Raw genomic sequence first — 57671 nt, 5'->3', positions numbered from 1 at the left:
GAATGGATTACATTTGTTGATTGTATGTTCAAAGGTTATTCCCTGCGAAAATCGGCTGAAATCGTAGGGGTTACTTGGGTTACGCTATTTTATTGGAGACATAAACTATTAAACGCCTTAAAACAAATGGATTTTGACCATTTTGATGGTATAGTTGAGATTGACGAGACCTATTTCCTGTACTCTCAAAAAGGGCAACGTGGCATTACGGAACGTAAACCTCGCAAACGTGGCGGGAAGTCCAAACATAGGGGAATAAGCCACGAACAGGTTTGTGTTCTCGTTGCCAGAGACCGAACCAAAGCAACGGTCTCCAAAGTTGCTTGTATGGGGCGAATTGTAAAACCGAAGGTCGATGCCTTAATTGGGTCTAAACTGTCCAATGAAAATGTGCTTGTAACTGATGCTTGGAGAGCCTATAAAACCTATGCAAAAGAAAAAGGTTTAGAGCATTATCGAATTAAATCAGACGGTGGCAAACACGTTATCAAGGGCTTGTATCACATTCAAAATGTAAACGGTCTCCATTCCCGTCTAAAGCTGTGGATAGACCGCTTTAAAGGTGTTGCTACAAAATATTTGGATAATTACCTTGCTTGGTTTCTATTCGTTGATAGTCGTAGTAACGAAAGCACCAAACAGCATATAAAAGAGTTTCTACTAACATCATTTGTATTTGAAATAACGGATACATATGATAGTATTCGGTTGTCGAAATACAAGATTTAAAATATTCATCAACAAAAATTCCTAATTAGGAGTTAGAAATCTTGTATTATTACTTTCATAAATGGAGAAAGGAGGAGATGATTTGAAAAAGATGTTTTTGATTACATTTTCTATTTTTATTACGTTTTTTGTGATTATTGTTGCAAACGTGTCCGCAAGTTCTTCAGTTGTTATAGACAAAGAAAAAGCTGGTGGTTATCAATATACTGTACTAAAAGAGCAAAGTGGTTATACTTGGAAAATCGGTCATCGTGATAGCTTATCCACCATCCAAGAAAACAAGGATAATAACAAAGATTTGCTACGTTTTAGAACTGTTGTCAAGGATATTAAGATGCGAATAGTTGAATTATCACTTTCCGCATCATACTTTTTAATTGTTATTATGACCGCACTTATTCTCTATAAGAAAAACAAACAAATACCAAAAAACTTTGGTGCAATTATGGCTATTTTAGTTGGTATAGCGTTATATTTTACCATTACAAATTCTATTGACCTAAATAGGACATTCCAAGATGCTAATTTTTATTATTCGGTACTAACCAACTAATTTTTAGTCAGGAAATCCATAAATAACTGGGTTTCCTTTTATTTTATAAAATAATCAACATTAAACTTTAACACAGCCTACATAAAAAGAGCTTTTTCATGGATAAAATTATATTGGGGTGTTCATTCTTTTTTCATGCTCGGCTACAATAGTACTATATGTACATAATATTAGAATGAAACAATGAAACGGGGGGTTATTTATGAAAGCAAATGTAAATACGAATGAATTAATTGCTAAAACAGAGAAATATGGAGCCAACAACTATCATCCGCTCCCAATTGTCATTACTAGGGCAGAAGGTGTTTGGGTAGAGGACCCAGAAGGCAATAAATATATGGATATGCTTAGTGCTTATTCGGCTGTGAACCAAGGACATCGTCACCCAAAAATTATTCAAGCGTTAAAGGACCAGGCCGATAAAGTTACATTAACTTCCCGTGCATTTCACAATGACCAACTTGGTCCGTGGTATGAAAAGGTTTGTCAATTAACGAAAAAAGAGATGGTGCTGCCCATGAATACCGGGGCTGAAGCAGTGGAAACAGCTGTGAAAACGGCACGACGCTGGAGCTATGATGTAAAAGGTGTGGCCGAGAACCAAGCGGAAATTATTGCTTGTATAGGGAATTTCCACGGCAGAACAATGACGGCAGTTTCCCTTTCATCTGACGACGAGTATAAACGCGGGTTTGGGCCCATGCTCCCGGGGATCAAGCTAATCCCTTACGGTGACTTAGAGGCATTAAAAGCTGCGATTACCCCTAATACAGCGGCATTTTTAATTGAACCGATTCAGGGAGAGGCTGGGATTGTCATTCCGCCTGAAGGCTTTATGAAGGCCGCCTATGATCTTTGTAAAGAAAACAATATTTTGTTTATTGCGGATGAAATTCAAGCTGGTTTGGCCCGGACAGGTAAAATGTTTGCTTGTGAGTGGGAAGGAATCGAACCTGATATGTATATTCTAGGTAAAGCATTGGGCGGCGGTGTGTTTCCAATTTCATGTGTTGTCGCTGACAAAGATATTTTAGGTGTCTTTAATCCGGGATCACACGGTTCTACCTTCGGGGGAAATCCAATGGCATGTGCAGTTTCCATAGCGGCCCTTGATGTGCTGGTAGATGAAAAACTAGCAGAAAAATCGTTAGAACTTGGCGAGTATTTTATTAATAAATTAAAAGAAATTAAAAATCCAATCATAAAAGAAATTCGCGGACGTGGATTATTTATCGGAGTTGAATTATCTCAGCCGGCTCGCAAATATTGTGAGCAATTAAAAGAGCAAGGACTATTGTGTAAGGAAACCCATGACACGGTGATTCGCTTTGCGCCGCCGCTAATTATTACTAAAGATGAACTGAACTGGGCCTTGGAGAGGATTAAAAACGTACTTGGATAAAAGGGATAAAATACTAGGGGTGCAAAAATGGGGATATATGATGTAACAAATAGTGGCGGTGATAAGGATATAGAGACATTAGACCTGCTCACTTCAACACAGATTGTTATTCATGATGCATTAAAAAAGATGGGCTATAACGAAGAAATGTTCGAATTATTGAAAGAGCCATTAAGAATGTCGGATGTTAGAATTCCCGTGCGGATGGACGATGGTTCGACCAAGATATTTAACGGGTTTAGGGCCCAGCATAATGATGCACTTGGGCCGACCATGGGTGGGGTTCGATTTCACCCTAAGGTCACAGCAACCGAAGTGAAGGCATTATCGATGTGGATGAGTATGAAGTGCGGCATCACTGACTTACCATTTGGCGGAGGAAAAGGAGCGATTCTTTGTAACCCGCGGACGATGTCATTCGGTGAACTTGAACGATTAAGCCGTGGATACGTTCGTGCTATCAGCCAAATTGTCGGTCCAACGAAGGATATCCTTGCACCCGATATGTACACTAATTCTCAGATCATGGCGTGGATGATGGATGAATTCAGCCGTCTCCGCCAATTTGATTCTTCTGGTTTTATTACCGGCAAACCCCTTGTACTTGGAGGCTCTGAGGGCCGGGAAAAGGCAGGAGCAAAGGGCGTAACCATTTGTATTGAGGAGGCTGCCAAGAAACGCGGTATTCGCATTAAGGGATCCCGTGTCATTGTTCAAGGGTTTGGAAATGCAGGCAGTTATGTGGCTAAGTTTATGCATGATGCAGGAGCGATTGTAATTGGAATTTCTGATGTTTATGGAGCACTTTATAATCCTGATGGATTGAATATTAATTATCTGTTGGATCGTCGGGACAGCTTTGGAACGATTAGCACTCTTTTCGAATGGACCATCACCAATAAAGAACTGCTTGAGAAGGAATGTGATGTATTAGTTCCTGCAGCGATTTCGGATCAGATTACGGCTGAAAATGCCCACAACATCAAGGCTAAAATTGTCGTAGAAGCTGCAAACGGGCCGACCTCGCTTGAAGCTACCAACATACTTACTGAACGTGGCATTTTGCTTGTACCAGATGTTTTGGCTGGGGCAGGTGGTGTGACCGTCTCCTATTTTGAATGGGTTCAAAACAAGCAGGGGTATTATTGGAGTGAAGAGGAAGTAGAAGAGAAATTGCGCGATAAACTGGTCAAGTCGTTCGAGGATATTTATCAACTGTCCCAAACTAACAACGTGGATATGCGCTTGGCGGCGTATATGATCGGCGTCAAAAAAATGGCAGATGCCTCCTTGTATAGGGGATGGGCATAAAAAACTTCCTTGCATCAGATGATGCGAGGAAGTTTTTTTGCAAAAAGAACTATAATAACTAATAATAAGTAAGGAAAAGGATGGTGTATAATGATGGAAAATTTTACTTTTTTAAATCCGACCAAATTGATCTTTGGAAAAGGTGAGTTGGAACAACTAAAAACAGAAGTACCTCATTACGGGAAAAAGATATTGCTCGTCTATGGCGGGGGCAGTATTAAACGGAGCGGCTTGTATGAAAATGTAATAAATTTATTAGCAGAAATTGGAGCAGAGGTTTTTGAACTCCCTGGAGTGGAACCGAACCCACGGATTACTACCGCACGAAAAGGGGTGGAAATTTGTAAACAAGAGGGAATTGATTTCTTGTTAGCAGTCGGGGGCGGAAGTGTCATTGATTGTACCAAACTTATTGCCGCCGGTGCAAAATATGAGGGGGATGCTTGGGATCTTGTTATTAAAAAGTCAATTCCACAAGATGCACTTCCGTTTGGTACGGTGTTAACGCTCGCAGCAACGGGCTCAGAAATGAATTCAGGTTCGGTTATTACAAATTGGGAAACAAATGAAAAGTATGGCTGGGGAAGTCCCGTTACTTATCCGAAATTCTCGATCTTAGATCCCGTTAACACGTTTACGGTGCCAAGGAATCAAACTATTTATGGCATAGTTGATATGATGTCACATGTGCTTGAACATTATTTTCATTTAGAAGAAAATACAGATTTTCAAGACCGTATGTGTGAATCTTTATTGATTACTGTGATGGAAACGGCACCTAAGTTGCTTGCGGACTTAGAAAATTATCAGCATAGGGCGACCATTCTTTACAGTGGAACAATGGCTCTTAATGGAATTTTAAATATGGGTTATCGCGGTGATTGGGCTACACATAATCTAGAGCACGCTGTGTCGGCCGTATATGACATTCCTCATGGCGGAGGCCTGGCGATTTTGTTCCCACATTGGATGAGGCATAATCTAGCGGTGAAGCCTGAACGCTTTAAGCAACTTGCCATTCGGGTGTTTGGGGTAAATGAAGCAGACAAGAGTGCAGAACAAATAGGACTTGAAGGAATTCAAAAATTACGTGAGTTCTGGAATAGTATTGATGCACCATCAAGGTTAATTGATTATGATATTGATGATTCGAAACTAGACTTAATGGCTGACAGAGCGATGGAAAACGGTGAATTTGGGAATTTTAACAGTTTAAACCGTGAGGATGTTATAGCTATTTATCGTGCATCACTATAAAATTACGAAAGTTAAGAAATTTGTCGAAAGTGGGTGCGCTTTCAATAGTGGACCTGCCTTGATAATCATCCCATCATTCGTTAAAGTGGTTATGTAAATAAAATTATGGAGGATCATGCATGACACATATTCATTTTGATTACTCAAAAGCCTTACCTTTTTTTGGAGAACATGAACTTACATATTTACGTGATGCCGTAAAAGTTGCTCATCACTCACTACATGAGCAGACCGGTGCGGGTAATGACTATTTAGGGTGGATTGACCTCCCAACCAACTATGACAAAGAAGAGTTTTCACGCATTCAAAAATCAGCTGAGAAAATTAAAGCTGATTCTGATATTCTTCTTGTTATTGGAATTGGAGGATCTTATCTTGGGGCAAGAGCAGCGATTGAAATGCTCCAGCACAGCTTCTATAACGTCCTTCCAAAGGATAAGCGAAATACACCTCAAGTGATTTTTGTTGGAAATAATATCAGTTCCACTTATATGAGAGATTTAATGGATCTCCTTGATGGAAAGGACTTTTCTATTAATGTCATTTCTAAATCTGGAACTACAACTGAACCAGCAATTGCTTTCCGCATTTTCCGTAAACTTCTTGAAGAAAAATACGGTCAAGATGAGGCTCGCAAACGAATCTATGCTACAACAGATAAAGCAAGAGGTGCTCTAAAGACCTTAGCAACAGAAGAAGGCTATGAAACGTTTGTCATCGCTGATGACATTGGCGGACGTTATTCTGTTCTAACAGCAGTTGGTTTGCTTCCAATCGCAGTAAGCGGGGCAAACATCGAGAAAATCATGGAAGGTGCTGCAGAGGCACAAACAGCCTTTGGTCAATCCGAACTCGAAAATAATCCTGCCTACCAATATGCAGCAGTTAGAAATGTGTTGTACAATAAAGGTAAAACCATTGAAATGCTGATAAATTATGAGCCAGGTTTGCAATATTTTTCAGAGTGGTGGAAGCAGTTATTTGGCGAAAGTGAAGGCAAAGATCAAAAAGGAATTTATCCTTCCTCAGCCAATTTTTCAACCGATCTCCATTCACTTGGACAATACGTTCAAGAAGGTCGTCGTGATTTGTTTGAAACAATCATTAAAGTGGAAACACCTCGTCACGAGCTGAAAATTGAAGCAGAAGAAAATGATTTAGATGGCTTAAATTACCTTGCTGGTCAAACAGTAGACTTTGTCAATAATAAGGCATTTCAAGGGACGATGCTTGCTCATACAGATGGCGGTGTGCCAAATTTAATTGTTAACATTCCAGCCATGGATGAATATACATTAGGATACCTTGTCTATTTCTTTGAAAAAGCCTGTGCCATGAGCGGCTACTTACTTGGAGTGAATCCTTTCGATCAGCCAGGTGTTGAGGCATACAAAGTAAATATGTTTGCCCTTCTAGGTAAACCAGGATACGAAGAGAAAAAAGCAGAATTAGAAAAACGTTTATAAAATATAGAAAAGAGAACTGATCAATACATTCAGTTCTCTTTTTTTTATTGAAATGATTGGATTTGGAGAAACTAATGGTATTGAAAATTAGGGGGTTAATGTTGATGATTGAGTTACCATCGAAAGTGGAAGGAAAACAGTTTGACCTATTTGAACTTGAACAAAAATTAAAACCAATCGGCTATTCGATTGGCGGAAACTGGGATTATGACCATGGTGCCTTTGATTATAAGCTAGATGATCAGGACGGCTATCTATTCGTACGGCTGCCATTTCAAGCCGTCGATGGGCAACTAGATGATAACAATTGTACAGTAAGGCTGGGAAGACCATTCCTCTTGTCCCATAAATATGAAGCAGGGCTAGATGACGAAGGAAGCACAGGAACCTTCTCAGGGACCCTAAATCAATTTCAGGAACCTGTCGATAAGGATGCCAGCATTCCAGAGAGGTATAGAGATTCTGGAACAGCACTGGTACAGGAATTGGAAATGCTTCTCCTCCAGGATTAACCTATTTGAAAATTAATAATTGATCATTTTCCTCTATAGGCAAGGAGTGGGATGGATTCAATAATGTTTCCTCCCCTCTTTGAATGCCAATCAGGAGGAAGCCCTTTTTCAATAATAAGAGACATACATCGCTGAAGGGCTTACCAATTTCAGGTTCCTCAACGGGGTAGGATGACAATCTGCTTTCCTGTAATTCATGGACAACGTTTGACAACAGTCCATCTCCATTCGAGTGCAAACTGTTTACCATAAAGACGCTGGTCAATTTATTTGATTGAATTACTTCATCAGCACCGGCTCGATAGGCATTAATTACTTGCTCTCTCGTTAAAATCTCAACGATGCATTTAACTTGTGCACATATTCCTTTAATAGTGAGCAAGGTAAGAATGCTATTCATATCTGCTTGCAGTTCATCATTTCCTCGATCTGCAGTAATTAACACTTTCTCCGCATTCTTGATATCACTTTTGACGATAGTATCATCTACATGACCCTTCCCTTGAATAAAGTGCACAAATCTTGATTTTACGGGATTTGCTTCAAGCGATTCATCAATTAAAACAATCATTTGTTGATATTTTGTGGTGGTAAGCTTATTAATTAACTCCTTCGATCGTTCATTCCAGCCGATAATGATGATATGTCCCTCCCCTTTATAAGGGATTCTCCCTTCAGACAGGGCATCTTGTTTTGTGACGGCAGCTGCGGCCAATGTTCCAAAATAGGATGAAACAAAGGCAACACCGAATAGGATGAGAATCAATGCGGTGAGTCTGCCTAAGAAGGAGTGCGGGACATAATCGCCGTATCCTACCGTTGATGCAGTAATGATCGCCCACCAGATGCCATCGAAAATGGTAGGAAAGGTGGTTGGTTCTAAAAAGTGAATAGAGATTCCGAATAAGAGAAACACAAGTAATGCCATTAATAGAATTCGGACGAGGAGCGGCAAACGTAAGAAGCTGATATACACTCTGTTTGGCACGATTGTCACCTCTTTCTAGTGTTTTTAGCACCATCTCGTAGAGCAGGTGCTGAACCAGTTATTTTTATTATTAACGAAAACGGATTAATCTATAGGACTGCTTGATAATTTTAACAGTAGGGTCTGTAAGTGTAAAACCTTCCGATGACAGGAAGGTTTTATTTTTTTGTGGTACAAACCTATTTCTTTGAATAAAAATTATAGACAGGCTTCTACTTAGTTATTAAGGAGAGATATAGATGAATGTATTTTTGAGTTATATACTTTTAGGATTATCGCTGGCGGCTCCGATTGGTCCAATTAATGCTGCTCAGATTGACAGGGGCATTAGGAACGGATTTATGAATTCGTGGCTTATTGGAGTCGGGGCTGTTATTGCCGATGGCGTGTATATGCTTGTTGTTTATATAGGAGTAGTCCAGTTTCTTGAAACCGCATTTATGCAAACGTTTCTTTGGTTTTTTGGCTGTTTTGTCCTTATGTATACAGGAATAGAAACCTTCATGAACGCGGGAAAAATTAATTTACAGCAATCCAGAGGGAAGGAACCACTGATAAAATCATTCTTCTCAGGATTTCTTATGTCGATCTCTAATCCCTTAACGATTCTATTTTGGTTAGGGATTTATGGGTCCGTCCTTGCGAAAACAGCTGCATCCTCAAATCCGACTCAATTAGTCCTCTACAGCTGTGCAATTTTTATTGGGCTGCTGATTTGGGATATTGCCATGGCGAGTGTATCAAGCAGTTTTCGTAAATTCTTAACTCCCCAATTACTTGTCGGCATTTCTTGCCTGTCTGGTCTTTCGTTAATTGGATTTGGGATTTATTTTGGAATGCAAGCCTTTAATGTGTTATTTGCATAACAAAAAAACCAGCAAAAAGAATTCGCTGGTTTTTCTATGCAGTCGGCCATGGGCTAAGCACTTTTTTCTTCGACTTTTTCCATTTGAACTGCATGAATAAGGTAATCACTCCAATAATTCCAAGAAAGGCTAAGCTAATAAAAAAGCCCGGTCTGCTTGTTTCATGAAAAAGAGTGCCGCTAACGGCAATTAAAATAAATAAGGCGCCAATGGAATACATAATTTTTTCCTTCAGCTGCAGCTCTAAAATTTTTCGTGAGGATGCCACGATAAAGAGCCAATTATAAAGGAGCATTAAGGCGGCACCCGTGGTAACCCACTCATAAATTTTGTTAGGTAAAACCAAGGCTGAAACAACCGAGGCAGTAATTCCTAACATGGTAATAAGCAGGGATGCCAGCGGGACTTTTAATTTCCCTGGCTTTGAAAAACATGCAGGTGCATCACCCTCTTCACCAAGCGTGACAAGCACGCTGGTTACGCCATAAAGAGAAGCGGTCATGGTTGAAAAACCTGCAATAATTAATGTTGCATTAAAAAAATGAGGAACAAAGGAAAGATGGTATGCATTAAGGGCAACAACAAAAGTACTTTCCTTTGTGTTAAATTGATTCCAAGGAACAATAATGACTGCAAGACCAATCGATACCACATAGATGATCATGAGCGTAAACAACATGACTTTTCCTGCTTTGGGAGCTTCCTTCGGATCCTTTAAATTGGTCGCCATTAATCCAAGAATTTCAATACCACCGAAAGCATAGAAGGCAAAAATCACTGCTGACCATAAGCCTTTCAATCCATGGGGCATAATTTCTTTTTGGGTATTCGGATACTGAATCGGACGATCACCATCGATTACCCCAAAGATGGCCAGAAAAGCAATTACTATAAACATTAATATCGCTGAGATTTTTAAGACTGCCAGAATATTTTCGAGCTTATTTAAAACCTTTACTCCGATTAAAATCACTGCTAGTCCTAAAACTGCGTAAATAGTAGCAAATATCCATAAGGGGATTTTGGGAAGCCAAAATTGGGAAAAAATCGAGAGAGCCGTCATCTGGCTTCCCATGATTAACACTTCCGATGACCAGTAGACCCACCCGCTGCTGAATCCTGCCCACCTGCCATATGCTTTCTTCGCATACGACCGAAACCCGCCTTGTAAGGGTTCTTGGGACGTCATTTTGGATAAAGCATCATAGACGAAATATGTCCCAAGGGCAGCAACTATAAAGGCAACTAAGATCGATGGACCTGTCATTTTAATTGCTAAGCCTGAGCCAAGGAAGAACCCTGTTCCAATCGTACAGCCCACGCCAAATAAAGAAAGCTGCCACCATTTCATGTTGCTCTTCTCATTCCCGCCGGAATTGGATTTACTCATCGTCATCCTCCTGTTTCTCTAAATATCTCTACTCGTCGCGCCTGGTGATTTGTCGGTATTATCTTGATTATTATATTCTGCATCATTAAGCCCAGGCTTTTGTTTCCTGTTCCCGCCTAAATAGGTTGATTGATGCTCCTTTTGCTCTTGTCTGAATTTGTCAAAGTTTTCATTAACCACACAATCTCCTCATTTCTCCTAGTTAAGATATTTCTTAAGATATACTCCTGTCCATTTCTTATTCAGTTAATAAACAATCCTGCAGTTAGGTTTTTGATGGAATTAAATTTTCATTACATAATCAACCACGAAAAAAATGAAAATAGAAGAGAAAGATAAAAACAATAAATATAAAAGTGAAATAGATGGAGCAAGATACTTAGCGCTTTTCATTGAAAGGGGTTTAGCACATGTTATCGACACAGCAACTTGCTGAGTTACGTTTACAATTGTTACAAGAAAAAAGTGAGGTAGAAGAACATATAGAACAAAATGATCACTTTGGATTGGAAAGAGGGCATTTTCATGAGTCGATGGGGGAGTTATCCAGCTATGATAACCACCCAGCTGATGAGGGAACAGAATTATATGAACGTGAGAAAGATATTGCTTTAAATGAACATTATCAATTTCAAATCCGAAATATCGATCACGCTTTGGAGGCAATGGAAAATGGCACTTATGGAACCTGCGAAGTATGCGGTAAGGAGATTCCTTTAGAACGTTTACAGGCATTGCCAAATACAACCTATTGTATTGAACACAGTCCCGATCAGGTTACTTCACACAAACGCCCCGTGGAGGAAGGCGTTTTGATGCCGCCCTTTGGTAAGTTTGATATGGACGAAAAAGATGAGAACGTTGCTTTTGATGCAGAAGATTCTTGGCAGACTGTTGCCGCGTGGGGCACATCCGAGACTCCTTCCGATTTAGCCTTTCCACAGGATAGTTATAGTGATATCTATACTGAAGCAGACGAAAACATTAGCTATGTCGAGGATTATGAAAATTTTGTTGGAAATGACATGTATGGAAATAATATCAAGGTTTATCCAAACCCGCAGCATGAAAGTTACGAAGATGCCCTTGATGAGGAAGGCATCATGACTGCATTCGGGGATTTACCGGCTTATGAACATGACCCTTATGTCGACCATGATGATAAATAATGACAACCAAAAAAGAAAACAGCTTTCGAGCGAGAGCTGTTTTCTCTGGTTTTATTATTTATCGTAGCCTTTTTGCGGTATTGGTATATCCTTACCGTTTACATCATCAATTACCGCACCAATTTCACCTTCAGTATATGTGTCACTGGCTTGCTCATGTGTAGTTGCTATTCCGGCAGATAGATCATCTGTTTCTTGATAATAACTTGGATGATAGAAACTTCCTGCCAATTCTTTCTTTGGATTTGCTTTCTGATTCTTATTGTCCATCCTGTATTCCTCCCTTTCAATGTTTGATACAAGGGTATTTTTTTCTTTTTTTAACAGGATTACTCCTAATAAAAAATAAATCTGCAATGGAGGTACTATAATGAACAAAAAAAATGAGTTTCCAACACGTGAAGAATTAGACCAGGCGTTTCATTTTCTTCATGACCAAATTAACAAAATATCTGTTGTTGAAGAAGTGGAAATGGTGAAAGAAGAAATGGATTTCCAGGAAGGATAATTACTTACATAATTTGCCAGACTACAACATAGCTTGTAGCAGGCAAGACTTTTTCTCTAGATCCATTATGGTGGCATTTACTATGCTTTCTAGAGGTATTTTTAAAGGTGGTTTACGTATTTATGGAATTGAGAGAAACCTTGGCTAAAAAAGTGGCATGGATTAGTGTAATCAGTAACATTATTCTTACTTTAGGAAAAATAATCATTGGGTGGGTTGGAAATAGTGACGCAGTTTTCGCTGATGGGATTCATTCCGCTGCAGATGTGTTTGCTTCAGTAATAGTCTTGTTAGTCATAAAAATTGCTAATAAGCCAGCAGATGACGAACATCCATATGGACATGGAAAGGCAGAAGTCATAGTTTCTGGGGTTATCGGGATCTTGCTTTTTCTTGTTGCCATTTATGTGGTTTATGAAGGAATTAGCGGTTTCTTTCATGAAGTGGAATCACCGAGTTTTCTGGCGATGTGGGTGGCCCTCTTTTCCTATGTGACTAAGATTATTTTGTATCGAAGTTCGTTAAAAGTAGCAAAAGAAAATAAGAGTAAAGCCATTGAGGCCATTGCATTTGATCACAAAGCCGATATTGTGGCGTCGATTGCGGCTGCAATCGGGGTGCTGCTTTCAATTGCTGGCAGCCGTTTTGATATTCACTTTTTATTATACGGGGATAAGGCGGCCAGTATTTTTGTCGCTTATTTAATCTTTAAAATCGCTAAGGAAATGTTAACCGAGGCATTTGATATTTTATTGGAGCGGAACATTGATACAGAGACACTGCAAGAATACATTGCAGTTGTGAAGGAATTCAATGAAGTAAAACGAATTGACCGAATTAGAGCAAGAGAACTTGGTCATTATGTATTGGTGGATTTACGTATCTCAATCGATCATTATAAAACCATCAAGCAGGGACATGATTTGGCAAAAGCGATCAAACAAAAACTGATGGATAAGAACGATAACATTCAGGAAGTTTTGATCCATTTAAATCCTTTTTTTGCAGAAGATGAATAAATTCAGAAAAACTCCTTTGTACTTTCAGTGAATAGGGTTTATGATAGGATAGGAAATATAAAAAGTTAGAGGGAGTTGATATTTTTGAGTTATTCCGTAGACCCGGACCCAAGTAGTAGGTGTGGGGAAGTCAATGTGATCTTTGAATGGATTGAAATGAATAGCAAGAATATCAACTCTAGAAAAGGTTGTTGGCTTCCTCGAACAAAGTGAGTGAGGAGGTTAAGTCATGCTGGAAATTTTTAAAAGTACAGAGACAAAAGTTTTAGAAACGGTTGATGTTATATCAAAAGGGTGCTGGGTTAATATGTATTCCCCAACCCAAGAAGAAATCAATAAGGTGTCCATGGAAGCCCAAGTCGATGTAGATATCATTAAAGATGCTCTCGATGATGAGGAACGTCCGAGGATTGAACGAGACGATGGCCGAGTCTATATCATTGTCGATTTTCCCTATATCGTTCATGATGAAAATGGCTTTGCTGGATATGAAACGATCCCGATCGGCATTATTCTAACAGATGACTGTATCATTACGGTTTCCTTAAAAGATACCCCCATTTTAGAAGAATTTCGGAAAAACAGAGTAAAAGAGTTTTTTACGTTTAAAAAGACCCGTTTTGCTCTGCAAATACTGTTCGTTATTTCTTCGTACTATTTACGTTACTTAAAACAAATTAACAAGAAAACAAATGAAATTGAACATGTCGTTCACCAGTCATTAAAAAATAAAGAGCTGTTCGCTTTCCTAGCATTAGAAAAAAGTTTGGTTTATTTTACAACTTCGTTAAAGTCAAATAAGGTTGTCCTCGATAAGATTCTGCGATTTAATTATCTAAAAATGTATGAAGAAGACAAGGACTTATTAGAAGACGTGATTATTGAAAAAACACAGGCGATTGAGATGGCCGAAACCTATCGATCCATTTTAACCGGAATGATGAATGCCTTCGCATCCATTATTTCCAATAACTTAAACATCGTCATGAAATTCTTAACTTCGATTACCATTATCTTATCCTTCCCAACAATGGTGGCAAGCTTTTATGGGATGAATGTTGATATCCCTTTGCAGCACGCTACCCATTCGTATGCCATACCACTAGTAATCTCGGCATTTTTAACGAGTTTAACAGCTTTTATTTTTTGGAAAAAGAAATATTTTTAGAGACCAGTCCTTTTAGGGGCTGGTTTTTTATCGTTTTTAAAAAAACTTTCCCAAGTTTTTTTGGGTACTAAAAGTAATATTTTTTTAATAATCTGAAAAGTATCTATTTAGAATTCTCATATTGTTGTAAAATAGTAAAAAAGGAAAGGCATAGTCTGGTGGCAATATGGAATTTGGAGCCCTGATTAAATTCTATCGAACACAAAAAGGAATAACACAGGCAGAGCTTTCTAAAGGAATTTGTTCTGTCCCGCATTTAAGTAAAATTGAAAACAACTCAAAAGAAGCAAATGAAGGGACGATTGCTCTATTACTAAAGCGTTTAAATATCGGACTCGAAGAGATGGAGGAGCAAGAGGAAGAAATTAAATCCTTATTAAAAGGACTTGACGAGAAGATTAATTTTTATCTTAGAGATGAAATAGAAGAATATTATCAAAAACTTAAGGAGATTGAACATCTAATTCCATTCTCTCAATATATTTATATCTACGAACTATATAAGTTCCGTTATTTAATTTTTAAAGGCCAAGTGGATGAAGCAGATGGTCAACGAGCGCTTTTATATAAGCAAAAGAAAAATTTTTCCCAACATGAAGACTATTTATTTCGCTATTATAATGCGATATTCTTAATGTGGAAGGGTCAATTTCAAACGGCGGATGAAATCCTCGATGCCTTACATACAGAAAACAATAAAGAAACAACAAGTGGTGAATTTTTGTACCATCGAGCGCTTGTAAAAAGTTCACTGGAGCTTTCAGGACATGCCATCCATTTTGGAAAAATGGCACTGCAAATATTCATGAATCAGCACAACTTCATCAGAATCCTCCACACACTTATGCTGTTAGGTATTAATTATACCCATTCCAATATTTACGAAGAAGCACAAGAGTGTTTTCAACACTTAATCCGCAATGCAGAATTACTGCGAAAAGATAAATTACTTCCCCAAATCTATCATAATATGGGCCATTTGCAATTTAAAATGAATAATGCAAAGAAAGCACTATACTATTATGAAAAGAGTTTGGCCCTGCAGCCAAACAAAAACCAGCACTACCTAGTCACGTTATATGCAATTGGCGAGCTTCACCATTCTCTTAAATCATTAGAGAAGGCAAAGCTTTGTTTCCAAGAAGTGAACCTTCTCTCAAAAGAACTATCCGTAAAAAAATATCGAATCTTAGCAGACTATTATCTCCTTCTTCTAACATCTCCTGTAAAAGCATTTAAATATTTGGAAGGGAAGGTCATTCCCTACCTGGAAGAGGAAAATGAGCATAGTGAAGACTTAACCCATTTTTATAAAATACTTGCCGACTATTATACTCAAAAGGGTCTGGCGATCGATGCCGTAAAATATTTAAATAAAATAATTTAGGTTTAGGAGGCAATTTCAATGAAAAAGTTTGTTGTCCTATTGTTTTCAATCTCACTGATTGCACTTTTCGCGACCACGAAAGATGTAAAAGTTTCAACTACATATGATGTGGCCATTTCGACGGAAGATAATGTGTTAAACCATCCAATTCAACCGCCGATTGGCTGATTGTAAATCCCTGAACCTATCAGGGATTTTTTTATTGTATTAGGGCATGCTAATAATATGTGTTTTTTATTTTTGGAGTGAAAGAAGGAGAAAAATATGAAATCATTTGTTGTCGGATTCCATCAAGAAGATAATGTAGATAGCATGCAAATTCAGAAACTAAGCCAGGACGATTTCACGAAAGCAACAGAAGGTGGAACAAGGCATCTATTCGAGCTCGACACAAACATTGGCCTATTTGTGTTTTTTGATGCAGAAGATGTGGACGGGGACCTCTCCTACATGATATTGCATTATGAAGAAGACAATGAAGACCCAGTCGGCTGCTATTCTTTCCAATTGAAGGACTTTTACCAATTCATGGCACTGTTCTTAAATGATATGGAATTTAACGAAGAACCAGACGATGAAGATCAAGAAGAATACGGCCCGATTCATCACTTAGCCCATTTATTGTTCCATGTTGTTGAGGAAGGGAAAGATATTGAGGTATAAATAGTGAGTTATTGGATTGAGGACACCTAAATTAGGTGTCCTTTATTGGTTTTTTATCTGAAATGGGAAATCTAAGAGTTGCATATTTTAGCTTTTGGGCGAATTTTGGTGTTTAATGAGCGAACTCCATCAATCATCGAGCGAATTTCCATGTTCAATGGGCGAATCTTAATACTTTATGAGCGAATCGCAGTTTATCTTGTTAGAAAGTAATTAAAAACTCACCAAGGGAACTTCTTAGGGGCGTAGTACCGTGCTCTGTACTTTCCAAGGCATTGAAGATTACAAGATAAAAGTATCCTTTTTGCAACATCACGTGATTTTATATGAGCAAATTCCCGAAACTGCTTATTGGTTATCGTCGGACCAAACAGCAGAAAATAATCCTTCAGTGCGTTAATATGTGCTTCTTTTGAAAAAGCATCGCAGGAAGGGCAATACCAATTTTGTTTTTTACGAATGAGGGAATGATTAGAGTTGGTAGGACAGTGGACACCTGTTAACAAGTCTGATTTTTGAATACCGTACTTATTTAGTACATAGCTTGTCGGAACGGTATTCATTTTCACTAGGAGGCGGCAAAGCTTCTTGAGTTCCTTAGAGGTCAGTAGCGGTTTCGAATATTGTTTTTCTAAAAGGGTAATTTTGTTTAAGAAGACATCGGCCTTACATACTCGCGGTTTTATTTTGTGGGCATTTTTTCCTGTAACTGCATAGGAAGTATAACTATTACTGATCACTACTAAATATTCAACCGGAACGGGAGGAAAATGATGTGCAGCTAGAAGTTTCTGCAAGTACTTTTGATGCCTTTCCGCCTGTGCAATCGGGTAGGGGTATCCTTTTTCATTCCCATTATTGATTTGAATAAACTGTTCATTTTCCGTATCAAAGATTAACTTTCCAGCCATATTTTTGACATCAATCGCTAGGGCGAATTCAGGTGTTAAAAGAAGGGTATCAATTTGGCAGTTATAGTCGCCATCAGGAAGGTTTAAATCGTGGAGGATCATATATTTTTGATGCGGCAGTTCACGGTAATAGTAATCGAGTGATTTCTCTCCTATGTAACCAGCCTGCCTCCGCCCATGCTCTTCTAAAATTTGCTGGTACTTCTGGTGGCTGGGGGGAAGACGCCGCATTAAAGCCTCTAAAATAAGCAAAATTAATGGTTTTGTCCTTTCTTTTATTACCAAAATTATCACTCCTCTCATTTTAAGTTTAAAATTCTAATATGTGGATTGAAATTCCTGCCGAATTTTATCGATTCTTGTAAAATATTTTTCGAATATAATTCTATCAGCGAATGATCGGAATTCAATGAGCGAATTTTAGTAGTTAATGAGCGATTCCCGGGTTTCAATGAGCGAATTTCAGTAGTTAATGGGCGAATTCCGGTAGTCAATGAGCGAATCCCTATTTTATCCAATCGCCGGTAAGTTTACAGAATAGCAACAAAAATAAGCACTTAGGGAACGATCGGAACATCGCCCAAGTGCTTATTCATTATCCATTGCCAGTTTTTTTACTGACAACCACTCGGGCATTGCCCATGAAAAAGATCGTAACCGCCGCAATCCCAATTGGAATTAGTGTTAGTAAAAAGGTATGTGTAATCGAAGCGGACATCGCCGCAATAATTTTATCCAAGATAAAGTCAGGGATTTTCGAGCGTTCACTCGCTTGGAAGATTTGGCGTGGATCGCCCATTTTAAAATCTCCTGCCCCTTGCATATCTTTGAATGCTTCTTTTAATTTATCAGCAAACAAGTTGTTTTGCAGGGTGCCATAAACCGTTACGCCAAGTGTCATTCCAAACGACCGCAAAAATGAGTTCGTAGAGTTGGCTGTGCCGCGATTTTGCGGTTCTAAATTGTGCATAGATGCCGTCGGCAACAAGGAGAATGAAAATCCAACCCCAAAGCCAACCAAAATCATATAGATGGTCAGCAGCCAGCGGGCTGTATCAACCGTCAACGTTCCAAGGGAATACATGCCAAGAGCATAGGAAATAATCGAAACAATCATCAAATTGCGGTAGGACGTTTTCGTTAAGAAAATCCCCCCGACAGAACTCCCCGCAACAGAGCCAAGCATCATTGGCGTCAAAATTAATCCTGCATTTTTAGCTGACCCGCCGTAGACCGCTTGAACAAAGATAGGGATAAAAACCGTTAAGATAATAAACGTTCCGCCATATAAAAACGATAAGATTTGCGAGGTGGCAAATAATCGTCTTTTGAACAGCCAAAGCGGCAGAATTGGTTCAGCAGCCTTTATTTCGGCAATAAAGAAAGCTACAAAAAAGACGAAGAAGCTTGCAAATAACCCGATGATCGGGGTAGAATCCCAAGCATATTCTTTTCCGCCTAGTTCAAGTGCGAACATTAAGCTGACCACCGAAATAACCAGGGTAATCGCGCCAAGCCAATCAACCTTTTGCTTCGAATGCTGCAATGATTCATGGTAGTAACGAACAATTAAAAAGATCGAAACAATACCAATAGGTACATTTACGTAGAATACCCAATGCCAACTAATATAATCAGTAATATACGCACCAAGTAATGGTCCTAATACACTGGATGCTCCAAAAACAGCTCCCAGTAAACCAGTCATTTTCCCACGGTTTTCGGGTGGGAAGATATCAAAAACGATGGTAAAGGCGATTGGCATTAGTGCCCCGCCGCCGATACCTTGAATCGCTCGATAAATACTAAGCTGTATGATATCCTGGGCCACACCACACAAAGCCGATCCAATCAGAAAGACAATCAATCCAAAAATAAAAAAGCGTTTCCGTCCGTACATATCGGAAAGCTTACCGAAAATAGGCATCCCTGCCATTACAGCTACCATATAGGCAGAGGTGACCCAAATAAATTTATCAAAACCACCGAGGTCTGCTACAATGGTCGCCATCGCTGTTGCCACAATGGTGTTATCCATAGCTGACATTAAAATCCCCAACAGCAAACCCGCGACAACGGGTTTAAGATTTGTGTCTTTTTTGATCATAAAATTTCCCCTTAATATTAAAAATAAAAGGCTCCGCTTTTTTATTGATAATCAAGCTAAACCAATTTTAAAAGGAAGGATTAAACCTGTCAATTTTTATGGTGAAAAGCCTCGAGCTCGTCCAATAAAAGAAAGGGACCCATCCGCACTGAGTCCCTTTTTTTAATATAATCTTATCTCTGGAAAAACTCGACTTTTTCATCATCGGGGCCTTGTACAAAGAAATTACGATACCCGTTCGGAAGTGTCACAATTTCATCACTAAGAAAGACTACATTTAAACCATGTAAACGGTTGAATTCTTCTTCAATATCATCAACCAGGAAAGCGATATGATTGACTTTTCCTTCTGCTGGAAGATTAGGATTTCCGCCGTGAACTAATTCTAATTCAGTTTCATCCGAACCATTAAATCCAAGGAATGCTAGTGTAATCGAACCGTCTTCAATTGTAAACCTGTCCTTTATCTCCAAACCAACCACTTCTTGATAAAAGGTTAGGGAGGCATCTAGGTGATTAACATATACACCGACATGGTCCATTTTCTTAACAGCCATTTGACTTCCTCCTTTATGTATCCCTATTTAAGCTTTGAGAACATCATGGTCAACATAGCGTTCACCATTAATTTCACTGATAACATTGATCGCCACTTTGGCCCCATCGCCAGCAGTAATGATAGTGTGCATGCTCACACCCGCAACTGTTCCAGCTGCCCAAATCCCGTCAATATTTGTTTTACCTGAAGCATCAACATCAAAAATTGCTTTGATTCGTGGCTCAGTTCCTGGCTTTGTTGTTAATCCGGCAGATTCCGCAAGATCAACAGACATTCCTGTAGCAAGGATCACATGTTTTGCTTCATATTCACCCTGATCTGTTTCTACTTTAAATCCAGCCTCTGTTTTACTGATATTTGAGACAGTAGCTTGAACAATTTCTGCACCAAATTTGCCTGCTTGTTTTTTACCAGTTTCAACAAGATCAGGTCCAGTAATTTCTGCCACTCCATAATGGTTTTCGATCCATGCTCTTTTTGTCACGCTCTTATCATTATCAATAACCACTGTTTTCTTTCCAGCTTTCGCAGTGAAAAGAGCCGCACTTGCGCCAGTAGGTCCAGCACCAACAATTAATACATCAAACATAGTATTTACCTCCCCATATATTGAAAAATTGATTTCAAAATAAGATTAGCGTAAATAGAAAGATATGTAAAATCAACTGCCTATCTTTCGATAAAATATTTGAATTTTTCTAATAAACAAACTCTATATCACTGTCCGCAAAATAAAAAGAACCAACATTCCCTGTTTAGAAATGAAGGTTCTTGGTTTGAAGCGGTATAGATGGTCATGTACATTACGAGTTTAGGTTATTTACCTCTCTTTGGCTATGTTCTTTAAACGAAGCATGTTTTCGGGTATGAAGGAAATAATAAAGAACAATACCCAAAAGAACATAGAAAGAACAAAAGAAATAAAGAGAGCTATAATCCATTTTTGCGGCTGCTAATCCGACCACAAACGAGCCCAAGGCAATCCCGATATCATAGATTGATAGGAAAGTAGCGGTAGCTAGTCCTCTTTTTCGTGGAGCAGCGTCTTGGATCGCGATTGTTTGGAAGGTTGGAAACAGCGTTCCCCAGCCTAAACCAATCATTCCTGCAGAAAGGAGAAAGGTAACCGCACTGCCGCTTTGACTTAAGACCAACATTCCAATCGCAAACAATACGATGGATGGAAAGACAATTACATTTGGTCCATACAGGTCAAGCCATTTTCCGGTAAAAGGTCGTGAAATTAATAAAACAATCGCATACACCACAAAGAAAAGGGAGGAAACCTCTGCAAGGTGTATTTCTGTTGCAAAAACAGATACGAAAGATAGAAGGGCTGAATAAACGATGGCAAGAAAGCAGCCTACAATGGCGATCGGAACGGCCGAAGGCTCAAACAGGCTTTTGATTGAAAAGGCAGACTGTACAACCGGATGGACAGTTTCCTCTGTTTCTTTAACGTTTACACTTAATCCAGTGACCAAGGCCCCGACCGCAACAATGACACTAATAATGAACAGAGTTTCCGGGCCCCACTGCTGAATGGAGGTTAAGCCGATAAATGGCCCTAACACCATGGCCATATTGGTTGACATAATAAAATAACCCATTCCTTCACCACGGCGCGAAATCGGAATAAGGTCTGCCACGATTGCCCCTGCAGCGGTTGTCGCCATGCCAAAACCAACCCCATGTAACAAACGAATGGCCAAGAATCCAAGGATTGTTTTTGGAAAGAAATATAAAAGCGAGGCACCTGAGAAAACGATCAGTGCAGTGAGCAGGACTTTTTTATGACCCGCTTTTTCAAGCCATTGTCCAGCAAGCGGACGAGAGATAATCGCCGAAATCAAAAACACAGTTGTCATCAATCCCGCTTGCGAAGCATTACTGTCAAATTCCTGGATTGCATATATAGGAAGTGTTACAAGTAAAACATAAAAGGTTAAAAATAGAAAAAAGTTACTTAACGAAATACTTATAAAACTTTTCGTCCATAATTTGGGTTTATTCATATGATCACTCCTTTTTATAAAAGCTTTTGTAACCAGCTTTTTTGTAAATGAAGAAGCTCCTTCTGTGATGCTTCTGGAAGATGCTTTAATAATGATTGATTATTTTCTATGACGGCTTTTTCCCATTCTGGGTACAGCGTCAATGCCGCATCTGTTAATTGAACCAGTTTCTCGCGCTTATCTTTTCCTGGGACCTGACGTACGTATCCTTGTTTGACAAGCCGTTGAATGGTGCGTGTCATCGGTGGGGCTTCAACGAATAAATAATCACAAAGTTCTTTTTGGGTTAATGAACCTTTGGTTTGTAAAACAAAAATGACGGACCATTGTGACCCGTATAAACCTAAAGGTTTCAGTGCTTCATTGAGTTTATTTGTCAGGTGCCGTGAAAGCTGATGCAGTGTATGGAATAATTCGTGGCTATTCATTTATGTAGCACACCTCAAACTTCTTTTGATTAATTAGTTACCTAGGTAACTATAGTGTATTTATTGAAAATTGTCAAGGAAGGTATACAGATAAAAAAATTGCGCGGAGCCTTTAAAACTCCGCGCAATTCAATAAAAATCCTATCTTAATACATTAAAATACCGTGCTTCCGGATGGGCAAATACGATGGCTGAAACAGAAGCTTCTGGCTCCATCATACAGCCATCTGTTAACTGAATGCCGATTTCCTCTGGTTGAATCAACTTAAATAGCTTCTTTTGATCCTCCAATTCTGGACAAGCAGGGTAGCCAAATGAAAAACGCTGACCCTGATATTTGGCCGTAAAACGATCCTGCATGCTGAAATCAAGTGGATCTGGGAAGCCCCAACGGTCGCGCATTTGACGGTGAATTAACTCGGCAAAACCTTCCGCCGTCTCTAATGCCAGCGCTTGGAGAGCATGGGACTCTAAAAAGCGTCCATCCTGCTTAAATTGCTCCGCTTTTTCACGGATTCCTCTGCCAGCTGTAACCGTAAAGAAGCCGACATAATCTTTCTCCCCACTGTCCACTGACTTAAGGAAATCAGCTAAACAAAGATGTGGTGCCGATTCCTGACGCGGGAAGTCAAATGTTTCAATGACCTCGTCTGGATTTTCTGGATTAAAGATTAGCACTTTATTTCCATCCGCTTGTGCAGGGAAAAATTGATAAGCAGCAGCTGGAGAAATCCAGCCGTTTACCCGCGCATCAGTCAATAATTGGTCAACGACTTCTTTCACCTTTACCGCTTTTTCATCCTTTTCGGCTAATAACCTGGCAATTTTCCCTTTCACACCAAGATGGTGACCAATCAACATTTGCATATTGATATATGGTTCAATATGAGAAAGGGAATATGATTTAAGGACATGCCGCTTTGTATCCATTGGCGTAAAGACAGGAACCTGGGTAGACACCGCTGGCTTCGGTTTTACAGCAACGGAAACAGAGGAAGGGCGCTCAAACTCTCTAGGAATAGCTAGAGATTCTAATTTTTCCTTTTTCTCTTGCATTAATTTCTGAACTTCCTCTTCCGAATTCAATTGATTCGCAATCGAAAGACCAGTCATCGCATCTTTGGCATAAAGAACAAGTCCATCATACTCCTTGGCAATCTTCGAATCAGTGAACTTCCGAGAAAGGGCTGCTCCTCCAACCAGAATAGGGATGGCAATACCGGATTCCTTCATATCCTGTGCTGTTAACACCATTTGCTGTGCTGACTTTACCAACAAGCCAGATAAGCCAACCATGTCTGGTTTTTCACGATGAATCGCCTGGACTAAATCGGTTGGATTAACCTTGATCCCAAGGTCGATTACTTCATAACCATTATTGCTGAGGATGATATCGACGAGGTTCTTCCCAATATCATGAACGTCACCTTTGACAGTAGCTAAAATGATTTTTCCTTTAGAAGCAGAAACATCGCCTTTTTCCATGTGAGGCTCTAAATGCGAAACGGCAGCTTTCATAACTTCTGCACTTTGAAGAACCTCGGCAACGATGAGCTGGTTATCGTTAAAGAGACGGCCAACTTCCTTCATCCCTTCCATTAATGGCCCATTAATAATATCCAGTGGGGCAGGGTAGGTTTCAAGTGCTAGGTCTAAATCTGGCAGTAATCCTTCTTTTGTTCCCTCCACCACATAATAGGCGAGCCGCTCGTCAAGAGTCATATTTGGAACAGTGGATTTCGATTCTTTCTTTTTGCCTCGATAAAATTCCGTAAAGGTAGCTAACGTTTCATCAGTTGTATCAAATAAAAGAGCTTCTGCTAATTGGACTTCTTCTTTAGAAATGGAAGCAAACCGCTCTAGTTTTTCCGTATTAACAATCGCATAATCTAGTCCTGCTTGGGTGCAGTGGTAGAGGAATACAGAATTGAGTACTTCTCTGCCCACAGGAGGAAGCCCGAAGGAAACATTACTAATGCCAAGGATGGTTTGTACCTCTGGTAAATTTTCCTTAATTAACCTAATTCCCTCAACCGTAGCCTTGGCGGAACCGATATATTGTTCATCGCCAGTCCCAACAGGAAACACGAGCGGGTCAAAAATGAGATCCTGTGGTTTTAGACGATATTTTTTGACAAGAAGATCATGGGATCGTTTCGCAATCTTTAGTTTTTGCTCTGCGGTAACTCCCATTCCTTCCTCATCAATGGTCCCGACAACAACAGCTGCACCGTAGCGATGGATTAATGGAACTACCGCTTCAAAGCGTTCTTCGCCATCTTCGAGATTAATGGAATTGATAATCGCTTTACCTTGTGAATATTTAAGCGCCCGCTCAATAACCTTTTCATCAGTAGAATCAATAACAAGGGGAGCCTTTACTTTCTTTACCACTTCTTTAATAAAGTTTTCCATATCAACCATTTCTTCACGGTCAGGGTCGGCAAGGCAGAGGTCAATGACATGCGCACCGCCTTTGACTTGGGCACGGGCAATCTCTGCTGCTTCCTCGAATTTCCCCTCCGTGATTAAACGTTTGAATTTGCGTGAGCCGATTACATTTGTCCGTTCACCGACCATAATTGGTCTTAGTGTAGGGTCATCATAGATAAATGGTTCAATACCTGAGACCATATGAACGGCATTTGGCTTAAATTCTCTCGGTTGGAATTCCTTCATCGCATCTGCGATGGCTCTTATATGGGCAGGAGTCGTTCCACAACAGCCGCCAACAATATTCAGCCAGCCATGAGCAGCAAAATCAGCCAGCTTTTTCGCTAACGTCTCAGGTGTTTCGTGATAATGTCCTTCTTCATCAGGCAAACCAGCATTTGGATAGCAGCTGACAGCTGTGGATGCCAAATTTGCAAGTGAGCGGACATGGTCCTGCATGAACTCAGGACCTGTAGCACAGTTAAGTCCAACAGCAACAGGATTCATATGCTCAACGGAGATAAAAAACGATTCAATTGATTGTCCTGCAAGTGTTGTCCCCATTGGCTCAATTGTTCCCGAAATAAACAGCGGCAGTGTTTTCCCCGTTTTTTCGAACGCCCGCTCAATCCCAACATAGCCTGCTTTTACATTCAACATATCTTGACTTGTTTCTAAAAGAAGGAGATCAACTCCGCCATCGATTAAGCCAATCGCTTGCTCTTCATAGGAGGCTGCCAGGGCATCAAAGGTAGTTCCACCCGTGACACTTAATGTTTTTGTTGTCGGTCCCATCGATCCAGCCACATATCGAGGCCACTCATCTGTTGATACTTTGTATGCTTCCTTCACAGCGAGAAAGGCAGCGATTTTATTGATCTCATAAGCTTTAAAACCAAGTTCATATTCATCGAGGACCAAGCTTGTTGCCCCGAACGTATTTGTCTCGATGATGTCTGCCCCAGCTTCTAAATATTCACGGTGAATATTAGCAATAACTGAGGGTGCAGTTAGAACAAGGTTCTCGTTACATCCCTCGTACTGCTCGCCGCCGAAGTCTTCCGCTGTCAGATTTGCTTCTTGGATCATTGTTCCCATCGCCCCGTCCATGACGAGGATTCGTTTTTTGAGTTGTTCAGTAAATGGTGTTTTCGGCATAGTTGCTCCTCCTCAATTCACTTGAACGCTGACGAGTATATAACGCCAATTCAGCAGTTAATTCATAGCGTAAAAATGGGGTAATCAAATAAATTCCGTTAAATAAATCGAGTGCAGTATCGATAAGTGACTTAGTTATTTCAATTCCTTCACGCGCCGCCTGTTCGGGATTATCGTTGAACATTGCCATTCGGTTCCGGATTGAATCAGCAATTTTGATTCCCGGCACTTCATTATGAAGGAATTCGGCATTTTTACTGCTTGTCAGCGGCATAAGGCCTATATAAATAGGTGCATCAAGATGTTTGGTCTGCTCATAGACTTCGATTAATTTTTCCTCTGAAAAAACTGGCTGGGAGATAAAATAATCAGCACCGTACTGTATCTTCTTCTCTAATCTCTTTACTGCTTTTTCAACAGAGCGAACATTTGGATTAAAGGCTGCAGCAATACTAAAAGATGTCTTTTGCCCCAAATCCTTTCCAGAAAAAGATAAACCTTCATTTAATTGTTTAATCATCTGGATCAATTCAAAAGAAGAAACATCATAAACAGAAGAAGCACCAGGGAAATCGCCTACTCTTGCAGGGTCACCTGTAATCGCTAAAACATCATTCATCCCAAGCGTATGAAGCCCCATTAAATGGGATTGCAAGCCAATAATATTGCGATCACGGCAAGCAATATGAATCAGCGGACGCATTCCTAATTTTTCTTTCACTAAATATCCTAAAGATTCGTTTGAGATACGAACCGTTGCAAGAGAATTATCCGCTAAAGTAATCGAATCAATCCCTGCTTCTTTTAGGGCTTTGGCTCCTTCGAAGAACTTTGTTGTATCTAGTTTTCTAGGCGGATCTAATTCTACGATTACCGATGGCCTTTCTTTCACGATTTCTTGAAGGGGAGTGAACTCCCTTTGTGGAGAAAGTTGATCAACGATAATTCTCTTTGGTTTTAATTTTACTATTTTTTCAGTAATCGGGACACTATTCTTTAATTCAGCTGCAAAGGCTTTAATATGTTCTGGCGTTGTCCCGCAGCAGCCCCCAAGCAATCGAACGCCTTGACTGCGGAAAGCCCGTGCTGAATTTCGAAAATAATCGGCATCGCCCTCGTAATGAAATTTACCATCCGTATAGGCAGGGAGACTAGCGTTTGGATAGGCTGATAAGAAAGCATGTTTAGGTAGTTCGATCTGTTCCAAGGCTAGTAACATATGATGGGGACCGAGACGGCAATTAAGTCCAACGACATCCGCCCCAAGAGCTTCTAGTCGTTTTAAGGCGTCATTAACAGGTGTACGGTCCTGTAAAAATCCGGGCTCCTGATGGGAAACCTGTGCAATGATTGGCAGTTTAGTTTCCTTTCTAGCAATCGATAGAACGGTCTCAAGCTCTTCCAAATTATAAAAGGTTTCGAGCAATAGACCATCCACTCCTTCTAGAAGGAGACAATACAATTGTTCACGGAAACTGCGTTTTAATTCATCAATCGATACTGAATCTGGTTTAATTCCGCGATTGCCGCCAATCGTTCCAAGGACGAACGTATTGGACCTGGAAGCAGCTTGTTTAGCCAATTGGACAGCAGCACTGTTAATTTCCTTGACGGAATCCTCTAAACCATACCTTTGCAGCTTAAGGTAGTTTGCTGCATAGGTATTGGTTTGAATCACATCAGCTCCCGCATCAATATAGGCTTTATGGATGGATCGGATGTGGTCTGGCTGGGAAAGATTCAATTCCTCCAAACAGCTATCTTTACCGTAGGAATACAATAGGGTTCCCATGGCGCCATCGGCGATTAAGATTTGATTTTTTAATTTTTCTAAAAAGCTCATGATGATTCTCCTTGTTGTAGTACCAAATGATTCTTACGAACATGTTCTAGAGCCTGTGAAAAATCCTTTATCAAATCATCAGGATTTTCTAGTCCAACCGATAAACGAACAAGACTATTGGTAATCCCGCGCTTTTCTCGATCTTCTTGAGGCATCGCAGCATGGGACATTTTTGCCGGATAAGAGAGAATAGATTCTACCGCTCCAAGACTGACAGCAAAAACAGGTATTTCCACGTTTGCTAAAAAGGTTCGCAATGCATCTTCATTTGCTAATTCAAAAGATAGGACTGCTCCAGGTCCAGCAGCTTGATTCTTCTGAATGTGATATTGCGGGTGACTTTCCAGTCCTGGATAATGGACCTTATCAACAAGCGGGTGAGCATTTAAAAACTCTGCTAGTTTGATAGCTGAATTTTGAGATTGTTCCAAGCGTACGTGCAGTGTTTTGATTCCTCTTAATACTAGCCATGCATCTTGAACGCCTAAGATGGCCCCAAATCCATTCTGTAAAAAGCCTAATCTTTTCGCCAGGTATTCGTCATTGACGACTGCAAGTCCCGCAACAACATCACTATGGCCAGATAAAAATTTCGTCGCGCTGTGCAGGACAACATCCGCACCTAGCTCTAATGGTTTTTGATGTGAAGGGGTAAGGAACGTGTTATCGACGAATGTTAATGCACCCGTCTCCTTTGCAAGGTTGCTTATTGCTCGTATGTCAGTCACTTTCATTAATGGATTCGATGGTGTTTCTACATAAAACGCTTTTGTGTTCGGCTGAATAGCTTCTTTTACTTCCTCTAAATTTGTCATATCAACAAAGGTATGGTCAATTCCAAGTCGGGTGAGAACTTGCGTGACCATCCGAAATGTCCCGCCATACACATCCTCTGTAATAACAATATGATCACCTGCAGAAAGCAAGAGGAACGCTGTTGAAATGGCCGCCATCCCAGATGAAAAGGCAAATCCTTTGATTCCACCTTCGAGTTCTGCAATCACATCTTCAAGTGCTTCTCTTGTCGGATTTAAACTGCGGCCATAATCATACTTGCCAAACTGATCGAAGTCCGATTGGTGGAAGGTTGATGCATGCTGGATCGGTACACTAACCGCTCCAGTTACTGGATCAATTTTGTGCTTATTATGAAGGAGTCTGGTTTCAAAAGTATATTGATCGTGTGACATTAGGCAATCACTCCTTCTTGAACATGGATAAATGCTTTTTCTAAATCTTCTATTATGTCCTGTGAATCCTCAAGTCCTACGGAAAAACGTAATAACCGGTTACAAACGCCTGCTTGAATTCGAACTTCTTCTGGAATATCCGCATGTGTTTGTGTTGCCGGATAGGTAATAAAGCTTTCTGTCCCACCTAAACTTTCCGCAAAACTAATAAGCTTTAAACCTTGTAAAAATGGATTAACCCAAGTTTCGTCTTTGATCCTAAAAGAAACCATTCCACCTCGGCCAGGGTAAAGGACATCTGTCACCGCATCATGCTCCGAAAGAAATTCGACGATGTTTTTTGCATTTTTTTCATGTCGTTCCAACCGAAGAGACAATGTTTTCATTCCGCGCATTAATAACCAAGAATCAAAGGGACTTAGCACCGCTCCAGCACCGTTATGGTGGAAGGCCAATGCTTCACAAAGTTCTTTCCCAGTTGCAACAACAAGGCCGGCAAGGACGTCATTATGTCCACCTAAGTATTTCGTTGCACTGTGGATGACAATATCCGCACCAAGTGTAATCGGCTGCTGCAGGAGTGGCGTATAGAAAGTGTTATCCACGATTAATAATAATCCGTGCTGCTTTGCAATTTTTGAAACTGCCGCAATATCAGATTCCTGCATGAGCGGATTGGTTGGTGTTTCTAAGAAAATAGCTTTTGTTTGCGGGGTAATTTTCTTTTCAATCTCATCCGGACAACAGGTATTCACATATTGAGTCGTTAAGCCCCATTTTTTATATCCCTTTTCTAATAGGCGGTAGGTACCTCCATATAAATCTTCACTGACGATCCATTCGTCACCAGATTCAAATAGTGCAAGGATCAGTTGAATGGCCGCCATACCAGAACTGCATGCATATCCCTGATCCGCATTCTCTAAATCAGCAATAGTTTTCTCAAGGAGCTGGCGTGTTGGATTTCCTGTTCGCGTATAGTCAAAGCCAGTTGATTGGCCAATACCCTCATGGCGGAAGGCCGTTGAAAAGTATACAGGTGGGTTAACCGTTCCAGTAGTTGTTTCACTTCGGTTACCTATTTGGGCAAGTTTCGTATCGATTTTGTACATAACGGACACTCCTTAGTAATAAAAAAATTAATATAATATTTCACATTAACGCGATTGAGTAATAAAGCTTTTTGATAAATAAAAAAAGTCTTCTTATAAGAAGAAGACTTTTGTATGCACAACGCACTTGTCATTCTTCTTATCTAGCAAATTAGTAAATTTGCAGGACTTAGCACCTTTTCAATGAGAATAAACATTGAAGGTTGCTGAGGTGTCGCAGGGCCCTTCCCTCAACCTCTCTTGATAAGAAAACAATTATTTAGATTATTTATAAAATTTACTACAAAATTCGTGTTATGTCAAATCGTTTTTAAAGTAAAACATAATAATGAAGAAACTAGACGGAAATTCTTTATAAAAAAATATATAAATAGTTAATTGAAAACTTGTTGACAGTGGTAGTTTATGGATTTATTATAAGGTTATAAATTGTTCTTAATAAAGAACTATTATAGGTATTATGCAGTGCTAATTTATTAGTTGTGATACATAAAGTTGATAAAATTATACCATAGTTTTGGGAAATTAAATTAAAATAATTTCTATTAGTTAATTATGGAATTGGTGTTCTATTTAGTGAACCTATAATTCGATTAAAAAATTGTAAAACTGATGAAATGTATAGCAGGAGGAAAAGATGAGCGCTATAGCCGGAATATATCATTTAAACGATGAACCAATCAATCTAGAGCACGGAAACCGGATGATGAAAGAATTAGAAAAATATCCGGCAGATGATATTCAAACTTGGCATAACGACAAAGTCTTTCTTGGCTGTCATGCACAGTGGATTACACCGGAGTCTGTTGGTGAAAAGCTTCCTTATTATGACCATGAACGGAAGTTAGCCATTACAGCTGATGCGATTATAGATAATCGAGATGAATTGTTTGAGAGATTACAAGTTGATAAAAGGAAAAGAAAAGAAATCACTGACAGTGAACTAATTTTGCTTGCTTATCATAAATGGGGAGAGGAATCTCCGAAATATCTAATTGGGGATTTTGCATTCATGATTTGGGATGAGAGAAAACATAAACTTTTTGGTGCGAGGGATTTTTCTGGGGCACGAACCCTTTATTTTTATCGGTATAAACAGAGATTTGCATTTTGTACAGTAATACATCCACTACTATCATTACCTGATATTGAGATGGAACTTAATGAGCAGTGGCTTGCTGAATACTTGGTATTGGCGGGAACGATTGATGCGGTAAATACATCAATTACACCATATAAAAATATTGAACAACTACCTCCTTCTCATAGCATTTCGTTAGTTGGAAATAAAATTAAGTTTACTAGATATTGTAATTTAATACCTGAAAAACAATTAAATCTAAAATCAGATGAAGAATATGTTGAAGCCTTTCAAGATGTTTTCCAAAAGGCAGTCACCTCAAGATTACGTACTCATCTCAATGTGGGGGCACAACTAAGCGGTGGATTAGATTCGGGAGCTGTTGTTAGCTTCGCCGCAAAAGCTATGCGGGAAAGTAATAAAAATTTACATACCTTTAGTTACATCCCTCCAAAAGACTTTGTAGATTTTACACCAAAGCAATTATTGGCTGATGAAAGACCATTTATTAAATCAACTGTACAACATGTTGGGGGTATAAAAGATTCCTACCTGGATTTTGATGGAAGGAATTCATATTTAGAAATCGACAGTTTACTGGAAGTTTTGGAGATGCCATACAAGTTTTTTGAGAACTCCTTCTGGTTAAAGGGAATGTTTGAGAGAGCCAGTGAGGAAGGAGTAGGGTTATTATTAAACGGTGATCGAGGGAATTTCAGTATTTCTTGGGGCTACGCCATGGATTACTATTCGATGCTTTTAAAGAGGTTAAAATGGTACCGCCTTTATCAAGAATTAGATGAATATTGTAAAAAGGTTGGCGGAGCAAGATTACGTAGGTTACCGGATATTGTTAGAGTAGGTTTTCCGGTTATAGACAAATTTTTTCAGCAAGGTACTCCTTATAAACTTCCTACAATAATTAATACGGAATTTGCCAATCATACTGATATTTATAACAAGCTAAAAAAATATGGCATAGAAAAATCTGGATGGTTTCCTACATCAACTATATATACTGAAAGAAAAAGGCATTTTGAGAATATGTTTATCTGGAATGCAGGGAATACTCTTGCTGCAAAACTATCATTACGTTACTTACTATCAAAGCGGGATCCAACAAATGATATACGTGTTGTACGTTTTTGCCTATCTGTTCCAGAAGATCAATATGTTCAAAATGGCATGGATCGGGCTCTTATAAGAAGATCCACAGAAAACTATTTACCTGACAAGGTTCGATTAAACCAAAGTATTCGGGGGGTCCAGGGGGCTGATTGGGTTCATCGGATGATTCCATATTGGAATGATTTTAAGGATGAACTACATCAACTTATTGAAGATAAAAGAGTATTGAAATTTTTAGATCGTCAAGTGATAAAGAGAGCATTACTAAAGGTTGAAGAAGGCCCAAAGCCTGAATATGCCACTGATCCAGAATATAAAATTTTAATGCGCAGTTTAATTATATACCGATTTATAAAAAAATTTCCTTGAAAGGAGGTGAGAAGATGAAAAAAGAATGGCAGAAACCAGAATTACAAGTGCTTGATGTAAAAATGACAATGCTTGGAAAAGATGGGGATTTTACTGATGCAGCTTTTCCAGAAAACACTCCAAAAGCTGATCTAACTTTCTGTTAAGAGTTAGAAAAAAAGTAAGAACAGATTTAGTTAAATGTTTTTTCATAATTCAATCTGCTAGGGTACCGTACATAAGGAACCTTGTAGATCCAGTTTTTTTATAGAAGTATACATGTTAAAAGCCCTTATGATTAAAGAGATGATAAGGGCTTTTAACATAACCTTTGAAATATTGGAGTGAATAGAGTGATAGAAACTAAAAAACAAGTGGTTTATAAGGCCTTTGGTTTTTCTGTCATAAGTGAGATTCTTTTACCTGAATTACCTCATATAAAGAATAAGGTAGAATCAATCGATATTGAAGTGAAAATAGAGGATTTAACTAAAGAATGGTACGAATTATCGGATTATAATAATGCTTTTGTTATTAAAGAAAATCTAGTGATGTTTCAAGTTCCTGATGTTGCAACTTTCTCTATCCAAGATGGAAATAGAATTTCGGTTTCACCTTTGAAAGAAAATGAAGAAGACGTGATAAGACTTTATATTCTTGGAACCTGTATGGGTGCAATATTAATGCAAAGAAAAGTATTTCCTTTACATGGAAGTGCGGTTGCTATTAATGGAAAAGCATATGCTTTTGTGGGTAATTCTGGAGCTGGGAAGTCTACAACGGCATCCGCATTCTTGAATCACGGATATCAACTTCTTAGTGACGACGTAATAGCAATAACGTTATCACAGAATGACTCTATTCCATATGTAACTCCATCATATCCACAGCAAAAGCTATGGCAAGATAGTCTAAATATTCTTGGAATGGAATCTAATGACTATCGACCAATATATGGTAGGGAAAATAAGTACTGTATTCCAGTGGCTTCGAAGTTTATTTCTGAGCAAATTCCCCTTGCAGGAGTGTTTGAACTAATAAAAACTGAGAATAATGAATTTGAAATTTGTCCAATCAATAACTTAGAACGATTTTATACACTTTACTACAATACTTATCAAAATTGTTTTATTCAAAATTTAGGGATCATGGATTGGCACTTTAAGACAACAGCAAAAATTGTTGATAAGATAGACATTTACCAAATACATCGTCCTGTTTCTGGAGCAAGTTCCACTCAAATAGTTTCGCAAATATTAAAAACAATCAGCAAAGGAGAATAAGCAATGATTAGAAGTGGAAATATCTCATTAGGTCATTCCGTTATACAAATCAAAGGAAATCTTGTTAGTAATATGGGTGGAGAAAAAGTGATGCTAAGTGTTAAAAACGGAAAGTACTATAACTTAGGTGAAATTGGTGGGGGTATTTGGGATCTTATTGCGGAAGAGACTTCAGTTAATCAATTGGTGACAAAATTACTATCAAATTTTAATGTAACTCAGACCGAATGTGAGGAACAAGTGATTTCTTTTTTGGAACTATTATTAGAAGAAGGCTTAATTGAAATAAATGATAGTATATAATCTAGCAACCTAATTTTAAATATAAGTAAGGAGCAGCTAATGAAAGTGTTGAGAATGGTAAGAATTTTTTTATTATTGAGTATGAATTTTAAGTTACTTTTAATCGAGGCTTTTTTTCTACTGGGTTGGGCTCGTATACTTAAAAGTATGTCTTTTGCAAAGGTTGCTCCTTCATTAGGTGAATACATGAATGAAACATCCTTAAATTTAGATGAATCTAAAAAACAGCTTCTTAAAAATGTTTCTGAAGCAGTTAATTTAATGAGTCGTTATACTTTTTGGGAAAGCATGTGTCTAGTTAAGGCAATTGCAGCAATGAAAATGTTGGAAAGGCGCCACATAGAAAGTACCATATACTTAGGGACTGCAAAAGATAAGACTGGAAAATTGATTGCTCACGCATGGCTGCGCAGTGGCCCTTTCTACATAACAGGTGCAGAAGTTATGGACCAATTTGTTGTTGTAAGCAAATTTGGAAAAAAAATACGTTGATAAAATAATAAAGGAGTCAGCCATGGAGAACAATTTCAGTCTCAATGTTTCTCAAATCCCTATGGAACTACAGCTAATTATAGATATTTTAAAGATGGAAGATGTTGAACATGATCCAGCTGACCTAAAGAAAAGACTAGAAGCTGCAAATTGGGAGTTATTTCTTGAATTAACCATGCACCATCGTGTGTTTCCTCTATTAAATAGTAAATTGAAAAAGATTAATAAAAGTTTGATTCCTCCGTATGTAGTTCAGACAATTAGCCAAACATACATGATGAATACATACCAAATGCTGGGCTTTAGCGCTGAGATGGAGCAAGTTGGTAAATTATTCAATGATAATAATATACGTCTCCTTTTTTTAAAAGGTCCGATACTTGGTGAAGATCTTTATGGTGATGTTTCCCTTCGAACATCTGGAGATTTAGATTTTCTAATTTCAATAAATGATTTGAACAAAGCAGAAGAACTTCTAAAAAAAAATGGTTATGAAAAAGATGACTATATTAAAACAGTACTAAATGATTGGAAGTGGAGACATCATCATGTTACATACGTACATCCTCAAAAAAAGATTAAACTAGAAATTCATTGGAGATTAAACCCTGGTCCCGGGAAAGAGCCACGCTTTAAGGATTTGTGGAAGAGGAAACGAATAAGTTCATTAACAAGTTATCCTGTCTATTATTTGGGAAGAGAGGATTTATTTTTATTTCTTGTTTCTCATGGTGCACGTCATGGTTGGTCTCGCCTGCGCTGGTTATTAGATATAAATCAAATCTTAAGACAAGGTACTAATTGGAGAGAACTTATAAATTTATTAAAAAAGTATAATTACCTCGATGTTGGGGGACAGGCTGTTTTTTTAACATCACAATTACTAGGCACTCCTATTACAAAAGAAATGAAAACATTTATTACAGGTAACCGCCCAAAAAGACTAGCTCAGGATGCTGTCTTTTATTTAGAAAAAATGGTGAATCTACATAATGAACCTGTTCCTAAGGATATAGCAAAATATCATAAACGTCATTTATTTTGTTTAATGTCTAAAAAGCAAAGGTTTTTCTTTATTATGAGTTTTTTGTATCCATACCCTGAAGATGCCCAAACATTGCCCTTACCCAATTACTTGCACTTTTTATATTTTCTTCTACGTCCCTTTTTATGGGCTTGGAGGAAAACCAAGTACCATGCACTATCATAGGAGGATATGGTTATGAAACAGGTTTTTTATTTTACAAAACGTTTACATTCCTTATCAGGCCGAATTCTATATTTAAACTTAGTAGGAATGGTATTGATCAGTTTATTTGAGGGGGTTGGTATTTTATTATTAATACCTTTGATAAATCTTAGTGGAATAATCGATGTAAACTCTAATTCAGCTCCGTCAATATCTTGGTTGTCTACATTTTTTCATATATTTCCAAAATCATTGAGTTTAATTTTCATTTTGAGTGCATATATCTTATTAATTGTCGGGCAGAGCTTTTTCCAGAGAAAGCAAACAATCTTAAATGTAAAAATCCAACAAAACTTTATTCGTGATTTAAGAGAAGATATCTATAAGTCTTTACTTCAAGCGAATTGGGCGTTTTTCCTAAATAAAAGAAAGTCAGATATTATTAATTTAATGACAAATGAAATAACACTCGTTAGTGCTGGAACAAATATGTTTCTTCAATTTCTAACGTCTCTTGTATTTACAATGATTCAGTTAGGGATAGCATTTTGGTTATCTCCACAATTGACAGTATTTGTCCTATTATTTGGAATAGCTATTATCTTTTTTTCCCGGAAATTAATAAATAAATCTAATAAATTGGGAAAGGAAACCTACGACCTCTCCCAAAGGTATATTGCAGGTATTACTGACCATTTTAATGGAATCAAGGATATTAAAAGTAACATGCTAGAGGAATCTCATTTAAAGTGGTTTCGGGCCTTAAGCCAAAAAATGGAGGAAAATAGAATAAAGTTAGTTAAATTGAATACAATATCTCAATTTATATACAAGGTTGTTTCAGCTTTTTTGATAGCAGCTTTTATGTTTTTTTCGATAAAAATATTTCAAGCACAACCCGCACAGTTAATGCTAATTATCGTCATTTTTTCCAGGTTATGGCCAAGGTTTAGCGGGATACAATCTAATTTGGAACAATTAGGATCAATTATCCCTTCCTTTAAAGCATTAATCGAATTGCAAAACCAATGTAATGAATCTAAGGAGCTAAATGAGGGGGAACTTCATCTTGTAAAACCTATCTCATTAAAGAAAGGGGTGGAGTGTAGAAACGTAAGTTTCAGATACAATCTTGCTGAACCAACAAATGCATTGCAAAATATAAATCTACTGGTACCTGCAAATCGAATGACTGCGATTGTAGGTAGGTCAGGTGCTGGGAAAAGTACTTTAATTGATTTGTTAATGGGCCTCAATCAACCTGAGAATGGTCAAGTATTAATCGACGGTAATCCTCTAACTCATAATAAATTACTTGAGTTAAGACGGTCAATTAGCTATGTACCTCAGGATCCATTTCTATTTAATGCCACCATAAGAGAAAATTTGTTAATTATTGATCAAAATGCAAGTGAAGAGGATATCTGGGAATCACTAGAATTTGCCGCAGCAGCTGAATTCATTAAAAAGTTACCAAATGGTCTTGATACTCTCATTGGAGATCGAGGTATAAAGTTATCAGGAGGGGAACGGCAAAGACTTGTTTTAGCACGTGCAGTTCTACGAAAACCATCTATCCTTGTACTTGATGAAGCAACTAGTGCCTTAGATACAGAAAATGAATCTAAAATTCAAGAGGCTCTTGAAAGGTTAAAGGGAACGATGACTATCCTTGTTATAGCCCATCGACTATCTACCATAAGAAATGCAGATCAAGTTATTGTGTTGGATCATGGTGAGATTATTCAACAAGGGGAATTCAACCAACTTGCAAATGAAAAGAGAGGAATGTTTAGTAGTTTGCTTAGGAAACAAATGGAGGTCAGTGTTTAATGTTATTGCAATGTACTCGTTTTTTATAAGAAAAATTAAACTATTTTAATAATATTATTGACATGTTCTTTTTAAAGAACTAACATGATATATATAAATATTAGATAGGTATATATCCTTATTACATAAATAAGGAGTGTTTCCTACTTAGATAATTGAGGTTTTTTAATAAGGGTGTTCTTCATTTAGAACAAATAAGTAAACCCTATTACTTAATGTCTTACAATAAGGTGGTTTAATGAATCAGTATAACAAAGTCGACAAAAAACGAGCTAAGGAAATTAATTTAAAAGAAATATTTCAAGTTCTTAAGAGGAGATTTTGGTTAATCATTGTAGTTACGATTCTTGCTAGTTTAGTAGGGGTAATACAAAATAACACCACCACTATTCCACTCTTTCAATCTTCCTCCAGGATCATAATAGGTGCAGATGAAGAATCTAGAAAAACTCTTCAGGTAATAATTAGAGACACAATCATTTTAGAAAAAGTGATTCAAGAACTAGCTCTTAATAAATCCGCTGAGGAATTGGCAGGTCAAATAAGTGTTGAGAGTGTTGATGGATCACAGGTAGTAAGTATTAGTGTAGTAGATAAGGATCCTACTTTAGCTGCACAAATAGCGGATAAAACAGCCCGAGTATTTAGGAATGAAGTACCAAATATAATCGGTGAAGACAAAGTAAGGCTATTATCGGATGCTAAAGTAAGCACATCACCTATTAATCAAAGTAACAATAATAAGTTATTTATAGCGGTTGTTGGTGGGATAATAGTTGGAATAGGATTAGCGTTTTTATTAGAGTCCCTAGATGATAGGATTCGTTCAACACAAGAGATTGAATTATTGCTTGGGTTACCTGTATTGGGAAGGGTACCAAAAGTAAGCAAAAGAAGTGTTAAAAGAAAAACCAGTCATATGCAGTATGATTTAGAAATAAGGGGTGAGAGCATTGGTAATAAATAAACGAAAAGCACTGTCAGCATCTAAAAAAAGGACCATCGTTACCTACTCCCATCCTGAATCCCGAATATCAGAGCAATTTCGAACGATTCAAACAAATATTAAATTTTCTATGGCAGAAGAAAAAAGTCGGATATTCCTAATAACATCACCCAGTGATGGTGAAGGTAAGTCAACTACTGCAGCTAATCTGGCAGTTTCAATGGCACAACAGAAAGAGAAGGTTCTTTTGATCGATGCAAATATAAGGAGACCTGCTTTGCATACCTTTTTTAAGACGTCTAACTCCACAGGGTTAACAGATGTTCTTACTGGAAAAGTATCTTTCTATGAGGCTATTCAACATACAGAAATCGGAAGATTAGATCTTTTATCAAGTGGGCTTATCCAGTATAATCCAGTTGAATTATTGGGCTCTCATAGGATGGAGGAACTTCTGAAGACGGCGTTAAAATCATATGCTTCAATATTAATAGATTCCAATGCACTTCTAGAGGTAACAGATACAAAACTATTAGCAAATCAATGTGATGGAGTTATATTGGTCATTCAAAACGGTAAAACAAAATTTGAAAGAGCAGCTGAGGCTAAAAAGGTGTTAGAATTTGCAAAAGCAAAATTAGTTGGGGTGGTTATGAACAAATAGTAAATCCATATCGGGAAGTAGATTAGTTAAAAATTTTTTTGATTTTTGTTCGTTATTTAGAATTTTTTGTTGTTTATTAAAATTAAAACAAATTCTGGTGATGTCTCCTTGCCGTTATCGATGGGGGTACTCGGTCATGCTGTGGGTCTTTGACCTTAGACGCTGGTCGTCGGTAGTGTGATGTGAGGACGGGTTAGATGCCCGAAAAATTAACTAAAAATGTTAATTATGTGTTCTTTATGAAGATCATTTAATTAACATTTTTATATTTTAAGGAGTTGAAAAAATGAAGAACATTGATAATTATCCTAAATCAATTAAAAAGCAGTTAGGTACATTAAGCAAGATGCACCAAAAAATCAGCTTGAAGAAATAAGGAAGTTAATAGAAAATGCTATCAAATTAAGAAGTATGAAAGTTGAATAGAGTATTTTATAAAAAAATTCTTTATAAAAGGGGGGGACAGAATGACTTATCGACAAAGATTGTCCTTATTCATATTTATTGATTCGTGTATTGTCTTAACGGCTATTTTCTTTAGCCGTTTCCTCGTCAATGGAACTTTTCATGTAGTTACTTTTCCAATTGTATTAAGTTCTGTTGTAATTTTACTAAGTCATTATTTTCTTTCATTCAAATTCCATCTATACAAAAAAGCCTGGGAATATGCCAGTGTTGGTGAGTTATTTAGTATTTTAAAGGTTATAACAATCTCCATCCTATTTGCAGCTGTTGTCCAGCAACTCTTTGTCCGAGAAATACAGTTCCGATTACTCACTGTAACGTGGTTACTCAACATGTCTTTTATCGGAGGTTCACGTTTTTGTTGGAGAATGTTTAGGGATTCATACCTCGATAAAGTAGGTAATAAAAAGAGAACTCTTATTGTTGGTGCGGGATCTGCAGGAATGATGGTTGCAAGGCAACTTCTAAAAAATAATGATGCTGATCTAATGCCAATAGGTTTTATCGATGATGATGAAAAAAAACATCGACTTGATATTTTAGGATTACCAGTCATTGGAGGAATTAAAGTGATTGAAGCTACTGTCCTAGAGTATGAAATCGACAATATTGTCATAGCCATTCCGTCACTTAGTAAAAAGGAATTAAATATGATTTTTCAGGAATGTGCAAAAACAAGTGCGAAAACGCAAATTCTTCCCATGCTTGAGGACCTGATGACAGGAAAAGTATCTATTAAACAGTTTCGGGATGTTCAGGTAGAGGATCTACTGGGAAGAGAGCAAGTAGAGTTAGATATTAATAGTATTTCTGAAAATATCACAGGTAAAGTAGTTTTAGTTACTGGGGCTGGTGGCTCGATTGGTTCAGAAATATGCCGACAAATCTCAAAATTTAATCCTTGTCAGTTAGTCTTGCTAGGTCACGGTGAAAATAGCATCTATTCGATTGAGATGGAATTAAAGGAGACCTTCAAGAATACAACAATTGAATTTATTCCAGTAATTGCAGATTTACAGGATGCAAAGAAAATGATGCTTGTTATGAGTAGATATCAACCTGATACAGTTTATCATGCAGCTGCACATAAGCACGTTCCACTAATGGAGGCTAATCCTGAAGAAGCCGTAAAAAATAATTTAATTGGAACGATGAACGCGGCTGAGGCAGCTAGTTGGAATAGAGTAAAAACATTCGTCATGATTTCAACGGATAAAGCAGTGAATCCAACGAGTGTAATGGGTTCGACCAAAAGGCTTGCCGAAATGATTATCCAGTATATGGACGGTGTAAGTGATACCAAATTTGTTGCTGTTCGTTTTGGGAATGTTTTAGGAAGTAGGGGAAGTGTCATTCCTTTGTTTAAAAGACAAATTGAAAGTGGAGGGCCTATCACGGTCACTCATCCTGATATGGTTCGGTACTTTATGACAATTCCGGAAGCATCGCGGCTAGTACTTCAAGCCGGTTCACTTGCTAAAGGAGGAGAAATCTTTGTTTTAGATATGGGTGATCCTGTGAAAATTGTTGACTTGGCTAAAAATCTAATTAAACTATCAGGAAATTCCATTGATGAAATAGGGATAGAGTTTACTGGAATGAGGCCAGGGGAAAAGCTTTTTGAAGAATTATTAAAAGAGGATGAAGTCCATGAAGAGCAAATTTATCCAAAAATTTATATTGGGAAAACTTCTGAACTATTAATACAAGAAATAGAAGAGATTATCTCAACATACTCAAACCTTGAAAATGAGGAAATTAGGAAAAGATTGATTAACCTAGCTAACTATAAGGCGATTCAAAAATCAAAATTATCAGTTCCAGTTTAGAGGAATGTAAGAAATCAATGCTAAAAAACAATTATAGCTGCTACAGCTACAAGATTTCCTCCAGCTAGATTTAAATAGAAAGTGGATGATTAAAATGCATAAAAAGGTGCTTTTTTGTGCAACCGTGGATTTTCATTTCAAGGCTTTCCATTTGCCATATTTGAAGTGGTTTAAAGAGCAAGGATGGGAAGTACATGTAGTAGCACGTGGTGATATTAAACTTCCATATGTAGACAGAAAATATAATATTCCAATTCAACGATCTCCTTTTAATAAAAAAAATATGTTGGCTTATAAAGAACTTAAATCAATAATCGATAATAATCAGTATAAAATAATCCATTGCCACACACCGATGGGAGGAGTTCTTACTAGGTTAGCAGCAAGGGAGGCGAGAAAAAATGGAACTAAGGTATTGTATACAGCCCATGGGTTCCATTTCTGTAAAGGTGCCCCACTCACAAACTGGATGCTTTATTATCCAATTGAAAGAACCCTCTCAAGGTATACTGATTGCCTGATTACGATTAATAAAGAAGATTTTACCATTTCAAAGAATCATCGGTTTAAAGCTAAAGTTATTGAACATATACATGGCGTTGGGGTGAATACAGACTTTTATAAGCCAGTTGATAAAACATATAAATCTGTTTTAAGAAAAGGACTTGGGTATAATACTCAAGATTTTTTAATGTTTTACGCCGCCGAATTTAATATGAATAAAAATCAAAAATTACTGATTGAATCATTAGCCTTAATAAAAGATGAAGTTCCGAATGCTAAACTATTACTTGCTGGAGTCGGACCTCAACTACAAGAATGCCAAAAACTCTCTCATAGATTAGGCGTCGATGAAATGGTTGACTTCCTTGGGTATCGGAATGATATTGATATCTTACTAAAGTTGAGTGATATAGCAGTTGCCTCTAGTCTTAGAGAGGGGCTTCCAGTAAATATTATGGAAGCAATGGCCTGTGGATTGCCAGTAATAGCAAATGATAACAGGGGCCATAGAGAACTAATTGAAAATAGCAAGAACGGTTGGTTAGTAAGGAATAATTCAAAGGATTTCTCAGAACAAATAAAGATTCTTGCAAATAATAGTGATCTTAAAACCAAATTTGGAATAGAAGGACGGAACAAGATTCTATCTATATTTTGTATCCAAAAAGTTCTTGAAGAAAAGAGCCGGATTTATAGAAATTATATGGGTGAAATGGAGGAAGTAATTTGGGCAATCCATTAAGGATCTTACATGTGGTTGTCAATATGAATCGTGGTGGTGCTGAAACCTTGATTATGAATCTATATCGGAATATAGACAGATCGAAGGTTCAATTTGATTTTCTTACATGTAAAGAAGGGGTATTTGATAATGAAATATTAAAAATGGGCGGTAAGATCCACAGAATCAAATATATCTCGGAAGTAGGTCATTTTAAATACGTCAAAGAACTAAATAAATTTTTTATCTCAAATAATCAATATAAAATTGTTCATTCACACATGGATAAGATGTCTGGTTTAGTTCTCCGTGAAGCCAAACGGGCTGGTATACCTATCCGCATTTCCCATAGCCATAATACTAGTAGCGAGGGAGGGATCGCTTCAAAAGTATATAAGTGGTATGCTGGGAATTTTATCCTCAAAAATACAACAAATTTTATTGCATGCTCCAATTACGCTGCTAAGTGGCTTTTTAAGAAAAAATCACACTCTACTAAAATTTTAAAAAATGGAATTGAATGTGAACAATTTGTATTTTCTCAAAAAGTTAGGGAAGAGATAAGAAAAGAATTAAAGTTAGATAAAAATGTATTTATTGTAGGGCATGTAGGTAGATTTGCTCATCAGAAAAATCATACATACCTTATTGATATCTTTTCCGAATTTAACAAGGTGAACCAGAATTCCATATTAATATTAGTTGGAGATGGGCCGTTACGTTTAGATATGGAGAAACAGGTTGAGTATTTGAATTTAAAGGATAAGGTAAGGTTTATTGGGATTCGAAGTGATATACAGCGTTTACTACAAGCTTTTGACGTATTTGTATTTCCTTCTTTACATGAAGGTTTACCTGTCTCATTAATTGAAGCCCAGGGATCCGGATTACCATGTCTAATATCTGATAATATATCTCGAGAAGTTGATTTAGGAAGTAATTTAGTTGATTTTATTCCATTATCAGATAAAAGTTTATGGATCGAAAAAATCAAGGGAATTTCATCTACGCAGTTGGGTAGAAAAAATATTACTAGTGCAATTGCAAAACAAGGGTATGACATAAGGGAAACTGCAAGCAATATTGAAGACTTTTACTTAAGTATATCGGGGTGAATAAAATGAAATTATTGACTGTATTTACTCCGACTTATAATCGAGCATATTGCCTCAATGTATGTTATCAAAGCCTTCTTCGTCAAACGTGTAAAGATTTTGTTTGGTTAATAATTGATGATGGGTCAATTGATAATACGAGGGAGTTAGTAAACAGCTGGATTGAGGAGAACAAGATAGAGATTAAATATCATTGGCAAAAAAACCAGGGTATGCATGGGGCTCATAATACAGCATATGAGCTCATTGAAACTGAATTAAATGTGTGTATTGACTCTGATGACTACATGCCTGAAAAAGCCATTGAAAAAATTACTAACTTTTGGAAAATGTACGGTAGTAACAGAGTCAGTGGAATAATTGGTCTAGACTCCTATACTAACAATACAATAATAGGAACGAAATTACCTGAAAATCTTCAAAGCTCTACATTGTTTGATTTATATAGCAAACATGGTGTTACGGGTGACAAAAAGCTTGTTTATCGAACCGAATTAACAAAGCAGTATCCATACCCTTTATTTGAAAACGAAAAATACGTAGGCTTGGCCTACAAATACTATATGCTCGATAAGCAATATGAATTGTTATTATTAAATGAAGTGCTTTGTTGCGTGGAATATCTTCCTGATGGATCTTCGTTAAATATGTTTAATCAGTATCGTAAGAATCCAAGAGGCTTTGCTTTCTACCGTTTAGAGTTAATGAAGTTACCATTTACTAGTTTCTCGTTTAAGTTTAGGCAGGCCATACACTATGTTTCAAGTAATCTAATGATAAAGAATTGGAAACTTTTAAGTGATACACCAGTTAAAGGCCTTACTTTTTTGGCAATTCCTTTCGGCATTTTATTATACTTTTATATTAATGCAAAGGCAACTCAACCGGAGGCAGGTTAAACATTACTGAAAACTCTAATTGAAATAAAAGTTACGGAAGGGAATATAATATTTATGACTATTCTATGGATTAATCTTGCCATAGTTTTTATTTTGTCATTTTTTTCAAGATACTTTGCTGTTGCTTCACCAGGAATGTATTCTTCAGTGCCGATAAAGCCAAATAAACTCTTGGCATTTGGTGTAATGTTATCCCTTGCTTTGATTTCAGGTCTTCGATCCAATATTGGCGATACGTTTTTTTATAAGCATATTTATGAAATGAATGATTTTTCTTGGGAATATATTCAATCCCAGAAAGACATGGGGTTTGGTGTTTTACAAAGGATTCTAAAAAGTTATTCTGATGATCCTCAGATTTTGATTTTTACTACTGCCATTATTACAAATATCCTTATTGTTATTGTTCTGTATAAGTACTCGAGAATGTTTGAACTAAGTACGTATATTTATATTGCTGGTGGATTATATTTAACATCCATGAATGGAATGAGACAATGTCTAGCTGCAGCGATTATATTCGCTGCAACAAAGTTTTTAATTAATGGCAGTTGGATGAGATACCTGTTAGTTGTTCTTTTCGCTTCCACGTTTCACGAGAGTGCTTTAGTATTAATTCCAATATATTTTCTTGTTCGATATAAAGCATGGTCAAGAGCTACTTTTATCCTTTTATTATGCTCAGTTGTCATTGTTTTTGGTTTTGATAAATTTTCGGCCGTATTATTTTCAGCCATCAAAGACACCGAGTATGGGCACTACCAGAATTTTAATGAAGGAGGAGCAAACATAATGAGGGTTATGGTGAATGGGGCTCCTCTAGTAATAGCCTACTTTGGGAGAGAAAAATTACGAAAAATATTCCCTGAAAGTGATTTTATTGTAAATATGTCAATAATCGGTTTTGTTTTCATGATTGTATCAACCCAAAATTGGATATTTGCTCGATTTTCAATTTATTTTAGTCTATATCAACTAATCCTAATTTCTTGGGTTATAAAGCTTTTCGATGAGAAAGATCAAAGGGTTATCTATTATGTCCTTTTGATCTGTTATTTTCTTTATTATTACTATGAAAGTGTTATATCTTTGAACATTATTTATAAAAGCGACTATCTTCATTAAGAGGCTCCAATGGAGGTGATAAAACTAATGGAAAAAGAAACAAAGAGAATTTTACATATTGTCAGCTCGATGGAACGCGGCGGAGCAGAAACCCTAATCATGAATATATATAGAAATTTGGATAGATCAAAAGTTCAATTTGACTTTATATCACATTCAAGTAAACAAGGGGATTATGAACAGGAGATTATTAAGCTAGGGGGAAGGATTTTTAAAATTCCTAGTTTGGGGAGGATTGGACCATTTGCTTATATAAAAGAATTAATGAAAATTATGTCCACTAGTCCTTTTATTGCCGTTCATTCGCATACAGACTTTCAAAGTGGGTTTCCAGCTTTAGCTGCAAAAATAAGTGGGATAAAGAAAAGAATTTGCCATTCCCATAGTAACAATTGGCATAAAGGAAATCGTTGTTCTGAAAAACTTATATTAAAAATCCTCCAGAAAATCATTAGATATTCTGCAACCGATTATTGTAGTTGTAGTAAAGAAGCAGCAGAGTTTCTTTATGGTAAAAATATGATTAATGATGGAAAGGTGAATATTCTTAAAAATGGTATTGATATCACCCAATATGCAAATATAAGAACCAACCATAGGAAAAGTATTTCTAAAGAATTAGAGATACCTGAAAACGCCAAGATTATCGGCCATGTAGGCCGATTTTCAGATTCAAAGAATCAATTATTTATCTTGAAAATTATTGAAAAATTATTAGAAAAAGACAATCGTTTTGTTGCCTTATTAATAGGTGAAGGTCCACTAAAAGAAGAGGTTGAAAAAGAGGCACAAAAGTTAGGGATAATGAAAAATGTAAAGTTCTTAGGAGTTAGGGAAGATATACCAAGACTTATGAACGTATTTGATATATTTTTATTCCCTTCAAAGTTTGAAGGGTTTGGTATTGTCGCATTAGAGGCCCAATGTGCGGGAACGCCATGTGTTATCTCCAATACAGTACCAAAAACAACCGATATGGGATTAGGTTTAACATCCTATGTTAGTCTCGATAAAGGCTTAGATATTTGGTGCTCTGAAGTGAAAGAGGCCTTAAATAAGGAGAGACCAGACAATAGGTTAATTAATGAAGAAATATCCAAACGTGGCTACAATATTCAAAATAACGTCAATGATTGGATCAAGTTATATGGCGTTAGTTGATTGAGGTGAATCCTGTAATGTCGGGACTTAAAAGCACCATAATATATTAATTTTAGTGAGGAATATAGCATGAAAAAGAAAATATTAATCACATCTTTTGACCTGGCTATAGGTGGTGTAGAAAGAAGTCTAATTGGATTACTAAATCACATTGATTACAGCCAATACGAAGTAGACTTAATGTTATTTAAACATGAAGGAGAATTCCTCCCATTCTTACCATCTGGTCCCAAGTTATTACCAGAACTTCCTTTGTATACTACCTTCAGAATGCCAATCGCTCAAATAGCCAAAGATGGTCATTATCCAGTTGCGCTTTCAAGAATCATGGCAAAATATATTGGTTCCATACACGGGAAATTAAAAAGTTTTGATGAACCAGGCTACCTTGTTATTCAATATGGTTGGGAAATGGCTAATCCCTTTCTTCCAAAATTAAATAAAGAATATGATGTGGCCATAGGTTTTCTATGGCCACATCATTTTGTAGTTGAAAAGGTAAAAGCAAAAAAGAAGATTGGATGGATACATACCGATTATTCAAATATCCATTTGAACCAGAAACTAGAAATAAAGATGTGGAATAAACTGGATAATATTGTTGCTGTTTCAGAAGAATGTTCAAATACATTCCTAAATATCTTTCCAGACCAAAAACAAAAGATAATGGTTATAGAAAATATCTTGTCTCCAGTATTTATTAGGAAGCAAGCGGATAAAGACCAACCTGAAGGAATAAAAAAGACTCCGGGAAAAATAATTCTATTAACAGTTGGGCGCCTAACACATGCAAAAGGGTTAGATCATGCAATAAAGGCATGTAAAGAATTATTAAAAATGGGGTACGATGTTGAATGGTATGTGGTTGGATATGGTCCCCTTGAAGCTGATTTAAGGGAACTCATCAATCAATTAGACCTAACAGATAGGTTCTTCCTGCTGGGGAAAAAAATAAATCCATATCCATATATTAAATCATGTGATATTTATGTACAGCCATCAAGATATGAAGGCAAGGCTGTGACGATTAGAGAAGCTCAAATATTAGGTAAACCGGTTGTCATCACGAATTTTCCAACAGCAAAAAGCCAGGCAAGAGATGGAATAGATGCTTTAATTACTGAACAAAATATTACCGGAATTGTGAATGGAATTCAAAGATTAATAGAAAATAATGATCTTAAAAGGAAACTCATTTCTAATGTCCTATCAATGGATTATGGGAACCAAAATGAAATTGAAAAGTTATATAGCTTAATTGAGGCGTAAGAATATAGTGGAGGTAATGATTTTATGGCGATACTTGTTACAGGCGGGGCTGGCTATATAGGCAGCCACACATGTGCCGAATTGTTAAATGCTGGTCATGAAATTGTCATCTTGGATAATTTTGTTAATAGTAAACCAGAATCCCTGAACAGAATAAGTGAAATTACAGGTAAGAAGTTTAAAACGTATTATATTGATTTACTGGATAAGGAGAAGGTAGACCAACTTTTCGAGGAAAATGATATCGAAGCTGTTATACACTTCGCTGGCCTAAAAGCGGTTGGTGAATCTCTTAGTATTCCGCTTCATTATTATCATAATAATATTACAGGGACGATTGTACTTTGTGAAGTAATGAAAAGACATAATGTTAAAAAGTTGGTCTTCAGTTCATCCGCAACCGTTTATGGAATACCAGAGCAGTTTCCTATTTCAGAAGAATTCCCGCTAAGAGCATTCAACCCATACGGTCGAACAAAATTAATGATTGAAGAAATCCTACGTGACCTTTATGTATCAGATAGTGCTTGGAGTATTGCTCTTTTGAGATATTTTAATCCAATAGGTGCACATAAGAGTGGCCTTATTGGGGAGGATCCAAATGGTATTCCTAATAATCTAATGCCTTATATTACACAAGTTGCTGTAGGGAAGCTAAAGGAACTAAGTATATTTGGAAATCAATATCCAACCAAAGATGGAACTGGTATCAGAGATTATATTCACGTGGTAGACTTGGCTGTTGGACACTTAAGAGCACTTGACAAGGTTTCAAAATCAACAGGTATTGATGCATTTAATCTTGGAACTGGTAAGGGTTATAGCGTTTTAGAAATGGTAGAGGCTTTTGAAAAAGCATCTTTGAAAAAGGTACATTATAAGATTGTAGATGAAAGGCCTGGTGATGCCGCAGTTAGTTATGCAGATCCATTAAAAGCAAAACAAGAGCTTGGATGGGTGGCTGAGAAAAGTATTAAAGAAATGTGTGAGGATTCATGGAAATGGCAGATGAAAAACCCCAACGGATATAAAAATAGAAAAGTAAATGAGGAAAATCACCATTTAGTAAATAGTGGTGATTTTTTTATATTAAATTAATTCTTATGAGGTAGAGAAATGGGAGAATCTAAATTATTATCTGAACAGAAATTCCAACAAATATTATATAAAACAATTTCTAGTGCTCAGGAAAATGAAAAGATTAGAGTAACAGAATTAATAGAGGAAATTAAACAACAAATTATTTCATTAAAAAGTGAGATGTAAGCTTTAGAATTTATTGTAGGGGATGGGATGAATTGAAGCGATTGTTTGATCTCGCAGTTTCATTAGTTTTGTTAGCAGTTTTCTCCCCCATCTTTATCATTATTGCATTGATGGTAAAGGTAAAGTTAGGATCTCCTGTTCTATTTAGACAGCAGCGTCCTGGATTATTTGGAAAACCTTTTTACCTATATAAACTAAGATCCATGACAAATGATAAAGATCAAAAAGGTCAATTACTACCAGACTATGAAAGGCTGACTCCATTTGGTCAGTTTCTAAGAAAATATAGTTTAGATGAATTTCCTCAGTTAATTAATGTCATTAAGGGTGATATTAGTATAGTTGGACCCAGGCCATTGTTAATGGATTATCTTCCTTTATATAGTAAGAGGCAATCAAAAAGGCATAATGTTAAACCTGGCATAACCGGTTGGGCCCAAGTAAATGGACGGAATGCAATATCGTGGGAAGAGAAATTTGAATTGGATGTTTGGTATGTAAACAATCGTTCCTTTTTCCTTGATATGAAAATCCTATATTTAACTGTCTTCAAAGTAGCTGCTTCCGAAGGAATAAATCAACCAGGTAACGCTACAATGGAAAGCTTTAAGGGATCGAGCTCAACTGTTGGAGGGGGACATGGATGAAAATTGTGGTGATTGGTCGTGGAGGTCACAGTAAAGTAATCGCTGATATGATTTTATCAGACCAAGAAAATGACATTGTCGGATATTTAGATGACAAATACGATAATGTAGGCCTTGTTGAAAATATTTATTGCGGTCCAATTTCATCTGCTACACAACTGGTTGAACATTTTAATGATTTAAAATTTGTCATTGCGATCGGTGATAATAAGGTTCGAAAATCAATCGTTCAGAAACTAAACCTTCCTGATGAGAATTATCTTTCTGTTATTCATAAATCTGCTGTTATTAGTCTTAGTGCCAAGATTGATTTTGGCACAGTTGTCATGCCTCATACGGTAATAAATGCTGATTCACGAATTGGAGTTCATTCTATAATAAACACCGGCTCAGTAATCGAGCACGATTGTATAATAGGTGATTATTCACATGTTTGCCCAGGAACCACATTAACAGGAACTGTCCAAATAGGTGAAGGCGGCTATATTGGCGCGGGGGCAACAATTATCCCGAACATTAAGGTTGGTGACTGGGCAATTGTTGGTGCCGGGGCGACGGTCATAACGGATATTCCCGAACATTGTACAGCAGTGGGTATTCCTGCCAAGATAAAAAAAGTTAATCCAATAAGAGTAGAGGTGAATTAATTGATAAATACAACAAATAAAAAAAGAATTTTCCTTTCATCACCACATATGAGTGGAAATGAGCAAGAATATATTAAGGAAGCCTTTGAAACCAATTGGGTTGCTCCACTCGGACCCAATGTTGATGCCTTTGAAAATGAAATAGCAAAATATGTAGGAGCCAATGAAGCTGTTGCTGTTAGTTCAGGAACTGCAGCAATTCATTTGGCTCTTTCTTTATTAGATGTAAAAAAGGGTGACATTGTTTTTTGTTCCAGCCTCACCTTTATTGCCAGTGCAAATCCGATTATTTATCAGGGAGCAAATCCAGTATTTATTGACTCCGAGCCTGAAACGTGGAATATGTCACCGGATGCATTAGAAATGGCATTTAAAGATGCATTAATTGAAGGAAATCTACCAAAAGCAGTCATCGTTGTGAACTTGTATGGGCAAAGTGCAAAAATGGATGAGATAGCTTCCATTTGCAATTATTACAATATTCCAATCATTGAAGATGCAGCGGAATCCCTCGGTTCTACATATAAAGGGAAAGCAAGCGGTACATTTGGGGATTTTGGAGTCTTTTCATTTAATGGTAACAAGATTATCACAACTTCAGGTGGCGGCATGCTTATTTCGAACAATATATTAGCAATAAAAAAAGCGCGCTTTTTGGCCACACAAGCTCGGGATCCTGCACCACATTATCAACACAGCAATATTGGATATAATTATCGAATGAGCAATATCCTTGCAGGTGTTGGAAGAGCCCAATTAGGGATTTTAAATGAACGTGTGAAAGCGAGAAGAAATGTTTTTAATCGATACTATCAAGAATTAGCTGATCTACCTGGTTTTTACTTCATGCCTGAACTAGAAAATACTTTATCCAATCGGTGGCTTACAGCCCTAACAATAAATGAAGAAGAAGCAGGAGTTTCTGTGGGGGATTTGTTAAAAGCCTTAATTGAGGAGAATATTGAGGCACGACCTGTTTGGAAGCCGCTTCATCTGCAGCCGATTTTCGAGGGTGTTAAATATTATCCACACAGTGAAAAAATAGATATCTCCGAAGGCCTTTTTAAAAATGGGATATGTTTACCTTCTGGGTCTAATATGACTGAAGATGACCAAATGAGAATTATTAAATGTATAAAAGATAGTGTAACTATAGCGAATGAAAGAAAGAAATATGTTTAATCTCAAGAAAATTTTAGAAGACAAAAACGGGGTATATGCCAATGATAGGAAGAAATATATATGAAATTCGAATGAAAAAGGGCTTTACCTTATCAGAACTTGCAGAGCGTGCGGGTATTTCAAAGTCCTACCTAAGTAATATTGAGCGAAACTTAAACCAGAATCCCTCCATCCAAGTGATACGAAAGATTGCCCGTGTTTTGGATGTTGATCTAAAATTACTTATTAAAACAGGTTCAATCGAAGAAGAACATCAAATACTAGATAAAGAGTGGATTGATTTAGCAAACGAATTTAAACAATCGGGAATTGAAAAACATCAAATTCAAGATTTTAAACAATTAATTGAATTTATTAAGTGGCAGAATCAAAATATGGATATAAAAAAGTAATCATTTTGAAATTTCAAGCTCTCTGGATCTGGCCAACTTCACCATTTCCTTTCCGTTTAAAATTATGAAGGTAGGCGGATACTATTTGAATAATAAAGTAAGTGTGGTTGTTCCGATTTTTAAGGTTGAACAATATCTTGAAAGATGTGTAGAAAGTATTTTGGAACAAACTTATACAAATTTAGAAGTTATTCTTGTGAATGATGGATCCCCTGATAATTGTGGATCGATTGCAGAAAGCTATGCAATAACGGATAATCGGGTCAAAGTTTTCCATAAGGAAAACGGTGGATTATCGGATGCTAGAAATTATGGTATGCAGTTTGTTACTGGAGAATATACCCTTTTTATTGATAGTGATGATTGGTTAGATAGGAAAATGATTGAGGAACTGGTTCGAGTAAGTGTTAAATATCAGGCTGAAGTAGTGCAATCAGCTTTTTATTATGCATATGATGATCACTTGTTATTTGACAATAGAGTTTTTAACCAGAAACCCTTGTCTGTAGTACTGGATAATAAATCATTAATGTATGAACTTGTAAGAAACAATATGGTCAAAAACTTTGCCTGGGGCAAGCTCTACAAAACCAAGCTAATCAAAGATATTCCTTTTAAAAAAGGTGCCTTGTTTGAAGATGTATTTTGGGCTCATCATGTTATGCAAAGAGTAAAAGCATTCGTTTGTTTAAATAATCCGTTGTATTACTATTATCAACGAGAAGATAGCATCGTTTCAACATATACACCAAGGAACTTAGATATAATCAAAGGATTAAAAGAAAGACATTCCTTCATTGAAACTTTTTACGAAGAGTTAAGTGAGGATTCCTACAGGGCCATATTAAAGATGAGTTTGATTCATTATAATTTATTGTTAGCTAATAGAAAGATGGATAAAGGTAGCGTATATCGCAAAGAAATACAGGCTTATATTAAAAATAATAATGAACATTTAAAAAAGGCTTCAAAAAAGGATAAACATTTAAAAACACAACTTTTCTTGTTCTGTATTCATCCATATGTAAATGTATTATTTTTATTAAGTAAAAAAGTGCTAAGAATAATTAATGTATTGCCTCAGCCAGTTGGTTTAGAACGTATTAATCTTTAATTGGTGGTAAAAGTAAAATGAATAAATCGGAAATATTAATACAAGAAGACCTATTAAAAAAACTAAATAGTAAACGGGTTAATGTACTCAAGGATAACAACCTAAAAGTATATGAGGTGGATCCTTATGACCTAGTTAATCATAGAAGATTTGATGTAATGGCCAAGTATATTTATGGGAAATTTAAAGAAAACAAGTTAGTTAGTGATTGGGGATCCCGACTATACGAAGAGCATATTTGGGTTTTTAATAATTATGACGAAGATGACGGATCAGGAAAAAAGGGAATTCAATCTTTCTTTAAGGCCTATAACTCAACCTTGACCTCAATGAAAGAAAATGGATTTGACGATAACTTGTCTTTGCTACCTATTGGTAAAAATAATGAACCACTCGATGGAGCTCACCGCTTAAGTGCAGCACTTCTTTATAATAAAAAAGTGAAAATAGTTAAGTTAGAGGATAGTGAGGCCAATTATAACTATGAGTTTTTTAAACAGAAAGGGCTTTTAACTAAGTGGAGTGACGCGATTGCTTATGAATACTGTAAATTAAAGAAAAACACATGCATCGCTGTAGTGTTTCCGGATTTAGTAGAACAAAAGGGTAAAATAACGGAAATACTTAAGAGATATGGAAGTATATTTTATGAAAAGACTATCATTCTTAAAAATGAAGGGCCAAAAAACTTATTAAATGAGCTTTATAAGGGGGAATCGGAACAACTAGAAAACACCAATAACCCTTGTAAAAAAATAAATACATATTTTAAACCTCAGGATGAAATTAGCGTTTGTGTTTTTGAGACTTGTAATAACGAGAATGTTTTGTGCCTTAGAAAGGAACTAAACAAACTAAACGAACTAAACGAACTAAACAAACTTGGTAGAGGTTCGATTTATATTAACCAAAGACACGAAGAAACTATACGACTGGCACAATTATTCTTTAATGAAAATAGTATTCATTTCTTAAATAATGCCCAACCAAGTATGTTCGAAAATTTTAAAAAGAATCTAGAACAATATAAAAAAGGGCTTGTGGATAGAGGAGAAGACAATGAATGCCATTGTGTCATTTCTGATGCTGTATTAGCAGCGTATGGACTGCAGGATTCAATTAATTTTGATTTCATAAATGTAAATTTAGGTCCAAACCTTGAACACTTAAACAGGGATGAACCAAATATACACTTTTACAATAGAACGAATGATGATATAGTATTTAATCCTGAAAATCATTTCTACTATGATGGAATAAAATTTGCTTCCTTACATGTTGTAAAATTAATGGAAAAAAAGTCAGGTAAACCAAGAGGTAAATCTAGTATTAATAAAATTAGCAAATTCTTAAAAGATACAAAAGCTAATAATAATTCCAAGTTACTGATCTATAGCATAAAGAAAAGGGTTAAAATCACCAAACTTAGACTTATTGCAATCAAACTAAAATATAAAAAAAAATTAAGCGGCTTATATAATTGGAGAAATTAATGATGAAAAAAAAAGAACTATTATTTGTTATAGATTCATTGGATTGTGCAGGGGCAGAAAAAAGTCTAGTTACACTATTATCGCTTTTAGATTATACCAAATACTCCGTAGAATTAATGCTGTTTGGACACGGTGGTGCACTTGAGGAATTGGTCCCTACAGAAGTGAAGATTTTAAAGCCACTAAAGTATACAGAATTTGCAGCCTTAAACATAAAAAATGCAATAATAAGTTCTATAAGGGGTATTAACATTAAAATGTTAACCTCCAGAATGAAATACTCCTTTGGTATACGTAAAAAAAAGTATAGCAATGCCCAGAGAGCGAGAATATTCTGGCAGAGTGTTTCTGGTGTTATTGAAAGAAATCCTAAAGAATATGATATTGCTATAAGCTATGCCCAAGGAATTCCTACCTTTTATGTATCTGAGAAAGTAAAAGCTAAAAAAAAGTTTGCTTGGGTGAATACAAGTATTAGTTTAAGTAAATCTGAAAAGAAGTTTCAAGAAAAATATTATGATCAAATTGATAAGATAGTTGCTGTTTCAGATTCTGCTAGAGACATTCTAATAGAAACATTTCCTGATTACAGAGAGAAAACAAAAGTAATTTATGATATAAATAATCCTAATTTTATTTTAAATATGGCTAATATTGGAAATGGGTTTGAGGATGGTTTTTCGGGGATAAGAATTTTAACTATAGGTAGATTAGCTAGGGGGAAAGGATATGAAATTGCACTAGAAGCATGCAAATGTCTTAAGGACAAGGGAGTTAACTTTAGATGGTATGTATTGGGAAAGGGACCATTAAGACATGATATAGAAAAAGGTATAAAAGATAATGGTCTATCTGAACATTTTGTTTTATTGGGACTTAAATCCAATCCCTACCCATATATTAAGAACTCTGATATATATGTACAGACTTCGAGATTTGAAGGATTCGGGCTAGCTATTGCAGAAGCAAGAATGCTTAATATACCTGTTGTTACCACAAAATTTGATGCGGTGTACAATCAAATGATCCATGGGAAAAATGGTCTAGTAGTCGATATGAATGGTGATGCAGTTTATGAAGGTATCTTAAAATTAATAAATGACAATAAACTTAAAGAAAATATTATAGATTACTTAAAAGCTGAGAAAAAAGGAAATATTGAGGAAGTAGAAAAATTTTATAACTTAATTGGATAAGTGGAAGCGAGTAATAGTATGAAGAAAAAAATATTATTTATGATTATTAACATGAATGTGGGTGGAACGGAAAAAGCATTGCTAAACATGATACATGAGATTCCAAAAAAAGAATACGATATTACATTATTAATGTTAGAGAAGTATGGCGGTTTTTTAAATTCAATTCCGAACCATGTTCATATCGAATATTATAATGGATATAAGGATATTAAACATATTTTGAACCAGCCCCCCAACATAACTGCTGTAAGTTTTCTAAAAGCTGGTAAAGTGATAAAGGCCTTGAACATCATATTAATCCATTTTCTTTCAAAAATAGTGAAAGAAAGAAGCATATTTTTTAAGTACCTTATAAAGGGATATCAAGAAAATGAAACCGAATACGATCTTGCAGTAGCCTATGCTGGCCCAATGGACTTCATAAGCTATTTTGTTATAAAGAAAATAAAGGCTAAAAAGAAAGTTCAATGGGTACATTTTGACGTAAACAAAATAGGGTTTAACAAAAGGTTTGCTGCTAAAATTTATAAAAAATTTGATCGAATTTTTGTTGTTTCCAACCAGGGGAAAAATAAGTTAATAACTATGTTACCAGTTCTTAAGGGAAAAACGGATACGTTCTTTAATTTAATATCACCAAATTCAATCGATCAAATGGCTAATGAAGGAAATGGATTTGAGGACAATTTCAAAGGAATTAGAATACTCACAGTAGGACGCCTAACCAAAGAGAAGGGGCAGGATTTAATTATCCCAGTCTTAGCAAAATTGAAAAATAACGGGTATAACGTTCGATGGTATTGTATTGGTGATGGTAGTGCAAGGAAAGAATATGAAGATTTAATTGATAAATATAATATTAAGAATGACTTCTTATTATTAGGTGCGGATCCTAATCCATATCCTTTTATGAAGCAGTGTGATATATATGTCCAACCATCACGACATGAAGGCTATTGTATTACCTTATCTGAAGCGAAAATTTTTAATAAACCAATTATTACAACAAATTTTACCGGAGCAAGTGAACAGATTATTGATAATGAAACTGGTTTAATTGTGAATTTTGATGAACAGGAAATGTTCAAGGCATTGAAACGATTTCTAGATGATCAAAAATTGAAAAATAAAATTAAGGGATATTCACAATATAAAGTATTAAATACTACAAAAGAAATTGATAAATTATATAACCTGATAGGTATTAATTAGTGTCTTGATTTGAAATGTAA

Annotated in this window: 55 protein-coding genes and 1 riboswitch (1 of these 56 cut by a window edge); of the genes, 41 read left to right on the top strand and 14 right to left on the bottom strand. The window is 36.8% G+C overall.

Features of this window, described 5'->3' with window-relative positions; genetic code table 11:
- From AC4QJR_RS23450 to AC4QJR_RS23420, 7 genes are all read left to right on the top strand, one after another.
- Nucleotides 1–729: the 3' portion of an IS1595 family transposase gene (locus AC4QJR_RS23450; protein WP_496524366.1), read on the top strand. It extends 300 nt beyond the left edge of the window; the window shows 729 of its 1029 coding nt (coding positions 301–1029); its start codon lies beyond the left edge, outside the window; its stop codon occupies nucleotides 727–729.
- Between the two features lie 91 nt (nucleotides 730–820).
- Nucleotides 821–1282, top strand: coding sequence for a geobacillin-26 family protein (locus AC4QJR_RS23445; RefSeq protein ID WP_496526730.1), 462 nt, complete (start codon nucleotides 821–823; stop codon nucleotides 1280–1282).
- Between the two features lie 202 nt (nucleotides 1283–1484).
- Entirely contained in the window at nucleotides 1485–2684 is a 1200-nt protein-coding gene (locus tag AC4QJR_RS23440; RefSeq protein ID WP_375377193.1) for an ornithine--oxo-acid transaminase, read from the top strand.
- 27 nt (nucleotides 2685–2711) lie between these two features.
- Nucleotides 2712–3995 (top strand): Glu/Leu/Phe/Val family dehydrogenase, encoded by a 1284-nt coding sequence (locus tag AC4QJR_RS23435; RefSeq protein ID WP_496524365.1) that lies wholly within the window; start codon nucleotides 2712–2714, stop codon nucleotides 3993–3995.
- A 93-nt stretch (nucleotides 3996–4088) separates the two neighbouring features.
- Nucleotides 4089–5252 carry an iron-containing alcohol dehydrogenase gene (locus AC4QJR_RS23430; protein ID WP_496526729.1) on the top strand — a complete coding sequence of 388 codons (1164 nt, stop codon included), beginning with the start codon at nucleotides 4089–4091 and terminating at the stop codon, nucleotides 5250–5252.
- Nucleotides 5253–5371: 119 nt separating this feature from the next.
- On the top strand, nucleotides 5372–6718 hold the full coding sequence (locus AC4QJR_RS23425) for a glucose-6-phosphate isomerase (RefSeq protein ID WP_496524364.1): 1347 nt from the start codon (nucleotides 5372–5374) through the stop codon (nucleotides 6716–6718).
- Nucleotides 6719–6822: 104 nt separating this feature from the next.
- Nucleotides 6823–7230: a YugN-like family protein gene (locus tag AC4QJR_RS23420; protein ID WP_098572786.1), complete on the top strand. Its 408-nt coding sequence runs from the start codon at nucleotides 6823–6825 to the stop codon at nucleotides 7228–7230.
- Between the two features lies 1 nt (nucleotide 7231).
- On the opposite strand, the gene AC4QJR_RS23415 is transcribed toward AC4QJR_RS23420, so the two are convergent.
- A complete protein-coding gene (locus tag AC4QJR_RS23415) occupies nucleotides 7232–8218 on the bottom strand; it encodes a potassium channel family protein (RefSeq protein ID WP_251457909.1) in 987 nt (328 codons plus the stop codon).
- A gap of 239 nt (nucleotides 8219–8457) precedes the next feature.
- On the opposite strand from AC4QJR_RS23415, the gene AC4QJR_RS23410 reads away from it, so the two are divergent.
- Nucleotides 8458–9084 (top strand): LysE family transporter, encoded by a 627-nt coding sequence (locus AC4QJR_RS23410; RefSeq protein WP_496524363.1) that lies wholly within the window; start codon nucleotides 8458–8460, stop codon nucleotides 9082–9084.
- Between the two features lie 34 nt (nucleotides 9085–9118).
- On the opposite strand, the gene AC4QJR_RS23405 is transcribed toward AC4QJR_RS23410, so the two are convergent.
- Entirely contained in the window at nucleotides 9119–10474 is a 1356-nt protein-coding gene (locus tag AC4QJR_RS23405; RefSeq protein WP_496524362.1) for an amino acid permease, read from the bottom strand.
- A gap of 18 nt (nucleotides 10475–10492) precedes the next feature.
- Complete coding sequence (locus AC4QJR_RS23400; protein WP_496524361.1) at nucleotides 10493–10654, bottom strand: hypothetical protein; 162 nt, start codon at nucleotides 10652–10654, stop codon at nucleotides 10493–10495.
- A gap of 230 nt (nucleotides 10655–10884) precedes the next feature.
- On the opposite strand from AC4QJR_RS23400, the gene AC4QJR_RS23395 reads away from it, so the two are divergent.
- Nucleotides 10885–11643 (top strand): yteA family sporulation protein, encoded by a 759-nt coding sequence (locus tag AC4QJR_RS23395; RefSeq protein ID WP_496524360.1) that lies wholly within the window; start codon nucleotides 10885–10887, stop codon nucleotides 11641–11643.
- 54 nt (nucleotides 11644–11697) lie between these two features.
- Here the strand turns inward: AC4QJR_RS23395 and AC4QJR_RS23390 are convergent, their stop codons facing one another.
- Complete coding sequence (locus AC4QJR_RS23390) at nucleotides 11698–11913, bottom strand: YozQ family protein (protein ID WP_098572791.1); 216 nt, start codon at nucleotides 11911–11913, stop codon at nucleotides 11698–11700.
- Between the two features lie 100 nt (nucleotides 11914–12013).
- On the opposite strand from AC4QJR_RS23390, the gene AC4QJR_RS23385 reads away from it, so the two are divergent.
- The 6 genes from AC4QJR_RS23385 to AC4QJR_RS23360 all read left to right on the top strand — a co-directional run bounded on the left by AC4QJR_RS23385 (nucleotide 12014) and on the right by AC4QJR_RS23360 (nucleotide 16388).
- Entirely contained in the window at nucleotides 12014–12151 is a 138-nt protein-coding gene (locus AC4QJR_RS23385) for a hypothetical protein (protein WP_496524359.1), read from the top strand.
- 122 nt (nucleotides 12152–12273) lie between these two features.
- Nucleotides 12274–13170 (top strand): cation diffusion facilitator family transporter, encoded by an 897-nt coding sequence (locus AC4QJR_RS23380; protein WP_496524358.1) that lies wholly within the window; start codon nucleotides 12274–12276, stop codon nucleotides 13168–13170.
- 229 nt (nucleotides 13171–13399) lie between these two features.
- A complete protein-coding gene (locus AC4QJR_RS23375; protein ID WP_026567945.1) occupies nucleotides 13400–14338 on the top strand; it encodes a magnesium transporter CorA family protein in 939 nt (312 codons plus the stop codon).
- Nucleotides 14339–14504: 166 nt separating this feature from the next.
- Nucleotides 14505–15725 carry a tetratricopeptide repeat protein gene (locus AC4QJR_RS23370; RefSeq protein WP_098572793.1) on the top strand — a complete coding sequence of 407 codons (1221 nt, stop codon included), beginning with the start codon at nucleotides 14505–14507 and terminating at the stop codon, nucleotides 15723–15725.
- An 18-nt stretch (nucleotides 15726–15743) separates the two neighbouring features.
- Nucleotides 15744–15893: a hypothetical protein gene (locus AC4QJR_RS23365; RefSeq protein ID WP_180230044.1), complete on the top strand. Its 150-nt coding sequence runs from the start codon at nucleotides 15744–15746 to the stop codon at nucleotides 15891–15893.
- Nucleotides 15894–15989: 96 nt separating this feature from the next.
- Entirely contained in the window at nucleotides 15990–16388 is a 399-nt protein-coding gene (locus AC4QJR_RS23360; protein WP_496524357.1) for a cytosolic protein, read from the top strand.
- A 221-nt stretch (nucleotides 16389–16609) separates the two neighbouring features.
- On the opposite strand, the gene AC4QJR_RS23355 is transcribed toward AC4QJR_RS23360, so the two are convergent.
- The 10 genes from AC4QJR_RS23355 to AC4QJR_RS23310 form a co-directional block, all read right to left on the bottom strand.
- Complete coding sequence (locus AC4QJR_RS23355; RefSeq protein WP_496524356.1) at nucleotides 16610–17584, bottom strand: nuclease-related domain-containing protein; 975 nt, start codon at nucleotides 17582–17584, stop codon at nucleotides 16610–16612.
- A gap of 310 nt (nucleotides 17585–17894) precedes the next feature.
- Entirely contained in the window at nucleotides 17895–19406 is a 1512-nt protein-coding gene (locus AC4QJR_RS23350) for an MDR family MFS transporter (RefSeq protein WP_496524355.1), read from the bottom strand.
- Nucleotides 19407–19579: 173 nt separating this feature from the next.
- The gene (locus AC4QJR_RS23345; protein WP_496524354.1) at nucleotides 19580–19963 is read right to left on the bottom strand and encodes a VOC family protein; all 384 of its coding nucleotides are present in this window, start codon (nucleotides 19961–19963) and stop codon (nucleotides 19580–19582) included.
- 27 nt (nucleotides 19964–19990) lie between these two features.
- Entirely contained in the window at nucleotides 19991–20554 is a 564-nt protein-coding gene (locus tag AC4QJR_RS23340) for an NAD(P)/FAD-dependent oxidoreductase (RefSeq protein ID WP_496524353.1), read from the bottom strand.
- 214 nt (nucleotides 20555–20768) lie between these two features.
- A complete protein-coding gene (locus AC4QJR_RS23335; protein WP_375377205.1) occupies nucleotides 20769–21980 on the bottom strand; it encodes an MFS transporter in 1212 nt (403 codons plus the stop codon).
- A gap of 14 nt (nucleotides 21981–21994) precedes the next feature.
- Complete coding sequence (locus AC4QJR_RS23330; protein ID WP_496524352.1) at nucleotides 21995–22408, bottom strand: MarR family winged helix-turn-helix transcriptional regulator; 414 nt, start codon at nucleotides 22406–22408, stop codon at nucleotides 21995–21997.
- Nucleotides 22409–22549: 141 nt separating this feature from the next.
- Entirely contained in the window at nucleotides 22550–25999 is a 3450-nt protein-coding gene (metH, locus tag AC4QJR_RS23325; protein WP_496524351.1) for a methionine synthase, read from the bottom strand.
- Nucleotides 25977–27842 carry a bifunctional homocysteine S-methyltransferase/methylenetetrahydrofolate reductase gene (locus tag AC4QJR_RS23320; protein WP_496524350.1) on the bottom strand — a complete coding sequence of 622 codons (1866 nt, stop codon included), beginning with the start codon at nucleotides 27840–27842 and terminating at the stop codon, nucleotides 25977–25979. The genes metH and AC4QJR_RS23320 overlap by 23 nt, the downstream gene beginning before the upstream one ends.
- Nucleotides 27839–29032, bottom strand: a complete 1194-nt coding sequence (gene metC / locus AC4QJR_RS23315) for a cystathionine beta-lyase (protein ID WP_496524349.1) — start codon at nucleotides 29030–29032, stop codon at nucleotides 27839–27841. Before metC ends, AC4QJR_RS23320 begins: the two co-directional genes overlap by 4 nt.
- Complete coding sequence (locus tag AC4QJR_RS23310; protein ID WP_496524348.1) at nucleotides 29032–30144, bottom strand: methionine biosynthesis PLP-dependent protein; 1113 nt, start codon at nucleotides 30142–30144, stop codon at nucleotides 29032–29034. Before AC4QJR_RS23310 ends, metC begins: the two co-directional genes overlap by 1 nt.
- A gap of 136 nt (nucleotides 30145–30280) precedes the next feature.
- Nucleotides 30281–30394: riboswitch (SAM riboswitch) on the bottom strand.
- A 387-nt stretch (nucleotides 30395–30781) separates the two neighbouring features.
- Here AC4QJR_RS23310 and AC4QJR_RS23305 point away from each other — a divergent pair.
- The 26 genes from AC4QJR_RS23305 to AC4QJR_RS23180 all read left to right on the top strand — a co-directional run bounded on the left by AC4QJR_RS23305 (nucleotide 30782) and on the right by AC4QJR_RS23180 (nucleotide 57651).
- Nucleotides 30782–32722, top strand: a complete 1941-nt coding sequence (locus AC4QJR_RS23305; protein WP_496524347.1) for a lasso peptide isopeptide bond-forming cyclase — start codon at nucleotides 30782–30784, stop codon at nucleotides 32720–32722.
- A 14-nt stretch (nucleotides 32723–32736) separates the two neighbouring features.
- Nucleotides 32737–32868, top strand: coding sequence for a paeninodin family lasso peptide (locus tag AC4QJR_RS23300; RefSeq protein ID WP_496524346.1), 132 nt, complete (start codon nucleotides 32737–32739; stop codon nucleotides 32866–32868).
- A gap of 186 nt (nucleotides 32869–33054) precedes the next feature.
- On the top strand, nucleotides 33055–33984 hold the full coding sequence (locus tag AC4QJR_RS23295) for an aldolase (protein ID WP_496524345.1): 930 nt from the start codon (nucleotides 33055–33057) through the stop codon (nucleotides 33982–33984).
- A 3-nt stretch (nucleotides 33985–33987) separates the two neighbouring features.
- The gene (locus tag AC4QJR_RS23290) at nucleotides 33988–34287 is read left to right on the top strand and encodes a lasso peptide biosynthesis PqqD family chaperone (RefSeq protein WP_496524344.1); all 300 of its coding nucleotides are present in this window, start codon (nucleotides 33988–33990) and stop codon (nucleotides 34285–34287) included.
- 39 nt (nucleotides 34288–34326) lie between these two features.
- Nucleotides 34327–34779 carry a lasso peptide biosynthesis B2 protein gene (locus AC4QJR_RS23285; protein ID WP_496524343.1) on the top strand — a complete coding sequence of 151 codons (453 nt, stop codon included), beginning with the start codon at nucleotides 34327–34329 and terminating at the stop codon, nucleotides 34777–34779.
- Between the two features lie 22 nt (nucleotides 34780–34801).
- Nucleotides 34802–35989 (top strand): nucleotidyltransferase domain-containing protein, encoded by a 1188-nt coding sequence (locus AC4QJR_RS23280; RefSeq protein WP_496524342.1) that lies wholly within the window; start codon nucleotides 34802–34804, stop codon nucleotides 35987–35989.
- 12 nt (nucleotides 35990–36001) lie between these two features.
- The gene (locus tag AC4QJR_RS23275; RefSeq protein ID WP_496524341.1) at nucleotides 36002–37801 is read left to right on the top strand and encodes an ABC transporter ATP-binding protein; all 1800 of its coding nucleotides are present in this window, start codon (nucleotides 36002–36004) and stop codon (nucleotides 37799–37801) included.
- A gap of 238 nt (nucleotides 37802–38039) precedes the next feature.
- Nucleotides 38040–38768, top strand: a complete 729-nt coding sequence (locus AC4QJR_RS23270) for a YveK family protein (RefSeq protein ID WP_496524340.1) — start codon at nucleotides 38040–38042, stop codon at nucleotides 38766–38768.
- Nucleotides 38746–39411, top strand: coding sequence for a CpsD/CapB family tyrosine-protein kinase (locus tag AC4QJR_RS23265; RefSeq protein WP_496524339.1), 666 nt, complete (start codon nucleotides 38746–38748; stop codon nucleotides 39409–39411). Before AC4QJR_RS23270 ends, AC4QJR_RS23265 begins: the two co-directional genes overlap by 23 nt.
- A gap of 467 nt (nucleotides 39412–39878) precedes the next feature.
- A complete protein-coding gene (locus AC4QJR_RS23260; protein WP_496524338.1) occupies nucleotides 39879–41705 on the top strand; it encodes a polysaccharide biosynthesis protein in 1827 nt (608 codons plus the stop codon).
- 94 nt (nucleotides 41706–41799) lie between these two features.
- The gene (locus tag AC4QJR_RS23255) at nucleotides 41800–42951 is read left to right on the top strand and encodes a glycosyltransferase family 4 protein (RefSeq protein ID WP_496524337.1); all 1152 of its coding nucleotides are present in this window, start codon (nucleotides 41800–41802) and stop codon (nucleotides 42949–42951) included.
- Nucleotides 42936–44045, top strand: a complete 1110-nt coding sequence (locus tag AC4QJR_RS23250) for a glycosyltransferase family 1 protein (RefSeq protein WP_496524336.1) — start codon at nucleotides 42936–42938, stop codon at nucleotides 44043–44045. Before AC4QJR_RS23255 ends, AC4QJR_RS23250 begins: the two co-directional genes overlap by 16 nt.
- A 5-nt stretch (nucleotides 44046–44050) precedes the next feature.
- Nucleotides 44051–44944 carry a glycosyltransferase family 2 protein gene (locus AC4QJR_RS23245; RefSeq protein ID WP_496524335.1) on the top strand — a complete coding sequence of 298 codons (894 nt, stop codon included), beginning with the start codon at nucleotides 44051–44053 and terminating at the stop codon, nucleotides 44942–44944.
- A 54-nt stretch (nucleotides 44945–44998) separates the two neighbouring features.
- Nucleotides 44999–46069, top strand: a complete 1071-nt coding sequence (locus AC4QJR_RS23240; RefSeq protein WP_496524334.1) for an EpsG family protein — start codon at nucleotides 44999–45001, stop codon at nucleotides 46067–46069.
- A 9-nt stretch (nucleotides 46070–46078) separates the two neighbouring features.
- Nucleotides 46079–47230, top strand: a complete 1152-nt coding sequence (locus tag AC4QJR_RS23235; RefSeq protein ID WP_496524333.1) for a glycosyltransferase family 1 protein — start codon at nucleotides 46079–46081, stop codon at nucleotides 47228–47230.
- Nucleotides 47231–47299: 69 nt separating this feature from the next.
- Nucleotides 47300–48499: a glycosyltransferase gene (locus AC4QJR_RS23230; RefSeq protein ID WP_496524332.1), complete on the top strand. Its 1200-nt coding sequence runs from the start codon at nucleotides 47300–47302 to the stop codon at nucleotides 48497–48499.
- Nucleotides 48500–48523: 24 nt separating this feature from the next.
- The gene (gene galE / locus AC4QJR_RS23225; protein WP_496524331.1) at nucleotides 48524–49597 is read left to right on the top strand and encodes a UDP-glucose 4-epimerase GalE; all 1074 of its coding nucleotides are present in this window, start codon (nucleotides 48524–48526) and stop codon (nucleotides 49595–49597) included.
- An 18-nt stretch (nucleotides 49598–49615) separates the two neighbouring features.
- Nucleotides 49616–49765, top strand: a complete 150-nt coding sequence (locus tag AC4QJR_RS23220) for a YwzD family small protein (RefSeq protein WP_496524330.1) — start codon at nucleotides 49616–49618, stop codon at nucleotides 49763–49765.
- 32 nt (nucleotides 49766–49797) lie between these two features.
- Entirely contained in the window at nucleotides 49798–50412 is a 615-nt protein-coding gene (locus tag AC4QJR_RS23215; RefSeq protein WP_496524329.1) for a sugar transferase, read from the top strand.
- On the top strand, nucleotides 50409–51059 hold the full coding sequence (locus AC4QJR_RS23210) for an acetyltransferase (protein WP_496524328.1): 651 nt from the start codon (nucleotides 50409–50411) through the stop codon (nucleotides 51057–51059). The genes AC4QJR_RS23215 and AC4QJR_RS23210 overlap by 4 nt, the downstream gene beginning before the upstream one ends.
- A complete protein-coding gene (locus tag AC4QJR_RS23205; RefSeq protein WP_496524327.1) occupies nucleotides 51060–52241 on the top strand; it encodes a DegT/DnrJ/EryC1/StrS family aminotransferase in 1182 nt (393 codons plus the stop codon).
- 41 nt (nucleotides 52242–52282) lie between these two features.
- Nucleotides 52283–52633 carry a helix-turn-helix domain-containing protein gene (locus AC4QJR_RS23200; protein ID WP_496524326.1) on the top strand — a complete coding sequence of 117 codons (351 nt, stop codon included), beginning with the start codon at nucleotides 52283–52285 and terminating at the stop codon, nucleotides 52631–52633.
- Between the two features lie 85 nt (nucleotides 52634–52718).
- Entirely contained in the window at nucleotides 52719–53747 is a 1029-nt protein-coding gene (locus tag AC4QJR_RS23195) for a glycosyltransferase family 2 protein (RefSeq protein WP_496524325.1), read from the top strand.
- A gap of 17 nt (nucleotides 53748–53764) precedes the next feature.
- Complete coding sequence (locus AC4QJR_RS23190; RefSeq protein ID WP_496524324.1) at nucleotides 53765–55240, top strand: hypothetical protein; 1476 nt, start codon at nucleotides 53765–53767, stop codon at nucleotides 55238–55240.
- Nucleotides 55240–56436, top strand: coding sequence for a glycosyltransferase (locus AC4QJR_RS23185; RefSeq protein WP_496524323.1), 1197 nt, complete (start codon nucleotides 55240–55242; stop codon nucleotides 56434–56436). Before AC4QJR_RS23190 ends, AC4QJR_RS23185 begins: the two co-directional genes overlap by 1 nt.
- An 18-nt stretch (nucleotides 56437–56454) precedes the next feature.
- Nucleotides 56455–57651, top strand: a complete 1197-nt coding sequence (locus AC4QJR_RS23180) for a glycosyltransferase (protein WP_496524322.1) — start codon at nucleotides 56455–56457, stop codon at nucleotides 57649–57651.
- Nucleotides 57652–57671 lie beyond the last annotated feature (20 nt).

This window comes from Neobacillus sp. BP17 (assembly GCF_059579525.1).
The sequence above is the reverse complement of the archived record's forward strand: the minus strand, read 5'-3'. Positions and strand labels throughout refer to the sequence as shown.

Excerpts from the sequence above, each read along its gene's own strand:
- AC4QJR_RS23445 (WP_496526730.1), top strand. The coding sequence starts at position 821 with ATGTTTTTGATTACATTTTCTATTTTTATTACGTTTTTTGTGATTATT.
- AC4QJR_RS23440 (WP_375377193.1), top strand. The coding sequence starts at position 1,485 with ATGAAAGCAAATGTAAATACGAATGAATTAATTGCTAAAACAGAGAAA.
- AC4QJR_RS23435 (WP_496524365.1), top strand. The coding sequence starts at position 2,712 with ATGGGGATATATGATGTAACAAATAGTGGCGGTGATAAGGATATAGAG.
- AC4QJR_RS23430 (WP_496526729.1), top strand. The coding sequence starts at position 4,089 with ATGGAAAATTTTACTTTTTTAAATCCGACCAAATTGATCTTTGGAAAA.
- AC4QJR_RS23425 (WP_496524364.1), top strand. The coding sequence starts at position 5,372 with ATGACACATATTCATTTTGATTACTCAAAAGCCTTACCTTTTTTTGGA.
- AC4QJR_RS23420 (WP_098572786.1), top strand. The coding sequence starts at position 6,823 with ATGATTGAGTTACCATCGAAAGTGGAAGGAAAACAGTTTGACCTATTT.
- AC4QJR_RS23410 (WP_496524363.1), top strand. The coding sequence starts at position 8,458 with ATGAATGTATTTTTGAGTTATATACTTTTAGGATTATCGCTGGCGGCT.
- AC4QJR_RS23405 (WP_496524362.1), bottom strand. The coding sequence starts at position 10,474 with ATGAGTAAATCCAATTCCGGCGGGAATGAGAAGAGCAACATGAAATGG.
- AC4QJR_RS23395 (WP_496524360.1), top strand. The coding sequence starts at position 10,885 with ATGTTATCGACACAGCAACTTGCTGAGTTACGTTTACAATTGTTACAA.
- AC4QJR_RS23390 (WP_098572791.1), bottom strand. The coding sequence starts at position 11,913 with ATGGACAATAAGAATCAGAAAGCAAATCCAAAGAAAGAATTGGCAGGA.
- AC4QJR_RS23385 (WP_496524359.1), top strand. The coding sequence starts at position 12,014 with ATGAACAAAAAAAATGAGTTTCCAACACGTGAAGAATTAGACCAGGCG.
- AC4QJR_RS23380 (WP_496524358.1), top strand. The coding sequence starts at position 12,274 with ATGGAATTGAGAGAAACCTTGGCTAAAAAAGTGGCATGGATTAGTGTA.
- AC4QJR_RS23375 (WP_026567945.1), top strand. The coding sequence starts at position 13,400 with ATGCTGGAAATTTTTAAAAGTACAGAGACAAAAGTTTTAGAAACGGTT.
- AC4QJR_RS23370 (WP_098572793.1), top strand. The coding sequence starts at position 14,505 with ATGGAATTTGGAGCCCTGATTAAATTCTATCGAACACAAAAAGGAATA.
- AC4QJR_RS23365 (WP_180230044.1), top strand. The coding sequence starts at position 15,744 with ATGAAAAAGTTTGTTGTCCTATTGTTTTCAATCTCACTGATTGCACTT.
- AC4QJR_RS23360 (WP_496524357.1), top strand. The coding sequence starts at position 15,990 with ATGAAATCATTTGTTGTCGGATTCCATCAAGAAGATAATGTAGATAGC.
- AC4QJR_RS23350 (WP_496524355.1), bottom strand. The coding sequence starts at position 19,406 with ATGATCAAAAAAGACACAAATCTTAAACCCGTTGTCGCGGGTTTGCTG.
- AC4QJR_RS23345 (WP_496524354.1), bottom strand. The coding sequence starts at position 19,963 with ATGGCTGTTAAGAAAATGGACCATGTCGGTGTATATGTTAATCACCTA.
- AC4QJR_RS23340 (WP_496524353.1), bottom strand. The coding sequence starts at position 20,554 with ATGTTTGATGTATTAATTGTTGGTGCTGGACCTACTGGCGCAAGTGCG.
- AC4QJR_RS23335 (WP_375377205.1), bottom strand. The coding sequence starts at position 21,980 with ATGAATAAACCCAAATTATGGACGAAAAGTTTTATAAGTATTTCGTTA.
- AC4QJR_RS23330 (WP_496524352.1), bottom strand. The coding sequence starts at position 22,408 with ATGAATAGCCACGAATTATTCCATACACTGCATCAGCTTTCACGGCAC.
- metH (WP_496524351.1), bottom strand. The coding sequence starts at position 25,999 with ATGCCGAAAACACCATTTACTGAACAACTCAAAAAACGAATCCTCGTC.
- AC4QJR_RS23320 (WP_496524350.1), bottom strand. The coding sequence starts at position 27,842 with ATGAGCTTTTTAGAAAAATTAAAAAATCAAATCTTAATCGCCGATGGC.
- metC (WP_496524349.1), bottom strand. The coding sequence starts at position 29,032 with ATGTCACACGATCAATATACTTTTGAAACCAGACTCCTTCATAATAAG.
- AC4QJR_RS23310 (WP_496524348.1), bottom strand. The coding sequence starts at position 30,144 with ATGTACAAAATCGATACGAAACTTGCCCAAATAGGTAACCGAAGTGAA.
- AC4QJR_RS23305 (WP_496524347.1), top strand. The coding sequence starts at position 30,782 with ATGAGCGCTATAGCCGGAATATATCATTTAAACGATGAACCAATCAAT.
- AC4QJR_RS23300 (WP_496524346.1), top strand. The coding sequence starts at position 32,737 with ATGAAAAAAGAATGGCAGAAACCAGAATTACAAGTGCTTGATGTAAAA.
- AC4QJR_RS23290 (WP_496524344.1), top strand. The coding sequence starts at position 33,988 with ATGATTAGAAGTGGAAATATCTCATTAGGTCATTCCGTTATACAAATC.
- AC4QJR_RS23285 (WP_496524343.1), top strand. The coding sequence starts at position 34,327 with ATGAAAGTGTTGAGAATGGTAAGAATTTTTTTATTATTGAGTATGAAT.
- AC4QJR_RS23280 (WP_496524342.1), top strand. The coding sequence starts at position 34,802 with ATGGAGAACAATTTCAGTCTCAATGTTTCTCAAATCCCTATGGAACTA.
- AC4QJR_RS23275 (WP_496524341.1), top strand. The coding sequence starts at position 36,002 with ATGAAACAGGTTTTTTATTTTACAAAACGTTTACATTCCTTATCAGGC.
- AC4QJR_RS23270 (WP_496524340.1), top strand. The coding sequence starts at position 38,040 with ATGAATCAGTATAACAAAGTCGACAAAAAACGAGCTAAGGAAATTAAT.
- AC4QJR_RS23260 (WP_496524338.1), top strand. The coding sequence starts at position 39,879 with ATGACTTATCGACAAAGATTGTCCTTATTCATATTTATTGATTCGTGT.
- AC4QJR_RS23255 (WP_496524337.1), top strand. The coding sequence starts at position 41,800 with ATGCATAAAAAGGTGCTTTTTTGTGCAACCGTGGATTTTCATTTCAAG.
- AC4QJR_RS23245 (WP_496524335.1), top strand. The coding sequence starts at position 44,051 with ATGAAATTATTGACTGTATTTACTCCGACTTATAATCGAGCATATTGC.
- AC4QJR_RS23240 (WP_496524334.1), top strand. The coding sequence starts at position 44,999 with ATGACTATTCTATGGATTAATCTTGCCATAGTTTTTATTTTGTCATTT.
- AC4QJR_RS23235 (WP_496524333.1), top strand. The coding sequence starts at position 46,079 with ATGGAGGTGATAAAACTAATGGAAAAAGAAACAAAGAGAATTTTACAT.
- AC4QJR_RS23230 (WP_496524332.1), top strand. The coding sequence starts at position 47,300 with ATGAAAAAGAAAATATTAATCACATCTTTTGACCTGGCTATAGGTGGT.
- galE (WP_496524331.1), top strand. The coding sequence starts at position 48,524 with ATGGCGATACTTGTTACAGGCGGGGCTGGCTATATAGGCAGCCACACA.
- AC4QJR_RS23220 (WP_496524330.1), top strand. The coding sequence starts at position 49,616 with ATGGGAGAATCTAAATTATTATCTGAACAGAAATTCCAACAAATATTA.
- AC4QJR_RS23210 (WP_496524328.1), top strand. The coding sequence starts at position 50,409 with ATGAAAATTGTGGTGATTGGTCGTGGAGGTCACAGTAAAGTAATCGCT.
- AC4QJR_RS23200 (WP_496524326.1), top strand. The coding sequence starts at position 52,283 with ATGATAGGAAGAAATATATATGAAATTCGAATGAAAAAGGGCTTTACC.
- AC4QJR_RS23190 (WP_496524324.1), top strand. The coding sequence starts at position 53,765 with ATGAATAAATCGGAAATATTAATACAAGAAGACCTATTAAAAAAACTA.
- AC4QJR_RS23185 (WP_496524323.1), top strand. The coding sequence starts at position 55,240 with ATGATGAAAAAAAAAGAACTATTATTTGTTATAGATTCATTGGATTGT.
- AC4QJR_RS23180 (WP_496524322.1), top strand. The coding sequence starts at position 56,455 with ATGAAGAAAAAAATATTATTTATGATTATTAACATGAATGTGGGTGGA.